Origin of the sequence: Flagellimonas yonaguniensis (assembly GCF_029193885.1) — a bacterium.
In the GTDB taxonomy this organism is placed as follows: Bacteria; Bacteroidota; Bacteroidia; order Flavobacteriales; family Flavobacteriaceae; genus Flagellimonas; species Flagellimonas yonaguniensis.
The window spans coordinates 1-57,671 of sequence record NZ_JARFVB010000006.1; the positions used below are offsets into that span (position 1 = coordinate 1).

General features: G+C 41.6%; 48 protein-coding genes (1 of these 48 running past the window's edge). 17 read left to right on the forward strand and 31 right to left on the reverse strand.

Going from position 1 to position 57,671, the window contains the following annotated elements:
• The 23 genes from PY092_RS11295 to PY092_RS11400 all read right to left on the reverse strand — a co-directional run.
• Nucleotides 1-667: RteC domain-containing protein (locus PY092_RS11295; protein WP_275615933.1), on the reverse strand; the 667-nt coding region annotated here is incomplete at its 3' end.
• A gap of 275 nt (nucleotides 668-942) precedes the next feature.
• Nucleotides 943-1,725: a helix-turn-helix domain-containing protein gene (locus tag PY092_RS11300; RefSeq protein ID WP_272635486.1), complete on the reverse strand. Its 783-nt coding sequence runs from the start codon at nucleotides 1,723-1,725 to the stop codon at nucleotides 943-945.
• Between the two features lie 137 nt (nucleotides 1,726-1,862).
• The gene (locus PY092_RS11305) at nucleotides 1,863-2,351 is read right to left on the reverse strand and encodes an asparaginase domain-containing protein (protein ID WP_272635485.1); all 489 of its coding nucleotides are present in this window, start codon (nucleotides 2,349-2,351) and stop codon (nucleotides 1,863-1,865) included.
• Between the two features lie 79 nt (nucleotides 2,352-2,430).
• A complete protein-coding gene (locus PY092_RS11310; RefSeq protein ID WP_272635484.1) occupies nucleotides 2,431-4,401 on the reverse strand; it encodes a heavy metal translocating P-type ATPase in 1,971 nt (656 codons plus the stop codon).
• Nucleotides 4,402-4,434: 33 nt separating this feature from the next.
• On the reverse strand, nucleotides 4,435-5,226 hold the full coding sequence (locus PY092_RS11315) for a cation efflux transmembrane domain-containing protein (protein ID WP_192462282.1): 792 nt from the start codon (nucleotides 5,224-5,226) through the stop codon (nucleotides 4,435-4,437).
• A gap of 19 nt (nucleotides 5,227-5,245) precedes the next feature.
• Nucleotides 5,246-5,668 carry a Fur family transcriptional regulator gene (locus PY092_RS11320; RefSeq protein ID WP_116772171.1) on the reverse strand — a complete coding sequence of 141 codons (423 nt, stop codon included), beginning with the start codon at nucleotides 5,666-5,668 and terminating at the stop codon, nucleotides 5,246-5,248.
• The gene (locus PY092_RS11325) at nucleotides 5,665-6,303 is read right to left on the reverse strand and encodes a cation diffusion facilitator family transporter (protein ID WP_192462283.1); all 639 of its coding nucleotides are present in this window, start codon (nucleotides 6,301-6,303) and stop codon (nucleotides 5,665-5,667) included. The genes PY092_RS11320 and PY092_RS11325 overlap by 4 nt, the downstream gene beginning before the upstream one ends.
• 3 nt (nucleotides 6,304-6,306) lie before the next feature.
• A complete protein-coding gene (locus tag PY092_RS11330) occupies nucleotides 6,307-7,506 on the reverse strand; it encodes an efflux RND transporter periplasmic adaptor subunit (protein ID WP_192462284.1) in 1,200 nt (399 codons plus the stop codon).
• 4 nt (nucleotides 7,507-7,510) lie between these two features.
• Complete coding sequence (locus tag PY092_RS11335; RefSeq protein ID WP_272638037.1) at nucleotides 7,511-11,854, reverse strand: CusA/CzcA family heavy metal efflux RND transporter; 4,344 nt, start codon at nucleotides 11,852-11,854, stop codon at nucleotides 7,511-7,513.
• A 125-nt stretch (nucleotides 11,855-11,979) separates the two neighbouring features.
• Nucleotides 11,980-12,288 carry a DUF6660 family protein gene (locus tag PY092_RS19690; RefSeq protein WP_116772175.1) on the reverse strand — a complete coding sequence of 103 codons (309 nt, stop codon included), beginning with the start codon at nucleotides 12,286-12,288 and terminating at the stop codon, nucleotides 11,980-11,982.
• Nucleotides 12,289-12,341: 53 nt separating this feature from the next.
• Entirely contained in the window at nucleotides 12,342-14,066 is a 1,725-nt protein-coding gene (locus PY092_RS11340) for an efflux RND transporter periplasmic adaptor subunit (protein ID WP_275615934.1), read from the reverse strand.
• 4 nt (nucleotides 14,067-14,070) lie between these two features.
• Nucleotides 14,071-14,562 carry a DUF305 domain-containing protein gene (locus PY092_RS11345; RefSeq protein ID WP_272638039.1) on the reverse strand — a complete coding sequence of 164 codons (492 nt, stop codon included), beginning with the start codon at nucleotides 14,560-14,562 and terminating at the stop codon, nucleotides 14,071-14,073.
• A 24-nt stretch (nucleotides 14,563-14,586) separates the two neighbouring features.
• Complete coding sequence (locus PY092_RS11350) at nucleotides 14,587-15,294, reverse strand: PepSY domain-containing protein (protein WP_272638040.1); 708 nt, start codon at nucleotides 15,292-15,294, stop codon at nucleotides 14,587-14,589.
• A 1-nt stretch (nucleotide 15,295) separates the two neighbouring features.
• The gene (locus tag PY092_RS11355) at nucleotides 15,296-15,880 is read right to left on the reverse strand and encodes a DUF2911 domain-containing protein (RefSeq protein WP_275615935.1); all 585 of its coding nucleotides are present in this window, start codon (nucleotides 15,878-15,880) and stop codon (nucleotides 15,296-15,298) included.
• Between the two features lie 19 nt (nucleotides 15,881-15,899).
• Nucleotides 15,900-18,401, reverse strand: a complete 2,502-nt coding sequence (locus PY092_RS11360; protein ID WP_275615936.1) for a heavy metal translocating P-type ATPase — start codon at nucleotides 18,399-18,401, stop codon at nucleotides 15,900-15,902.
• Between the two features lie 78 nt (nucleotides 18,402-18,479).
• Nucleotides 18,480-18,935: a heme-binding domain-containing protein gene (locus PY092_RS11365; protein ID WP_133687208.1), complete on the reverse strand. Its 456-nt coding sequence runs from the start codon at nucleotides 18,933-18,935 to the stop codon at nucleotides 18,480-18,482.
• Nucleotides 18,936-19,526, reverse strand: a complete 591-nt coding sequence (locus tag PY092_RS11370; protein ID WP_133687209.1) for a DUF3347 domain-containing protein — start codon at nucleotides 19,524-19,526, stop codon at nucleotides 18,936-18,938.
• A 25-nt stretch (nucleotides 19,527-19,551) separates the two neighbouring features.
• The gene (locus PY092_RS11375; RefSeq protein ID WP_272638046.1) at nucleotides 19,552-21,924 is read right to left on the reverse strand and encodes a multicopper oxidase domain-containing protein; all 2,373 of its coding nucleotides are present in this window, start codon (nucleotides 21,922-21,924) and stop codon (nucleotides 19,552-19,554) included.
• A 74-nt stretch (nucleotides 21,925-21,998) separates the two neighbouring features.
• On the reverse strand, nucleotides 21,999-22,565 hold the full coding sequence (locus PY092_RS11380) for a helix-turn-helix domain-containing protein (protein WP_133687211.1): 567 nt from the start codon (nucleotides 22,563-22,565) through the stop codon (nucleotides 21,999-22,001).
• 2 nt (nucleotides 22,566-22,567) lie between these two features.
• Nucleotides 22,568-23,866 carry a TolC family protein gene (locus tag PY092_RS11385; RefSeq protein WP_275615937.1) on the reverse strand — a complete coding sequence of 433 codons (1,299 nt, stop codon included), beginning with the start codon at nucleotides 23,864-23,866 and terminating at the stop codon, nucleotides 22,568-22,570.
• Entirely contained in the window at nucleotides 23,863-27,615 is a 3,753-nt protein-coding gene (locus PY092_RS11390) for an efflux RND transporter permease subunit (protein WP_275615938.1), read from the reverse strand. Before PY092_RS11390 ends, PY092_RS11385 begins: the two co-directional genes overlap by 4 nt.
• 107 nt (nucleotides 27,616-27,722) lie before the next feature.
• On the reverse strand, nucleotides 27,723-28,142 hold the full coding sequence (locus tag PY092_RS11395; RefSeq protein WP_272638024.1) for an HYC_CC_PP family protein: 420 nt from the start codon (nucleotides 28,140-28,142) through the stop codon (nucleotides 27,723-27,725).
• Between the two features lie 110 nt (nucleotides 28,143-28,252).
• A complete protein-coding gene (locus PY092_RS11400; RefSeq protein ID WP_272638025.1) occupies nucleotides 28,253-29,467 on the reverse strand; it encodes a site-specific integrase in 1,215 nt (404 codons plus the stop codon).
• 765 nt (nucleotides 29,468-30,232) lie between these two features.
• On the opposite strand from PY092_RS11400, the gene PY092_RS11405 reads away from it, so the two are divergent.
• Both PY092_RS11405 and PY092_RS11410 read left to right on the forward strand, forming a co-directional pair.
• Nucleotides 30,233-30,622 carry a response regulator gene (locus tag PY092_RS11405; protein WP_275615939.1) on the forward strand — a complete coding sequence of 130 codons (390 nt, stop codon included), beginning with the start codon at nucleotides 30,233-30,235 and terminating at the stop codon, nucleotides 30,620-30,622.
• Nucleotides 30,623-30,706: 84 nt separating this feature from the next.
• The gene (locus PY092_RS11410) at nucleotides 30,707-32,167 is read left to right on the forward strand and encodes a sensor histidine kinase (RefSeq protein WP_275615940.1); all 1,461 of its coding nucleotides are present in this window, start codon (nucleotides 30,707-30,709) and stop codon (nucleotides 32,165-32,167) included.
• Nucleotides 32,168-32,172: 5 nt separating this feature from the next.
• Here PY092_RS11410 and PY092_RS11415 read toward each other — a convergent pair whose 3' ends face one another.
• The 3 genes from PY092_RS11415 to PY092_RS11425 form a co-directional block, all read right to left on the reverse strand.
• Nucleotides 32,173-33,108: a threonine ammonia-lyase gene (locus PY092_RS11415; RefSeq protein WP_275615941.1), complete on the reverse strand. Its 936-nt coding sequence runs from the start codon at nucleotides 33,106-33,108 to the stop codon at nucleotides 32,173-32,175.
• Nucleotides 33,109-33,169: 61 nt separating this feature from the next.
• A complete protein-coding gene (locus tag PY092_RS11420) occupies nucleotides 33,170-34,078 on the reverse strand; it encodes a universal stress protein (protein WP_275615942.1) in 909 nt (302 codons plus the stop codon).
• A gap of 81 nt (nucleotides 34,079-34,159) precedes the next feature.
• Nucleotides 34,160-34,795, reverse strand: coding sequence for a Crp/Fnr family transcriptional regulator (locus PY092_RS11425; protein ID WP_275615943.1), 636 nt, complete (start codon nucleotides 34,793-34,795; stop codon nucleotides 34,160-34,162).
• 173 nt (nucleotides 34,796-34,968) lie between these two features.
• Between PY092_RS11425 and PY092_RS11430 the strand changes: the two genes are divergently transcribed.
• The 9 genes from PY092_RS11430 to PY092_RS11470 all read left to right on the forward strand — a co-directional run bounded on the left by PY092_RS11430 (nucleotide 34,969) and on the right by PY092_RS11470 (nucleotide 44,921).
• Complete coding sequence (locus PY092_RS11430; RefSeq protein WP_275615944.1) at nucleotides 34,969-37,347, forward strand: heavy metal translocating P-type ATPase; 2,379 nt, start codon at nucleotides 34,969-34,971, stop codon at nucleotides 37,345-37,347.
• 67 nt (nucleotides 37,348-37,414) lie between these two features.
• Nucleotides 37,415-37,624: a cbb3-type cytochrome oxidase assembly protein CcoS gene (gene ccoS, locus PY092_RS11435; protein ID WP_036382321.1), complete on the forward strand. Its 210-nt coding sequence runs from the start codon at nucleotides 37,415-37,417 to the stop codon at nucleotides 37,622-37,624.
• A gap of 2 nt (nucleotides 37,625-37,626) precedes the next feature.
• Nucleotides 37,627-39,834, forward strand: coding sequence for a cytochrome-c oxidase, cbb3-type subunit I (ccoN, locus tag PY092_RS11440; RefSeq protein WP_275615945.1), 2,208 nt, complete (start codon nucleotides 37,627-37,629; stop codon nucleotides 39,832-39,834).
• Nucleotides 39,835-39,836: 2 nt separating this feature from the next.
• Complete coding sequence (locus PY092_RS11445; protein ID WP_067037876.1) at nucleotides 39,837-40,025, forward strand: cytochrome C oxidase subunit IV; 189 nt, start codon at nucleotides 39,837-39,839, stop codon at nucleotides 40,023-40,025.
• Between the two features lie 4 nt (nucleotides 40,026-40,029).
• Nucleotides 40,030-41,004 carry a cbb3-type cytochrome c oxidase N-terminal domain-containing protein gene (locus PY092_RS11450; protein ID WP_275615946.1) on the forward strand — a complete coding sequence of 325 codons (975 nt, stop codon included), beginning with the start codon at nucleotides 40,030-40,032 and terminating at the stop codon, nucleotides 41,002-41,004.
• 52 nt (nucleotides 41,005-41,056) lie between these two features.
• Entirely contained in the window at nucleotides 41,057-42,466 is a 1,410-nt protein-coding gene (gene ccoG / locus PY092_RS11455; protein WP_275615947.1) for a cytochrome c oxidase accessory protein CcoG, read from the forward strand.
• 11 nt (nucleotides 42,467-42,477) lie between these two features.
• Nucleotides 42,478-42,924 (forward strand): FixH family protein, encoded by a 447-nt coding sequence (locus PY092_RS11460; RefSeq protein ID WP_275615948.1) that lies wholly within the window; start codon nucleotides 42,478-42,480, stop codon nucleotides 42,922-42,924.
• Nucleotides 42,925-42,926: 2 nt separating this feature from the next.
• Nucleotides 42,927-43,637 carry a sulfite exporter TauE/SafE family protein gene (locus tag PY092_RS11465; RefSeq protein ID WP_275615949.1) on the forward strand — a complete coding sequence of 237 codons (711 nt, stop codon included), beginning with the start codon at nucleotides 42,927-42,929 and terminating at the stop codon, nucleotides 43,635-43,637.
• Nucleotides 43,638-43,652: 15 nt separating this feature from the next.
• Nucleotides 43,653-44,921 (forward strand): acetyl-CoA hydrolase/transferase family protein, encoded by a 1,269-nt coding sequence (locus PY092_RS11470; RefSeq protein ID WP_275615950.1) that lies wholly within the window; start codon nucleotides 43,653-43,655, stop codon nucleotides 44,919-44,921.
• 90 nt (nucleotides 44,922-45,011) lie between these two features.
• Here PY092_RS11470 and PY092_RS11475 read toward each other — a convergent pair whose 3' ends face one another.
• Together PY092_RS11475 and hemN are read right to left on the reverse strand one after the other, a co-directional pair.
• Nucleotides 45,012-45,836 (reverse strand): universal stress protein, encoded by an 825-nt coding sequence (locus PY092_RS11475; RefSeq protein WP_275615951.1) that lies wholly within the window; start codon nucleotides 45,834-45,836, stop codon nucleotides 45,012-45,014.
• A gap of 17 nt (nucleotides 45,837-45,853) precedes the next feature.
• Nucleotides 45,854-47,212, reverse strand: a complete 1,359-nt coding sequence (gene hemN / locus PY092_RS11480; protein WP_275615952.1) for an oxygen-independent coproporphyrinogen III oxidase — start codon at nucleotides 47,210-47,212, stop codon at nucleotides 45,854-45,856.
• Between the two features lie 183 nt (nucleotides 47,213-47,395).
• On the opposite strand from hemN, the gene PY092_RS11485 reads away from it, so the two are divergent.
• Both PY092_RS11485 and PY092_RS11490 read left to right on the forward strand, forming a co-directional pair.
• Nucleotides 47,396-49,240 carry a CBS domain-containing protein gene (locus PY092_RS11485; protein ID WP_275615953.1) on the forward strand — a complete coding sequence of 615 codons (1,845 nt, stop codon included), beginning with the start codon at nucleotides 47,396-47,398 and terminating at the stop codon, nucleotides 49,238-49,240.
• Between the two features lie 2 nt (nucleotides 49,241-49,242).
• Nucleotides 49,243-50,445: a succinylglutamate desuccinylase/aspartoacylase family protein gene (locus PY092_RS11490; RefSeq protein WP_275615954.1), complete on the forward strand. Its 1,203-nt coding sequence runs from the start codon at nucleotides 49,243-49,245 to the stop codon at nucleotides 50,443-50,445.
• Between the two features lie 56 nt (nucleotides 50,446-50,501).
• Here the strand turns inward: PY092_RS11490 and PY092_RS11495 are convergent, their stop codons facing one another.
• The 3 genes from PY092_RS11495 to PY092_RS11505 all read right to left on the reverse strand — a co-directional run bounded on the left by PY092_RS11495 (nucleotide 50,502) and on the right by PY092_RS11505 (nucleotide 53,129).
• A complete protein-coding gene (locus PY092_RS11495; RefSeq protein WP_275615955.1) occupies nucleotides 50,502-51,230 on the reverse strand; it encodes an energy transducer TonB in 729 nt (242 codons plus the stop codon).
• A 109-nt stretch (nucleotides 51,231-51,339) separates the two neighbouring features.
• Nucleotides 51,340-52,056, reverse strand: a complete 717-nt coding sequence (locus tag PY092_RS11500; RefSeq protein WP_275615956.1) for a DUF2490 domain-containing protein — start codon at nucleotides 52,054-52,056, stop codon at nucleotides 51,340-51,342.
• Between the two features lie 110 nt (nucleotides 52,057-52,166).
• On the reverse strand, nucleotides 52,167-53,129 hold the full coding sequence (locus PY092_RS11505; protein WP_275615957.1) for an ROK family protein: 963 nt from the start codon (nucleotides 53,127-53,129) through the stop codon (nucleotides 52,167-52,169).
• Nucleotides 53,130-53,326: 197 nt separating this feature from the next.
• Between PY092_RS11505 and PY092_RS11510 the strand changes: the two genes are divergently transcribed.
• The 4 genes in view from PY092_RS11510 to PY092_RS11525 are tightly spaced (at most 19 nt apart) and all read left to right on the forward strand, a layout consistent with a single transcriptional unit that may run on beyond the window.
• A complete protein-coding gene (locus PY092_RS11510; RefSeq protein ID WP_275615958.1) occupies nucleotides 53,327-54,118 on the forward strand; it encodes a universal stress protein in 792 nt (263 codons plus the stop codon).
• 18 nt (nucleotides 54,119-54,136) lie between these two features.
• The gene (locus tag PY092_RS11515) at nucleotides 54,137-55,972 is read left to right on the forward strand and encodes an SLC13 family permease (RefSeq protein ID WP_275615959.1); all 1,836 of its coding nucleotides are present in this window, start codon (nucleotides 54,137-54,139) and stop codon (nucleotides 55,970-55,972) included.
• A gap of 19 nt (nucleotides 55,973-55,991) precedes the next feature.
• Nucleotides 55,992-57,608, forward strand: coding sequence for a phosphoenolpyruvate carboxykinase (ATP) (pckA, locus tag PY092_RS11520; protein ID WP_275615960.1), 1,617 nt, complete (start codon nucleotides 55,992-55,994; stop codon nucleotides 57,606-57,608).
• A 12-nt stretch (nucleotides 57,609-57,620) separates the two neighbouring features.
• Nucleotides 57,621-57,671, forward strand: the 5' end (the start) of a protein-coding gene (locus tag PY092_RS11525; RefSeq protein ID WP_275615961.1) for an ATP-dependent 6-phosphofructokinase. 1,269 nt of this gene lie beyond the right edge of the window; the window shows 51 of its 1,320 coding nt (coding positions 1-51); the start codon lies at nucleotides 57,621-57,623; the stop codon falls past the right edge of the window.

The window sequence follows — 57,671 nt, forward strand, 5'->3', positions numbered from 1 at the left end:
TGTCCTGTTTGCCCAATCCCTTTGAGCATAGCGCATAAACGAGTTCAACATAATCTGTGTTTGAAAATGGCCAATGTATCTTTTCCATTGGTTTAGCACCATTTAATTTGCCGTTCAATCCTTTCCGAATACGATGCTTTTTTTCATCCAAATAAATCACTAACAAGTCATACGCCTTGTATTTGCCAAGTAGCATATCCCTTGGTGTGCAAAACTCTGGGTCTTGAAAATAGAATTTAGAAGTTGTGATATGGAATGTTTCAAGGTAATCTCTGGTGTAGTATTCCTTGTCAAAATGGGTAGCACCGGAATTGACATAACGCCCAAAATCGATATTGTACAGGAAGAACCGATTGAGCTTGTTGATTTTCTTTTTTATCGATTTTAGTTGGGCATCCTTATCGCCCTTTGGAAGTTGAATTTCAAACGAATGTATTTCTGAAAAGTAGATGAGTTTGATAAGTGGAACCTGCTTTATCTTCTTAAAGAAATTTATTTCATCTTGAATCGTCCTAAATTTCGTCTCGATGATTTCTTTTTTGTAAGAACTCAATAGTTTGCGACAGGCTTTGATGGAAAGATATGCCTGTTCTAAAATGTTCCCATTCTGAATTTTAAACTCATCCAGATCCTTTAATAGTTTTTTTGATTGTAATTGCGAATTCATAAGCAGGAACTTTAATGTTGTAAACCATAGAAATGGGATTTAGTTGATACGATTTATTGGTGGTTGTCATAGTCCTGCAAAATGATATAAATGAAAGTCACGGGTCATAAAATTTGTGGCTTATTGTTGTATTTTAGGGAACTTTGTGTAAAGTAGCTTTACTTTGTAATTGTACAAGGAAAACGTGCCGTATATAATTACGGAATAGTCCGTATTTTTCTACGGATTATTTGTTAAATACTGCAAATAGTGGCTTTTATATAAATTTAATTTACTTACTTTTTCTTACGAAATCGCTTTAAAAATTCACGCCTATTCTTTACACCCGTTTTTTTGAAAATATTTGATGCGTGTTTTGATACGGTACTTTCTGCAATGAATAAATCTTTGGCGATATTTCTGTAGCTTAAATTACTTAAAATTGACAAAGCCACTTCAATTTCCCTTCTGGTCAAATCCTCATAAATGATTTTACGCTCTACCGATTCGTCACGTTGTTTTTTCTTTAAAGCAAAGACTTCATACATTCGGTTATTGTTTTCTATGAAGTACAAATACCTATCTGCTTCAATGGCGGTTATGGCAAAGAAAGCCAAGTTCATTACGGTAAATGTAATCCATTGGTAATCGCCGATGACTGTGCAAATAGGTAATAAGGCAATACTTGCTACACTTACCATTGAGAGTTTATTTCGTCTTACTATGAAAGGATTCGGATTGCTGGGATTCGATATACGACGATAGAAAATAAACAGAAAAACAAAAGCAACAGCAGATATAGGAATGGTAAATAGAAAGCGTGCAGAATTAAGGGAATCTTTCAGAAAATATGGGATTAGAAACAATACCACAAAACTCACGCTCGCGAGTATAGCAAGGTTTCTTATGGATGAATTGAATTTCAAAACAACAATATCGTATTCTTTATAGAGGTAGTAAACAATATAGACGCACAACGCTATTGCCACACCATAGGTAATAATATACTGAAAAATAAAAGGACCTGGGAAGTTGTCAATTGGTAAGAAACCACCAGTAGCATTATAAGCAACAAACAAGATTCCGAGGTAGAGAAAACGCCTTAGACTACTGCGCGTTTTCTTTCTGGAAAAGTAGAGTGTAAGCAATACTATGAACGTATCTATTAATAGATAGAAAAAAGTCGTCCAATGTATCGATGTGCCAAACATTTACTCTACTTCCCATTGCGCTCAAATTTGTTGGTTTCTAAATTCTTGGAAACATTGTTCCAATTAAAGATTTGTCCGTTCATAGCAATATAAACATCCGGTTTTAGAAGCTGTAATGAGCTAATTGCATACCCTAAATTAAAAGGTGCATCTGTGTCTGCAGATGAACCCAAAATGAAAGACCCAACCAAAACTATTGTCTTGTTCAAATTGAGTTTTCCTATATATTTTGCGGTATCTTCCATCGTGAAAGTACCGTGGGTAATCAGTATCTTAGTCGCATTAGTTTCCTTTATCTTGCTAACCAACAGCTTTCTGTCATCATCTGTTATGGCTCGACTGTCTTTTTTGAAGACACCTTCGATGATATATTCAAAATCGACATTTGCTTTATTTAAAAAATCTTCAATCCCTACGTCGGATGAAGTTATACCACTATCATCTGTATAATCCAACCCTTCGATTGTACCGCCTGTTGTGAATATGTGAATCATAATTAAGGACTTCCTCTACTTATAAAGATAGCGCTAATTTATTTGAAACCCCCTTTATATCTTCGGCCAAGATAGCACTCTAAGAATCCTGCCACTTCATTTTCTGCAATCTAACTGCATTGAGAATAGCGAGCAAAGCAACACCAACATCGGCAAACACAGCTTCCCACATTGTTGCTAATCCACCTGCACCGAGAATGAGGACTATGACCTTGACACCAAATGCAAGCGCAATATTTTGCCAGACAATTCGTCGCGTTGAACGACCAATTTTAATCGCTCTTGCAATCTTACTGGGTTGGTCGGTCTGTATGATTACATCGGCTGTTTCAATGGCGACATCGCTTCCTAAACCACCCATCGCAATACCTACACCACTTGCTGCCAAAACGGGTGCATCATTAATACCATCACCAATAAATGCGACTTTCGTTTCAGGTTGCTTTTTAAGTTCTTCAACCTCATTCAGTTTATCTTCAGGTAACAACCCACCTTTCGCCCAATCGATATTTAACTCTTTTGCAACTTGCTGTGTAATAGAATTTTTATCACCTGATAACATTATAATCTTGGAAATCCCTGCATCTCTAATTTGTTTAATGGCTTGGTGCGCATCATCTTTTAATTCATCTGCAATGGTAACATAACCTGCAAATGTTCCATCTATGGACACCATTACGATTGATTCTACAATACCATCTGTTTCCGAAGGGACTTCTATGCCATTTGAGGTCATCAAAGCTTTGTTTCCTACCAAAACGGTTTTTCCGTTGACTGTTCCCTTTAAACCCTTTCCGGCAACCTCTGAAACATCAGTCGCTTCATAATCTGAACCGTCTGCTTTATATTCGAGAATCGCCTTGGCGATAGGATGAGTGGATTGCTCTTCCATCGCCATCAAATACTTCATAAACTCGGTTTCCTCAAATGTGATGGAATTGATTTCCTTGATTTTAAAAACCCCTTTAGTAACAGTTCCTGTTTTGTCCATTACGACCGTGTTTACTTGGGTCATTGCATCAAGAAAGGATGCACCCTTAAACAGAATGCCGTTTCGCGATGCCGCACCCAATCCGCCAAAATAGCCCAGCGGAATAGAAATGACCAACGCACAAGGACACGAAATCACAAGGAATATCAATGCGCGATACAGCCAATCCCTAAACACGTAATCATCTACAAAAAAGTAAGGAAGGAACGTAAGTCCGATGGCAAGGAATACAACGATAGGCGTATAAATCCGAGCAAATTTTCTAATGAACAATTCGGTCTTTGATTTTCTGGCAGTTGCATTCTGCACCATATCCAGAATTCGTGCAATAGAACTATCCTTAAATTCCTTAGTAGTCTCGATTTCGATTACGCCATCAAGGTTGATACTTCCGGCAAAAACGGTATCGCCTTTAGCAATAGTATTGGGTTTGCTTTCGCCTGTCAAGGCAGCAGTATTAAAAGAGCCCTTTTCAGAAAGTAGAATACCATCAAGCGGAACTTTTTCGCCTACACGTACCTGAATCTTTTCGCCAATTTCAACAGTCTCGGGATTTACTGAAACAAAATCGCCATCACGGTAAACCAATGCCTCATTCGGACGGACATCAAGTAAGGCTTTTATATTTCCTTTTGCACGATTAACAGCTGCATTCTGGAACAGCTCGCCTACAGCATAGAACAACATTACGGCCACACCTTCGGGATATTCGCCGATAGCGAATGCCCCTAATGTGGCAATGGACATTAAGAAAAATTCAGTAAAGAAATCCCCATTTTTGATACTGTTCCACCCTTCCTTTATGACGGGAAAGCCAACTGGAATGTAGGCGACGGAATACCAAACGATTCTTATCCATCCTTTAAAATGTGGAAATGCTTCAAAGTAATCAATAGCAATTCCGGCTATCAACATTACAAAGCTGAAAATAGCCGGTAGATAGGTTCTAAAGTTTGAAATTTCTTCAGGGCTGCTATGGTTATGGCCATCATCGTGACTGTGCTCGCCCTTATGTTCTTTTGGGTCAATGTCCCGTAAATTTACTTTTTTCTTTTTCATATGTTCTAATCAAGTTTGATATCATTTTAAAAACTACTTCGATAATTTCAGTATTCTCAATGCACCGCGCATTACAAAAGTGAAAACGATCCCGCCAATCACTAAATCGGGCCATTTACTATTCAGAAAATAAACCAGCACCCCAGCTACTATAACACCACCATTGACAATAATATCATTGGATGTAAAAATGGCACTTGCCTGCATATGAGCCTCTTGGCTCTTTGCCTTGTTGATGAGCCAGAGCGATATCAAATTACCTGCCAATGCGAAAATTGAAACTATAATCATCCATTGAAACAGGGGCGTTTCGGTATTGCTAAAAAACCTTCTCAAGACCTCTGCAAACCCAAGTATTGCCAATGCCATCTGAAAGTATCCGCTGTATTTCGCAACCTTCTTTTTTCTTGAAATGGCACCGCCTACCGCAAATAGGCTTAATGCATATACGATGGAATCTGCCAGCATATCTAATGAGTCTGCCACTAGACCCATCGAAGAAGAAATCCAACCAGTGGTCATTTCGATAACGAAAAAGCCAAAGTTGATGCCCAAGACCCACCATAGGATTCTTTTTTGTTTGGATTGGTCTTCCATTACGGGTGGTTCGGCTTCTGTGGTTCCTTCTAAGGAATCCCCAAGTTTTAAGCTGGCTATAGACGTTTGTATCGCCTTGACGTCGTCCACGTGATATACTTCCAATTTTCTGTTAGGAATATCAAAATCCAAGTGTTTTACTTGAGCATAAGACTCTAACTTCATCCGAATCATCTGCTCTTCTGAAGGGCAGTCCATTTTAGTTATTATAAAAGTGCTTTTTTTCAAAATCAATCTAATTTGTTTGTTAAAGTAAATTACTGCTACATTTTTCACATATTCCCGTAACCACGAGATTAACATCCTCTGCCAAATATCCATCGGGCAAATTGATATGCGGGATTTTTTGTTCCGTTAAACAAACCGTTTCGTCACAGTTAGTGCAATGGAAATGTAAATGCAAATCCTGTTCTATTTCACAATTACAGCCTTCTTCACAAAGTGCGTATTTAGAGATTCCAGTTCCGTCATCTATGTGATGCACCACGTTTTTTTCTTCAAACGTTTTTAGGGTTCGGTACAATGTGGTTCTATCCGCTTTTGCGAAAGCATTCTCAATATCAGTCAGGGCGATGGCGGCATCCCTATCGGCCATATACTTATAAATCAATATGCGCATTGCCGTTGGGCGAACCCCATTGTCAATCAATCTTTTTTCTATTTCTTTCATTTCTTATCGATGCTGTTTTTGATTTTTTGTGCTTTGGAATAGGCTTCCCAACCTTCTTTTGCCGCGTATGGCACTATCAATAATGCTGCAATAGGGTCAGCCCACCACCAGCCCAGCCATTTTACGAGCAATAGGCCTATTAGGACCACCACAGTCTGATAAAGGCAAATAAAAGTGTCCTTGGCATCGGCCAACAGGGCAGGGCTATCCAATTTATGACCGTATTTTCTTTTGTAGTAAATCAGAATGGGGTTCACTACTAAGGAAACTATCAGTATCCCAATGCCCAACGTGGACCAAGATGCTGTTTCTTGACTTATTAATTTTGAAATGGAATCATAGGATATAAAAATGCAGATAAGGGCAAATGATATGGCGATGACGTAAAGTGTTGTCATCTTTCTTCGCTCTACACGCTTTTCATCCAGACCCTTGATTTCGCCGTGCAATCGCCAACCGAGTGTTCCCGCACTTATGACTTCAATAGTGCTGTCCAGTCCCCAGCCTATCAAGGCGGAACTGTTTGCCGTGAATCCCGCTATAAGTGATACGACCACCTCGATAATGTCATAGATGACATTCCAAATTTGAAGTGTTCTTGCTTGTTTTAGATTTTGTTTTCTTGTTTCTTTCATCTCTTAATGTGCTTCTTCCTCGTTTTCCCCTTTTTTCATTTCCGCCATTAAATAGTAGGCGTTATTAAAGGCATACTTGGTATTCGGTTCTTGTTCGGTCAAAAAATCAATGGCAATCCATTCGCCATCGTGAGTTCCTTTTGTGATTTCCACGGGCATAAACTTCCAATCCTCGCCTTCATTTTTTGCTGTAAACACAAAGGACTTTTCGCCATCGGCTGCGATGGCACTTTCAGGAATTGCCGTGGTCATTGTATTGTCGGTTTGGATGCGCCCTTGAATGTACATTCCCGGTATCAGGTTGCCTTCCTTATTTTCGATTTCGGCGTGTACGTGTATCGCTTTGGGGTTCTGCTCAAAAGTTTTTCCTACGGAATAGATTTCGGCTGTAAGTTCCTTTCCCGGAATGGATTGGACATTGAACCGCACGGTTTGTCCTTCCTTTACTTTGTACACGTCTTTTTCAAATACCATCAAATCGGCGTGTACGTGATGGATGTCCACGATTTCCATTAGGTCGGTTTGAGGTTCTACATATTGTCCTGTTTTAACGGCTACTTTTTCCACAAAGCCTTGAATAGGACTTCGTAGCGCAACCCTTTGATAAATAGTGCCATTTCTCACACCTGATGCACTAACATTTAATTGTTGTAATTGTGCTTCCAAACCGTTCACCATACTTCGTGAAGCTTGATATTCCGCTTCTGCTTTTTGGAAATTGGCACCGCTGCCCACACCTGCATCATAAAGAGTTTTTTGGCGTTCGTATTCTTTTTTGAGAAACTGACTATTGCTATGTGCATTGAGGTAATCCGTCTGTTTCTGTATGATATTGGGATGAGACAAATAGGCCACAGTCTGACCTTTATTGACCTTATCGCCCTCGATGACCTCGATGGAAACTACGTTGGTACCAACAACCGTAGTGATGGTCGCTTCATTTTGTGGCGGAACTTCCAGTTGTCCGTTGGCTTCCACATATCCACTCATATTGCGCTGGGCAAGCGTATCGACTTTCATTTGTAGTGCATCATACTGTTTTGCAGTAAGTGTAACTATTTCATCTTCCTCTTCAGAGTGATTTTCTTCTGTTTCTGAATGTGTTGCATCAACGTGGTCGCTTTCGGTTTTTGACTCGCCACAACTAATTATTGTGAATGCCGTAAGCATTGCGGTAATCGGTAAATATTTTAATTTTTTCATCTTTTTAGTTTTGAAAGTATTGTAGTTCAAACAAGGCATCTAAATAATTGTCAAGCGCATCGAGCGCATCCATTTCGGTGTTTATGGCATCACGTATAATCTGTGTGAATGAAGCATAATCCACCGCACCTTCCTTGTAGGCGAGTAACGCGCCCTTACGCTGTTCTTCTGCAAGTGGCAGAGCTTTATCCCTGTAAAACTGCCAAGATGTTTTCCACTTCTGGTAGCCTTGTACAGCCTGCTTAAATTCAGATTGCAGTTGGCGTTGGATAAAATCTGCATTTGTCCTTGCGATTTCGCTATCGATTTTTGCTGCCTTGGCCTGACTACGCTGTGCGCCCGAAAACAACGGGACTGAAATGCCTGCCTGATAGGTGTAAAATCCACTATCGCCGTTTACCTGTTGCAATCCACCTTGCAGGTTTAATTTAGGAAGTAGCTCGGCACGAGCGGCATTATAGTTTGCTTCGGCTTCATCGATGCGCCTTTGCGAAAATTCCAGCTCGGGATGTCTTTCTAAATCCGCATCCAATCCCAATACAGCCACCTCACTTTCTTCAAATGCATCTGGTACAGAATAAAAAATGTCTGTTGCCAGCCAAAGATTTAGCTTTTGCAACGCAATAGCATAATCGCTTTCTGCTTGTTGCAATTTATTACTGATTTGCAACGCTTGGTTTTTTGCCGATGAATATTCCAATCTTGAAATGGCTTCCACCTCAAAGTTGAGTTGGATTGCCGTTTCAAACTGTGAATAAATGGAATCCAGCTCGCGGTACAGTTCAAATTTTTGTCGCTGTTGGTATGCCTGCGACCACGCCTTTTTTACTTCCTGTTCCACTTGCAATTCAGACAGGTCGAGAGCGGTTTCGGCCAAAGCAATTCGTTGTTTTTGCAGTCGCTTATTAGCACCTATACCCAAGAGGTCGATATTTTGTTGCCCGACACCAACTAAAGTATAAATACCCTGACCATCTGCAATTTCTTCGCCGCCCGTAAAAACTTGCGTTTTTCCAAAATCATAAGCAACACCTTTAAGTGCATTCTGTCGTTGAATTTCCAACTGTTTCGTCTTCAATAACGGATAGTTTTCCTTGGAAATTTCTACAGCTTTATCCAATGAAATAACCGGTAAAGAATCTTGCGGTCGGACTTGTTGCGCTTTCGCGAAAGCGGATGTAAATAGAAGACAGACCACAGCCGTTGCGGTAACGAATTTTGGATGGAATTTCTTCTTTCGTTCCGAACGTTTCTCGACCCATTGGTAAAAGATGGGAAGAATAAAGAGCGTCAAAAGTGTTGAAGTAATCAATCCGCCTATAACCACAGTTGCCAAGGGTCGCTGCACTTCAGCACCTGCCGAAGCTGATATTGCCATCGGAAGAAATCCTAAAATATCGGTAAAGGCAGTAAGCATAATAGGACGTATTCTACGCTTCGTGCCTTCAATTATTCGGTCTTTTAAATTGGTCACGCCTTCTTCCTTCAACTCATTCAGGCCGCTAATCATTACCAGTCCGTTCAGGACGGCAACACCAAAGAGGACGATAAAGCCGACCCCTGCGGAAATACTGAAAGGCATATCCCGAAGCCATAGTGCGAATACACCGCCAATGGTCGCCATCGGGATTGCCAAGTAAATCATCAAGGTTTGCGGAAAGGATTTTAATGCGAAATAAATCAAAATGAAAATGAGCAGTAAAGCAATGGGGACCACAGTCTGTAATCGCTCGCTTGCTCTTTCGAGATTTTCAAATGCACCACCATACCGAATAAAATAGCCTGGTGGTAATTCAAGATTTGCGTCCAGTTTATCCTTAATCTCGTTGACCAAGGATTCCACATCACGTCCGCGCACATTTACACCTACGTAGGTTCTTCGGTTGGTATTGTCCCGACTGATTTGCATAGGACCAGGTGTGTATTCAATAGCAGCCAGTTCTTGAAGCGGAATCTGTGAGCCATTGGGCAAATTGATGTACAGATTTCTGATGTCGTTGATGTCAGTACGGTTTTCTTCATCGAGTCTAACGACCAAGTCAAAACGCTTTTCGCCTTCAAAAATGACCCCTGCATATCCGCCCGCAAAAGCGGACTGTACCATTGTATTCAGCTGGTCAACACTCACCCCATACTGAGCCAGCTTGTTACGATTGTATTTAATGGTCATTTGGGGCAGTCCAGAAGTTGCTTCTGCCCTCATATCGCCTATACCTTGAGTACCTGCAATGATTTTTGTAATCTCATCCGCTTTTGCAGCAAGCACATCGATATCCTCACCATAAATTTTGATGGCAACATCTTCTCGAATACCCTCTAACAGTTCATTAAAGCGCATTTCGATAGGTTGGGTAAACTCATAATTGACGCCCGGGATAATACTTACCGCTTCCTTCATTTTATCAATAAGTTCATCCTTATCATCGGCAGACACCCATTCGTCTTGGGGTTTTAGAATAACAAATACATCAGCGAAATCCATTGGCATCGGGTCTGTGGGCACTTCGGCCACACCGATACGGCTTACAATTTTCTCAACTTCCGGAAATTCGGCCTTTATGATGCGCTCTACTTTTGTAGTGGTCTCAATCGTTTCGCTAAGTGAACTTCCAGGCTTAAGAATGGTATGAAATGCAATATCGCCTTCATCCAGTTGGGGAATGAATTCGCCACCCATCCTTGTAAACATAAAAACGGTAAGGGCGAATATGGCGATGGCAATTCCCACAATCCATTTCCCTTTGTTTAAGGTCTTGACCAAAAGTGGTTCATACTTCCGCTGTACCCAATGCACGAAATGGTCGCCCCAAGATTTTTTTTCTTTTTTGGGTGGTTTTAAGAATAAGGCAGACATCATTGGAACGTATGTCAGGCAAAGAAACATAGCACCTATCATTGCAAAAATGAATGTGAGCGCCATTGGTTTAAACATTTTGCCCTCAATACCTTCCAATGCCAGTATGGGCAAGAACACAATTAGAATTATCAATTGCCCGAAAAAGGCAGCGTTCATCATCTTTTTTGATGCATTTGCAGCTATCTCATCACGTTTTTCCTTGTTTAAAGACTTCTTTTTTAGGATGTAGCTTCCCATTAAGAATACGCTGGCTTCCACGATAATCACCGCCCCATCCACGATGATGCCAAAATCGATAGCACCTAAACTCATCAAGTTCGCCCAAACATCAAAAACATTCATAAGAATAAAAGCGAACAATAGCGATAAAGGAATAGTCGAAGCCACTATAAGACCACCACGCCAGTTTCCTAAAAGGAAAACAAGTACAAAAATTACAATGAGCGCACCTTCAAGAAGATTGTTGCGTACCGTGCCAGTTGTTTCACTTATAAGTTTACTTCTATCCAATAAGGGCTGAATAACGACCCCTTCAGGAAGGGATTTCTGTATTTCGGCCATACGGTCTTTCACACGTACAATAACCTCGTTTGAGTTCGCCCCTTTGAGCATCATTACAAGACCACCAACGACTTCCCCTTCGCCGTCCTGCGTCAAAGCCCCATAGCGCACGGCAGAACCAAAACCTACATCGGCAACATCACTTATGGTAATGGGCACACCATTCTCATTTTTGATGACGATTTTTTTAATATCATCAAGGCTTCGCACCAAACCTTCGCCACGTATGAAGTTGGCTTGATGGTTTTTCTCAATGTACGCACCACCTGTATTTTTATTGTTCGCTTCCAATGCTTCGAACACATCGGTAATGGTAAGGCCGATTGCCTTTAATTCGTTAGGGTCAACGGCCACCTCATATTGCTTTATTTTTCCGCCTATGGCGTTTATTTCCACAACACCGGGCACCATTGCCATTTGCCGTTGCACAATCCAATCTTGCATTGTACGCAAATCGGACAATGAATATTTGTCCTGAAAATCAGGTTCTACCTTTAGGGTGTACTGATAAACTTCCCCCAAGCCTGTTGAAATTGGTCCCATACTTGGCTGTCCAAAACCTTCTGGGATTTGTTCACGTACTTCTGTTAGTTTTTCAGAAACAAGTTGACGCGGTAGATAGGTGCCCATATCATCGTCAAAAACGACGGTCACTACGGAAAGCCCGAAGCGGGAAACCGAACGGATTTCCTTGACATTGGGCAGGTTGCTCATTGCAACTTCCACGGGATAGGTTACAAATTGCTCAATATCTTCCGTTCCCAGATTGGGCGATTGCGTGATGACCTGTACCTGATTATTGGTAATATCGGGTACGGCATCAATGGGTACTTGGGTCATACTGTATATGCCAGCACCAATCAATGCCAGCGTGAGCAGACCGATTATAAATTTGTTATTGATTGAAAAATCAATGATTTTGTTAATCATAGATAAGGATGTTAATTCAGTTGAAATTCTTGTTAAGCACATTGAATAAAATGCAATGCACAATGTTGACGAATCCAATAGATGGACACGTCAAAACAGGATATAGTTATCCTATTAAAACTGAATTATACCTGTGGTGGCTGAAAAAGGGAATGTGGAATATCTTTACCAAGGTTATCGAAATGGGCAAAGAATTCGTGTGGAATAGCAGGCTGTAGCGGTTGAAACGCAGCAAGCCCGAAATTTATCGTGTGAACGTGGCAACAATGGCATTGACAGAAAGGCGAGCATAACTCACAGTCTTGGTCGTGGTCGCCATCAATATCTATTACTGTAACAACTTGGGAATCATTTTCACTATCATTCATATCGCTACAAGGCACCACATTGAGTGCTAAGAAATAAAACGATAGTATGATTGTTATAACTTTCACGATGCAAAGATAAAAATTTTTCGGTGCAACTGTGTTGCAAATGATTTTTACAACTAATCAATCACACTTCCGCAAGTCAACATTGCATCGCCATAGTATGGATTTCTTATTTCTTCTTCCATACTTAACCATACCGCACCTTTATTGTTATTTGCCATAGGGCATTTCTGAATGTAATAATTTGTCGAGTTTTCTATGCTCATTGCAATAGGCACGATATTCTCGTTTAGAATGACGAAGTGAGCGCGCTGGTTTTCCAGATTATCATTGTTTGCAATGGCATCCAGCATCTCAATACTTTTGGTTAGGTGTTGTTTTTCCATCTTACCTAAATCTTCCGTCGATATTGTTTTTAATTTTTCTGACGTCGCTTTCGCGAAAGTGGAAACCTGACCAGCATCGCTTTCTACCAATGCATCTTTCATTTTGAGATACGACGGTAATGCTTCATTGAAATCAGAACTAAACGAATTGTTGAAACTCATTTCCATATCGCCCATCATAGCTGATTCATCCTGCATCATCTGCTGATTCATCATCGATTTCTTACCCTGCAATTGAGCAGCTGCATCTACCGTGAACGTTCCATTGGTAACAATTTCATCGCCATTGTTTAGTCCAGCTGAGACTTGGTAAGTTTCGCCAGAGCGATTGCCCAAGGTCACTTCGCGCATTTCAAAAACAGGCTCGTTAGGATTGGTTTTAACATATACCAATGAGCGCTCGCCCGTCCATAGTACAGCACTTGCAGGTACGGAAAGTGTATTTTCCATAGTTTGTGTTGCGCCTTTGACTTTGCCCGTCACAAACATTCCTGGCTTAAATAGGTCATCTCTATTTTGCAGAGTCGCACGTACTGTTACCGTTCGTGTGGTATTGTTTAAAACAGGATCAATAAAAGAAATAGTGCCTTCAAATTCCTTATTGGGATAAGCATTAGTAGTGATGTTGATTTTTTGCCCAACATTGAACTGTGCTATCTGATTTTCATATGCATCAAATTCTGCCCAGACAGAATTAAGGTTGCTCAACTTTACAATAGGTTCCCCTTGATTAACGTAATCGCCCTGCGCTGCCATAACTTCTGAAACCGTTCCGGAAACCGTTGCATAAATTGGAAAGTTTTCTCGCACCGTTCCACTTTCTTCTATGGCATTGATTTGAGTGTCTGAAAGTTTCCAGTTTTTGAGCTTGTTGCGAACGGCTTTATATAAAGCAGGTTGTGATGCTTTGAGCGATGCTGCGGTAATCAATTCCTGTTGTGCCGCTACAAGGTCTGGTGCGTAAATGGTTGCGAGTAGCTGACCAAGGTTTACTTGCTGTCCTTCATAATTAACGTTGAGTCGTTCTATCCTTCCTTTAAAATAGCTGGATTGTACGGTATTGTTTTCTTCGTTTGCCGCTATTTTTCCCGAAAGGGATATCATCCCATCATCATCGCTTGTTTCTGCATTACCCACAATAGTAGTTTGGATATTTGCCAACGCCATTGCGTTTTCAGTCATTTTTATCTCGTTTGCAGCAAGACCTTCAGCACCAGCTTCCGCAGGGATTAAGTCCATCCCGCATATTGGACAATCGCCAGCTTCGGGTTGCATAATCTGTGGGTGCATAGAGCACGTCCACATCTGGTCTGCACTCTCGCCAGAGTGCTCGTGGTCTGACATTTCAGACATATCCTTATTTGCAGCATCGCCTGAGCTATTTCCAAAAATGAGCCAGCCTGTGCCCAAACCTACTATAACGGCTATTGCTATATATAAAATGTTCTTGTTCATAATTTTACTTTTCGTTTTCTAAACGTTCAATCATTGCTTTCATTTCGGCAATTTCCCTGCGTTGTGCTTTAATGATTTCTTCAGCCAGTTTCTTAACTTCTGGGTCTTCAATATCTGCCCGTTCACTTGTTAGAATTGCAATGGAATGGTGTGGTATCATTGCTTTCATCCAAAGTACATCGCCTACGGTGGATTTTTGGTCACGTACAAGTCCCAATGCACCTACAAAGAGAACGATACTTCCCAAGACTATGGCGATATTCTTTTTTTTATTTTGATACATTCCACGCATTGCTACAAACATAATGATGGCCATTGCAGCTATGCCAAGACAGACCATATAAAATCTCGTTAAGCTAAACCAAACGTGGTCCCATTCATACGTATTTAAATACATCGTAATATACATTGCTACAAAAGAGCAGGCGAGCATTGCTACAAAACGTGTGTAGTGATTTTTTGATTTTCCTGAATTTGTGTGTTCGTTTGAATTCATATTTTTTGGTTTTTTTGTTATTAATTATTTAATCTTCTTTTTTAGTTTTCTGATTGATGGGGAACTGATATACCACAAAACGAAACCACTCAATACGGTTATCAATCCCAAAAGTGAAAATGCCCTTAACAACAACGTGTTGAAATTATCCCTTCCCTGATAATCCATTGTATGGGTCATCCAAAGAAAATCAAACCAGCGCCAATCCCTGTGTCTCACCGTTTGAAAAGCGCCATTTTCAACCGCCACATAGGCTTTTAAATTTTGTGGTGTCTCATACGAGATTTCATAAGCTGGAAGTGGGCGACCGCGATATTCGTGATGTGGCCCAACAGAATCGACTAATTGAATTTGTGCCATATCCAAATTGCCCAACATATACCTATTTGCAACTTGTTGTGCCTCTTCTTTAGAAATTCCATTTTTCCTTTGTCCCGTTCTGGCATTATAAAGCTGTGCTTCATTAATCCAATAATAAGGTTCATTTGCTATTTCCAGTAGTTCCAAAGATTGTACGAATTCTTTTGTAGCCAGTTGGGTTGTGCCGAGCAAATCATTAAAAGAGGTCCTCACAGGTGCCGATTTCTTAAAATGGTCACCGTGTATCTCGTCAATGTCCGTCCAGCTGAAATACATCCCGCTAATCGTCCACATCAAAAACTGAATACCTAAAAAAATACCCAAATAGCGGTGCGCTTTTCTAATCCATTTCGCTGTTTTTCTGTTGACCATATTATTTTATTTCGAAAGGGAATTCAATAGTGACTTTTTCCCAACTCATTGAGATTGTTCCGGAAGTCTCAGTTGTTTTATCTACTTTATACTCTAAATGTTCCTTGATTTCTTCAGAAGTTTTAGGTGTCACTTTAAACCGTAATACATCATCTTTTTCAGTATAGTCATCCTTACCGTGTTGGTTCCAATTCCTATTAAAAATGACAGTCCATTCTTTTTGATTCGGGATAACAAAAAATCCATATTTCCCAGCTTTCAATTCTTTACCGTCAATTTCTAAATCCTTATTTGTTTCAAGCCAAGTAGCCATATGGGCACCAGCCTGCCAGACTTGGTCATAAGCCAACAGTCCACCGAAAATAATTCTATTCCTTACACCTGGCGACGAATAATCTATATGGATATGTGCATCGCCTATCATCGCCATTGCCGATGTATGTGGACTTAGAGTTTTTTTATTATCAGACTTAGGTTCACTTTGGGTATGATTGTGTTCTGTCTCTATTTCTGAATTGTTCTTTCCTTCGTTTTTACATCCGCTGACAGCAACTACCAATAGGATTATCAAAATTTTATATTTCATAAGTATTCAATTAGTTAGTTTATATGTTTTTACTTTTTAGACGTAATGAGTTAGCAATTACCGAAACCGAACTGAAGCTCATTGCCAAAGCCGCAATCATTGGCGATAAGAGTATTCCGAAAAACGGGTACAGTAGTCCTGCTGCAATCGGGATACCCAGCGTGTTATAAATCATTGCAAAAAAGAGGTTTTGTTTGATATTGCGCATTACTGCATCACTTAGGTTTCTTGCCTTTACGATACCGTGTAAATCGCCTTTCACCAAGGTAATGGCTGCACTTTCAATGGCAACATCCGTACCTGTTCCCATTGCAATGCCTACATCACTTTTAGCGAGTGCAGGTGCATCGTTTATTCCGTCGCCTGCCATTGCAACCACCTTGCCTTGCTCTTGTAATTTCTCGACTTCCTGTAATTTGTTTTCCGGTAGCATACTTGCTTGAAAATCGGCAAGGTTAAGTTCATCTGCGACAGCTTGGGCTGTATCGTGATTATCACCAGTAAGCATAATGACTGCAATTCCCTTATCCTGCAAATCCTTAATAGCTTTTGCACTCGTTTCCTTGATTTTGTCGCCGATAACGACGTAGCCGGTAACTTGACCTTCAACAGCGAGATAGGAAACCGTTTTCCCTTGTTTTTGGTAGGATTGTGCCTCTTCTTCCATAGCATCGAAAACTGTAGCATTGGCCATTTCCATCATTTTAGCATTACCCAAGGCGACTTCTTTTCCGTTCACTTTACCTTCAACGCCTTTTCCAGTAACTGCGTTGAATCCATCTGCTTTTAAAAACTCTGCGTTTTGTTCTTTGCCATATTTTACGGTGGCTTCTGCGAGCGGATGTTCACTTTGGCTGTTAAGGGAAACAATAAATTGTAGCACTTCGTTATCAGTTATTCCACTATCAAAAGAACCTACCTTCTCTACCGTTGGTTTGCCTTCGGTAATCGTTCCGGTCTTATCGACTATTAAGCTATCTACCTTATCCATTTTTTCAAGGGCTTCGGCATTTTTGATAAGTACGCCATTTTGTGCGCCTTTACCAACACCGACCATAACAGACATTGGTGTCGCAAGCCCCAAAGCACACGGACAGGCAATAATCAATACGGCAATGGCATTTACCAAAGCATAGACATAAGCGGGTTCTGGACCCCAAATTGCCCAAACGCCAAATGTAACAGCAGCGATTATAACAACGATTGGCACAAAATATCCCGAAACGGTATCTGCCAACTTTTGGATGGGCGCACGGCTACGACTGGCATCGTTGACCATCTGTATAATCTGTGATAACAATGTGTCAGACCCAACCTTTTCAGCTTTCATCAAGAAGGACTGATTGCCATTGATTGTGCCACTACTTACCTTATCATCGGTAGATTTGTTAACGGGAATGGGTTCGCCAGTAATCATCGATTCATCGATGGAAGTTTCGCCTTCGGTAATTACACCATCTACGGGAATCTTATCACCCGGCTTCACACGTAGGATATCGCCCAATTCGATTTCATCGATGGCAACTTCCTGTTCTTCGCCGTTCAAGACCTTGATGGCCTTATTCGGCGCAAGCTTTAAAAGTTCTTTGACTGCTGAATTGGTCTTGCTATGTGCACGGGCTTCGAGGACTTGACCAAGCAATACCAGGGTTAGAATCACCGTTGCCGCTTCAAAATAAACGTGAACTGTACCTGCTTCGGTCTTGAATTGGTCAGGGAAAAAATCGGGCACCAGCATCCCGAACACACTAAAAAGCCAAGCAACGCCTGCACCAATACCGATAAGCGTGAACATATTGAGGTTCCACGTTTTGATACTTCGGTAAGCACGCTCGAAAAACATCCAAGTGGCGTAGAAAACTACGGGAATGGAAAGCGCAAATTGAATCCAGTTCCAATATTTCAGTTCCAAAATGTCGTAAAGTGGATTATTGGTCAGCATTTCGGACATTGCAATGATGAAAATGGGCAATGTGAAGGCGACTGCTATCCAGAACTTTTTAAGCAGTTTTTTATAGGTTTTTTCTTCTGCGGATAAATCGGGTTCCATCGGAACCAAATCCATTCCGCAAATGGGACAGCTTCCCGGTTCGTCTCTTACGATTTCGGGATGCATCGGGCAGGTATATTGCGTTTCAGAAGTAGCCGTTAGGTTAACTTCTTCAACCAAATCCATTCCACAAACAGGACAGTCGCCTGGTTTGTCGTAAGTCTTGTCGCCCTCGCAATGCATCGGACAATAAAATGTTCCCGTTCCTTTGCCTTTGGGTTTCTCAACTTTCTTCTTATCGTGGGTATGATGATGTTCGCCATTCTGATGGATACTGTATCGCCCACCGTCCGCTTTTAGAGCATCTTGAAATTTCTCGATGGGAATATGGGATTCCATTTCTATTGTCGCTTCAGCTTTTTCTAAATTGACAGCCACATTGATAACACCTTCAACTTTAGAGAGCGTTTCTTCTACGTGCGTTCTACAACCATTGCAGGTCATTCCGTGTATGTGATAGGTGTGTTTCATTTAATTTTTAAATTATGCCTGACAAGGGAAGAGCTACTAACTAACCAACCATCAACTTGCACTTCCCGTATCAGGACTTTATTCCAAACTGTCTTTTAACGCTGTTATATAATCTATTATCATCCTCTTATCTTCATCTGAAAGAATTGCATCCCTGTGAATGAGTGTGTAACTATCCATCGGCATTTCGCCGCTTTCTATTTGTTTTATAATGGAACGCAACTTGCTGTTTTTCCGTCGACTGGAATAGGTGTCCCATTCATTAAAATTAAGTTCGTCCTTACCTGCTTGTATGTGGTCTTCCAGATACCAAGCCGCAGGCTGTATCTTACTATACCACGGATAATCTGTATTATTACTGTGGCAATCATAGCAAGAAACCTGCAACTGATTTTTTATCGTTGCAGGCACTTGATTTTCGACCATAAAATCACTTTGTGGTACAGCATCACTTTCGTTCAGGGTTATTGGAAAGAACTGAATCACTATCAATGCCACAAGGGCAAGCCACGCTATGATTTTTAAAAACTTCAATTAGTTGATTTCTCGTTGGACCTTTCCGCATCGTAACATTGAACTACCATAATAAGGATTCAACACATTTTCTTCTTTGCTCAACCACGCAGTTCCACCATCATACATAGGGCAATATTGCTCATAAAGTTTCACTTGTGTTCCAGTGATTGCCACCATATCGGTTACATCCTTACTTAATATCTTAAAATGTTCACGCTGATGCTTGATGTCACTTTCTGAAATGTGTTCTGCGTGTTCTGTGGCATCTTCGATAATGTCATTTAATTCTGATTTTTCATTATCGGAATAGTTTGAGGCATCAAAAGATTTAAGAGATTGAGCCAATGTATTTCCCAATTCTTTCGCCTTGCCATTATCATCGCCTACAAGCGCATCTTTTAAATTGAAATAATCCTTCAGGATTGCTTCTGCTTTTGCATCTTGGTTGTCATTCATCGCCATATCCTTTTTGTCATCCATAGACTCTTGGTGCATCTCGCTGCTCATAGGTGCAGTAGATTCATTTTTGTTTCCATCTTTACAGGAAACCGTTAGTACCATTGTGGCAGCAAGTGCCATTATACCTATTGTTCTTTTTACTGTTTTCATCTTGTTTATTTTAAATTGTTAATTATTAAAATCGGGCTAAAAGGCCGCCACCCCAGCCATATCGGTTATTGTAATTTGCCTGTAACGAAAAGTTTCGGGATAGGATATATGAGGCTCCCACAAGCCATTGCGTTTCCCCCTGATAGGATGTGTCTCCAATATCGTTCACCCAACCAAAGTCAGCTCGGTATTCGTATTCGCCTTCCAGAAAAATTCTCGGAAAAATCAAGAATTCCCTGTCCAGACGAATTCTTGGCCTTAGTTGGTGGTCCATACTGACATCCACATTAAAACGGTACGGGGTAAAGTATTTTACACCCACCAAACCTACTGTATTGAAGGTATCATAAGAATCGGGTGTTGAAGTTTCTGTATTTACCCCAACATAAAGGCGCACCCAATCATTCAGGTATCTGTTATAATTTACTTCGGCTTCAAGATTTTTGTCATAATCAAACTCTGCCCTTAAACCAAAGCCATTTCGGATATTGCTTGACATCAAAAAGAGTTCATTAAAATTTGAGCCCAAGCGTGCCATTCCCCACGAATAATAATGGTCTGTTTCATTGATAAGTTTCTGCATTGGATAATCTCTCATTCTTTCGTCCCTTGGCGTACCGTAACTAAACACACGGGCCATACCACCCATCATATGATATAATACGTGGCAATGAAAGAACCAATCGCCATATTCTTCGTTATAGAATTCTATGACCACCTTCTGCATTGGTGGTACATTGACGGTATGTTTTAATGGGGAACGTTCGCCATTTTCATTGATGACCCTAAAGTAATGTCCGTGCAAGTGCATTGGATGGTGCATCATCGTGAGGTTATTAAGTGTAATTCTGGTTACTTCACCTCCTTTTATATTAATTTTGTCGGTTTCTGATAATGGCACGCCGTTCATACTCCAAACATAGCGTTGCATATTGCCGGTTAGGTTCAACAGGATGTCGTTTACTGGCAAATCATCTTTATAAGTAGTATTCTCTTTTGCTTTTAAAAAATCATAATTAAAATAGGTTTTACGAGTTTCGTAATCAAATGAGGAAGAATCCTTCTGCATCTTTGACATATCTTGCTGCATATGGTCTTTCATTTTATCTGAATCTCCTTTGTGATTCATTGCCATTGTATCCATTTTCATTCCCATTGCATCATCCATCTTCATATCCATCTGGTCATTCATTTTGCCATCATTCATCGACATCTTATTGTTCATCCCCATTTTCATCTCATCGTCCTTCATATTCATCTTCATTCCATACTTCTGCATTAAAACTTCAGGTGTATTCTTTTTTTTGTTTCCTACCATTGCAGGTGCACCCATTTTCATACCCATTTTGGCCATTTGCTTCATCATCGCTACCTTATTAGGCCTATCAATTCTTTTGGCTGGATAGAGAGTGCCATTACCTAATTGTATAGAAGTATGACCAGAGCCATCTTGAGCCGTAGCGGTAACCTCTAAAATACCTTCGGGAATAGTAACGATAACATCATAAGTCTCAGCTATACCAAAGAGAAATCTGCTTTTAGAAACGGGCTGCACATCAACACCGTCACTTGCAACTAACAATGGATTACCACCACCGAAATCTACCCAGTAGTAAGTAGAAGCCGAGGCATTGATAAAGCGAAGACGTACTTTTTCTCCTGGTTTAAATTCTGGATATTCTGCAACTTTTTTACCATTGGATAAAAACGCTGGATAATAGACGTCTGCAATATCCGCACCTTCCATTCTATCGCGCCAAAATTTGAACTGTGCTCCCAAGGCACCTTCTTTTATGACTCTACTTAATGGTACTGCTGTACCTTTTTTAACCTGGTACCACTCATTACCTCTTTTAAGGTTGCGCAAAACGTTCATTGGTTTTTCGTTTGTCCAATCAGATAACACTACAACCAAATCTTTGTCATAATCCAATGTTTTTTCTTTTGGCTGAATGACTATAGAACCATAAACTCCCTTTTGCTCCTGTAGCATTGTATGGGAATGGTACCAATAGGTTCCTGATTGATTAATAGGAATTCTATATTGAAATGTTGTACCGGGCTTTATTGGCGGTGTTGTTAAATACGGTACGCCATCATAAAAGTTGGGAAGTATCAACCCGTGCCAGTGTACTGAGGTTTCTTCATCCATTTTATTGGTTACATTAATGATGGCAAGGTCGCCTTCGTTAAATTCCAAAACCGGTCCAGGAATACTACCATTGATAATCATTCCTTTAGCAGTTACACCAGCGAGAGTCATTTCGTTTTCTTCAATAGTAAGGTTATACTCCTTAACAGCTCTTCCTTCTTCTTCTCTATCTTGTCCATTAGTTCCCACTTGAGCAAATACAGTAGAAGAAAACAGCAGTAATGTGATAATTCTTAGCTTTTTCATAGTTTTCTCATAGTTTTTGTTTAACAAAGATATTATTGGCATTCAGTTTGTCGTGTTATAATTCTGGTTCATATCTATATAATCTTGTCTAAAGGATTTCTAAAATTTTTATGCCCATCCTTATAATCGCTAAGGCTCATTCCTGTCTCACTTTTAAACTGTTTGCTTAGATGATTGACATTGCTGTAATCGAGCAATTGGCTTATTTTTGTGAAATTATAATCGGGTGTTTGGATAAGTTCCTTGACCTTTTCTATCTTCAGTTTGATGAAATATTTTTCAATAGTGATGCCCTCGGTAATGGAAAACACCTTGCTGATTTTTGAATAGTCCTTTTGCAATTTATCCGCAAGAAAATCTGATAGCTTCCCATCAATATCAAGCGGCATTACATTCAACAACTTTATCAATTCAATTTTTACTTGCTCGGTCAATTTATCCTCGGTAGAAGCGATGAGTGCAAATCCATTTCTTTTTAAAATTTCGGTAAGTATGCTCAATTGTTCTTTTTCATTCATATCTAATCGAAGCCTACCCAACTCAATATCCAACAGACTAATGTTAGCCTTAAACAGTTCATCTTTTAAGACCTTGATACATCTATCACAAACCATATTTTTTATGTAAAAATCCTTGACCATAACTAGTTGATTAAATAGTTGATTATGGCCGATTGCACATAGTACCCTTTTACCGACTCGATTTGATTCATTTGAAACTTCAATTGCAATTCTTGAATGTCCAGGACATCATTAAAATCGATAGTGCCTGTCTCGTAATTTTTGACCAGAATTTCTTCGGCATCTTGAGCTTGTTTTAGATTGCGTTCTTGTGTGTTGTAAGCAATGCGAGCTTGGTTGCGTTGTGATTGCGCTTTCGCGAAAGCGGATTCCAGCACATTCAATCGCTGTTCCCTTTGGGTCTCTATTTCCTGTTGTCGCAGTTCATTTTGCCTTGAAATGGATTTGTAACGGTTGTTGAAAATGGGTATGGACACCGATACCATAGGCATCAATACATCTTTCCCATTATCGCTGAAGTTGACATCGCTGCGTTCCGTTACGGGCAGGTAGTCCACACCAAAACCAATCATAGGCAAATTCTCTCGCTGGTTGAGCAGTTCAGATTGTGCCACCGATTCATAGAGTTTGTCATATTTGAGCAGTTCGGGATTGAGTGATAGCGCTTGATTGTCGTAAAAAGGGGCTTCCTGCGGGATTTCCATTTCGGGAACAACGATAACCGTCATCATTGATTCGCGGTTGAGCAAATTGTTAAAAGCCGTTTGTTCTGCTGTAAATTCTTCTTCCAGCACTTCCTTTTGTTGTTGTAATTCATTTTGTCTAATCTGAAGTCGCAATACATCTACAGCACTCGCTTTGCCCACTTCTACAGATGTGAGTGCAAGTCGTTCATAGGTTTCCAGTAATTGTATGTTCTCATCCAGCACAGCTTGCTTGGCTCTTATAGCATAAAGTCGATAATACGATTGTGCGACCGAAAGTGCGAGCTTGCGCTTTGCAATCGTGATGTCCACATATTCGGCATCTGCCATTGCGATGGCATAATTTTCACGAGCGGTAATGGTGCCAAACCACGGCAACATCTGTTTTACGCCTATTCGTGCACGCTGTGCGCCCACTCTGGTTTCTGGCTCGCTCACAAAATAGCCAGCACTTACTTCGGTATTGGGAATCCAGTTGGCTTCGTTTACCTTTTCTTCGGCGATGCTGTATCGCAATTCAAAGGCTTGAATTTCTGGATTGTTGGCTTCGGCTTCCTGAATGTAGGTTTGTAATTGTTGCGCCTGCCCGCCGATTCCGACAAGAAGTAACGCTAAAAACACGAAGACGTTCAGGTGGGCTTTCGCACTTCGTCTTCGCTCAGCATGAACTTCAGCAGAAACAAACAAAAACACCAGTATATATTTTAATTTCTTCATCTGTTTGCTTTTTTAAGTTGGTATTCCTTTTTCCAGCTGTATAAAACTGGTAATAGGAAATAAGACGTAACGTCGATTATCATTCCGCCAAAAATGGGAATTGCCATCGGTATCATTATATCGCTTCCCTTGCCTGTAGATGTGAGTACGGGAAGTAAAGCAAGCACCGTCGTTACGGTAGTCATCAAACACGGACGGATACGTTTACCTGCGGCTTCCAAAGTGGCGAGACGAATGCCCTTTTTATTGTCTGGTTCGTTGCTTTTGAAAGATTGGTCTAAATAGGTGGCCATAACGACACCATCATCCGTTGCAATACCGAACAGGGCAATAAATCCTACCCAAACGGCCACACTTAAATTGATGGTTTTCATATTGAACAAATCCCGTAGATTTTCGCCGAAAAAACTGAAGTTGAAAAACCAATCTTGCCCGTACAGCCATATCATTATAAAGCCACCTGCAAAAGCTACGGCAATGGCAGTAAACACCATAAGCGATGTAGAAACCGACCTGAACTGGAAATACAAAATCAAGAAAATCACGAGCAAACAAAGCGGTACGACAACCGACAGCGTTTTTTCTGCCCGTAACTGATTTTCATACGTTCCCGTAAAGCGATAGCTCACGCCCTGTGGTACGACCAACGAACCGTTATCAATATTTTCTTGTATTAAGGCTTGGGCATTTTCCACCACATCCACTTCGGCAAAGCCGTCGAGCTTGTCAAACAGCACGTAGCCAATTAGAAAAGTGTCTTCGCTCTTAATAACTTGTGGACCTTGTTCGTATCGAATTTCAACCAATTCGCCCAGCGGTACGGGACTTCCTTTTTCAACTGGAACATAGATATTACGCAAGTCATCTGGATTTGCCCGTAATTCTCGTGGATACCGAACCCGAACGGCATAGCGTTCACGACCTTCCACGGTTTGTGTGAGTGGCATACCGCCTACAGCCACTTGAAGAATTTCCTGCACGTCCATTATAGACACGCCATATCGAGCCAATTGGTCTCGCTTAATATCTATGAGCAAGTACGGTTTACCCACGATACGGTCTGCAAAAACAGCTTGTTCCTTAACGCCTTCGGCTTGTTTGAGAATGTCTTCCAATTCCAGTCCAAAATTTTCTATCGATTTTAAATCGGGACCTTTTACCTTGATGCCCATAGGTGCCCGCATTCCCGTTTGTAGCATTACCAGTCGAGTTTCGATGGGTTGCAACTTGGGTGCCGATGTCACGCCTGGCAATTTGGTCACTCGAACTATCTCGTTCCAAATATCATCTGGACTTTCAATGTCCGGTCGCCAGTTTCGGTAGTACTCGCCATCTTCATCTTCAATCAAATCATTGCGCGTGGCAGTAGTCTTGAGCGATGCTTCGTCATAGTTTGCATCTTCATCTATCTCATTATTCGGGTTGATGATAAATTTGTCGTTCTTCAGTACAAATAATCCATCCTCATTGAATTTGTAGCGTTGTCGCTCGCCAGAACTATTCCGCATATATTCAGATTTATACTGAATGACATTCTCATACATCGATAACGGGGCAGGGTCGAGTGCGCTTTCGGTTCTTCCCGCTTTTCCCACCACGGTTTCGATTTCTGGAATGCTTGCCACCGCCATATCGAGCTGTTGCAATACACGCTTGTTTTCTTCTACACCTGCGTGTGGTAGGGATGTAGGCATCAAAAGAAATGAACCTTCATTGAGTGCTGGCATAAATTCCTTACCTGTGTTGCGCATAATGAGTATACCCAGCGTGAGCACCGTAGCCGGAACGATTAAGAACAGATACCTATTCTGAAGTGCCCATCGCAAAATACGCGCATAGTATATCCTGAAAATTGAGAACACACCCAGCAGTCCAAAACAGATGATAGAAACAAAAATCAGGTTCATCACAATGCTTCGGTCAAAGCCCAATGGTCGCCAGTATTCTGCTAATAAAACTACAATGGCAACAGATGAAATGATAATATCGAGTAGGTTTTTGCGCTTTTTGGAAAGCATACCACGCATCTTTAAAAATGATGTGATGGCAAAAGCGATAAGAATCAGCCCTAACCAATGACCGTAAACAATGGCAAGAATTCCCAATAAAACAAGCAAGCCATTGATGGCATACTGGGTACGTTCCCGCAAACTCGTCTTACGGAAAAGAAATGCCGCGATGGGTGGAATGAGAAACAGCGCAATGATGAGCGATGCCGTGAGTGCCATTGTTTTGGTAAAGGCAAGCGGACGGAACAGTTTTCCTTCGGCACCTATCATTGTAAATACGGGTAGGAAACTGATAATGGTCGTCAGGACAGCTGTTAGGATAGCACCAGAAACTTCGGCAGTTGCGTTGTAGATGATTTCGTTTGTGGTGTATTCCTTACCGTTTACATTAAGGCGAAGCTTTTCATCTTCCAAATGCCGTATCATATTTTCGGCGAGTATGACGCCCACGTCCACCATTGTACCGATGGCAATGGCAATACCGGAAAGTGCAACAATGTTTGCATCTACATTAAAAAGCTTCATCGTAATAAAAACCATAAGGACGGCAACCGGCAACAACCCAGATATTAGGATAGATGCGCGTAGGTTGAATACCATTATGATGATGACCAGAATGGTAATCAAGATTTCCAAAGTCAGGGCTTCATTGAGCGTGCCCAACGTTTCCTGAATGAGTTCGGTACGGTCGTAAAACGGCACGATGGTTACTTGCGAAGTGCGTCCATCTGATAAAGTTTTTGTGGGAAGTCCAGAGCTTATTTCAGCAATTTGAGCTTTGACATTATTGATAACTTCCAGCGGATTTGCACCATAGCGAGCGACTACGACACCACCAACAACTTCGGCACCTTCCTTATCGAGAATACCACGTCTGGCAGCAGGTCCCAAATGAACGTTTGCCACATCTTTGATGCGGATAGAGGTAAAATTTTCAGAAGCTACCACCGCATCTTCGATATCTGAAATGGACTTGACGTAGCCCAATCCGCGAACGAGATATTCGGCTTGATTGATTTCGAGCGTTTGTGCGCCAATGTCCTGATTGCTTTGCTTTACAGCTTTGACCACATCGCCCATACTCACGTTGTACTGGCGCATTTTTTCTGGGTCAATATCCACTTGATATTCCTGAACATAGCCACCTATAGAAGCCACTTCAGAGACACCGCTTGCAGAGGATAATCCGTATTTCACATAGTAATCCTGAATGCTGCGCAATTCCTGTAAATCCCAACCACCAGTTACGTTGCCATCTTTATCACGACCTTCCAGCGTGTACCAAAATATCTGTCCGAGACCTGTGGCATCTGGCCCGAGTGATGGATTGACACCATCGGGCAAAAGGTTTGCAGGAAGCGAGTTCAATTTTTCAAGAATACGACTGCGTGACCAATAGAACTCGATGTCTTCTTCAAAAATGATGTAGATGCTCGAAAACCCAAACATAGATGAACTACGGATGGTTTTCACACCTGGAATACCCAAAAGGGAAGTGGTTAGTGGATATGTAATTTGGTCTTCAATATCCTGTGGCGAGCGCCCTTGCCACTTGGTAAAAACAATTTGTTGGTTTTCACCAATGTCTGGAATGGCATCAACGGCAACAGGGTCTGTAGGCAAAAAGCCTGTTTCCCAATTAAAGGGTGCGTTGACCACGCCCCAACTCACAAATAGGGCAAGTAGTAGAACGGCAACAAGTTTGTTTTCTATGAGAAATTTAATGCTCTTATTCAGCATAGCATTTGATTATTAGATAATTGGAAATACGTGTGGCAGAAAACGGCAAACACGAGTTTTAGCCCATTACAGCGCAGCTGTTGGGCTTCATTCAAAAAATCTAATAATCAAATTAAAAAAGTCTGGTGCAGCACTTGCACATCCCGTTTGACAAAGGGTCGCGGGTAATCTTCAAAAGGAACTTCTTCAGATTTGGTTCCTTCAAATAAATTTATATAAGAGTATGTAAATGCAGCGATGAACGTTTGCTGCTCGAATGAAAGTGTGTCAAAAGATATTTTAAGGTCGTCTTTGCCTTCCTTTACAATTTGTTGGTCAGTACAACAAGATTTCTCAGTCATTTTAGGATTCTCACAAGTTTTGGCAGGTTGCGCTTTTTCCATACCACAACCTTCAGCTTTTGAGAATAAACTGAAATCGACCAAATTGTCCCCACAATAATGCATATCCACAGTAAATGACATAGTAGAGAACATCACTACAAAGGCCATCGAAATAGACAATATTTTATGAAAAACCTGTTTCATCGTTGCAAAATTACAAAAATTTAACAGTTTTTATTGGGATTAACAGAAATTTAATTTTGCAGGAAACCATTATTTAATGGATGGATATGAATAAAAATTTAGTTTTTAAACTAAAAATTGACCACACTATCCAGCGCATCATCTGCGTCTTTGTGGATGAAATTGGCTTGATAGTTAATAGTAGTTTTAAGGTCAGTATGACGATATAACTTTTGAAGCATTAGAGGATGAATATTGTCCGCGGCAATATTGCCAAAGGAATGACGGGCAATATGCATTGTAACCTTTTTCTGGATGCCAGCTCTCTTAGCAATTTTCTTTAAATGGTCGTTGAATTTTTTATTTGCGACTTTCTTTTTTCTGTAGATATCCTTAGCATCGGTTAAATCGGCTTTCTTCATTTCAGGAAACACAAAATCATCATCATTTCTTCTGTCTGAAACATATTGAAGCAAGATTTTTTCTACTTTTTCAGGAATTTTTAAGGATAGTAATTTTGAATTCTTACCCATTCTGTAATGCAACCTACCATCATAAATTTGTGACCACCTTGTAAAAAGTACGTCAGAAACTCGCATACCTGCAAAGTAGAAACTAAACAGCCAAACATTCAAAGAATGCTTTTCCATATCCGTAAGGTCATCAACATTCTCAAGGGCTTGTATTTCTTTTCCAGTTAGTCCTGTTTTAGTAGTTTCAGGAAACTTGATTTTAAATTTACCTGTGCCAAACGGATATAGCTCTTTACTTACTACCTTATCCTTAATAGCACGATTAAACAGTAATCGTATTAAGACCATTACATTCATTGCGGATGTTTCGGAAATAGAGCAAGTCCCTTTTAGATAGATTTTGAACTTTTTAAGAAAGCGTTCATCCACTTCTTGAAAAGTTAAATGACGAGCTTTACAGTACTTCTCAATATAACTGAGCCAAGCAGAATCCGTAGAATGACGGTTGATTTTCTTTTCCGCTTCAAGAGCTTCAAGATGTTCGTCCGCAAAATCGAAGAAAGTGAGCTTGGAAGTTGGTTTGTAAATTTCCTTCTTAATTTGACGTGCAGTTGCATCCTTATTATTGGTCTGTAAAACAATCAAACCTTTTCTCGCTTCTGAAAGTTTTGAGGTTAAAAGATTGTTTAAACTTTCTGCATTTGGATGTGATTTCTTGACCTTGAGATTTTTTGTGTCCCAATCCTCTAATTCAATATAATGGCCTATATGTTTGTAGGTTGAACGGCGGTCTTTGGTTATCCTAACGGCAAGCGGATAGAGTCCCTTTGCGTTAGGTTTTTTGCGAAGTATTATTTTTGCACTTGTAGACATTGTAATCCTGTTTTGAGTACGAAAGTCAAATCAGGTACAACATTTTGCCAAAAATTCACTTTAAAGATACGACTTTATTAGAACTTTTGGGTACAACATAGGTACAACAAATGTTGATATTAACTGATATTATATGACTTTAAATAAAATGAGGAAACATATAAATCATTGAAAATGAGTTAATTTGTGTTTCATTGGTGCAAGATATACCAGACTTAGGATCTAGTGCCGCAAGGCGTGGGGGTTCGACTCCCTTCACCCGCACCAAAAAGCTCTTCAGCAACTGAGGGGCTTTTTTTGTGAATTAATGTCCTCCAATTTTTTTCTTCGCTCCAAAGAAAAACCTCAACAAATACTTGGTTTTTGGTAAATGTCCAAACCAAAGGTTATCTGACCACTTTTTGAAGTATCAAAAACAAATCCAGAAAATAAACATTTGTAAAATAGGTTTGATGGATTTAAATGATTCAGAATAAAAAAAGCCAAAAACCAATTCAATTTATAATATTTAAAAATAATATTGGTTTTTTGTTAAAATTAAAGAATAATCATAAATTTATGTCAATCAGATAATTGAAAAAGGTCCCTAACTCTAAATTGCAAACACGTTTTAAACCTTATTGTTTTTATTGCCAAAAAATTATTCTTTTACAATAAAATATTAGTGATTGCAGTTGTAACAATTGCAAAATATTGATATTTGTCAATTTTTTGATTGTAAAACCAAACTGAAACTAACTTAATTAAAAGGCCAACAACTAAGCTATGTACAAGGAAATATACTTGGTCGATGACGAAGACCTCGTGAATACAGTGAACGCTATTCACTTCAGAAGAATGGGTATGGAAGACAGGGTTAAGAGCTTTACCAATCCTGAATTGGCCCTGGACGATCTCCGATATAGAGATGACCCTAAAGTGAAAACATTGATTTTATTGGATATCAACATGCCCGAAATGAGTGGGTTTGAATTTCTGGAGTTTATGATGCTCGAAGATTTTCCAGAATCCAATGAGGTACTTTTGGTAACTTCCTCCGAAGCCGAGGCAGATAGGGAAGAAGCTGAAAAGTATGAAAAATACGTTAAGGAATTCATTACCAAACCGCTACGAATAGAACATCTGGAGGATTATTTACAGAGCGCCAACAAATAGTTTTTTACCTTTAACCCAATATAGCCCCGAATTTATTCCCTTGCTGAAATATTTAAATAATTCATTCTGAATAAATTTTAATCCTTGAAAAAGAAACAGGCACTTATTCATAATAAGGTTGAAATCGTTGAGGACAGGGATGATATTGTGTGGGCTATGGATGAAAATTATAAGCTGACCGCTTTCAATACATCCTTCAAAGCTCGCCTTAAACTAGATGGTTTAGGGGACTCAGAAAGAGGTATGGACCTAAAAAAGGTCTATGAATCCAGCAGTTTCTTCAATCCTTGCAAGCAAGGGTGCGATAGGGCACTTAATCGTTATGCGACAACCTCCAAACATACCTTTGAAGAAAATGGAGGAACGGTTGTTCATGAGTTTTCCTTTCAACCTTTCATGAACAGTTCGGGAGAAGTTGTTGGTTGTTGTATTTGGCAAAGGGATGTCACTCAAGAAGTCAACAATAATTATCGCTTGCGTGAAAGCGAAACAAAGTACAGGGAAGCCCAAGCAGTGGCTGATGTTGGCCATTGGAACTGGGATATGGTCCAAAACGAAATTACTTGGTCCGACCAATTGTACAGAATTTTTGGACAAGACCCTGAAACCTTTAAGGCCAACTATGAATCCTTGGTTGAGATTATCCATCCAGAGGACAGGGACGCTTTTAATGAGGATGTGACCAAGTGTATTGAAGGAAAAGAGTTGCACGATATAGTGCATAGAATAGTGGTCGGGAACGGTGAAATCAGGTATGTGCATCAAAAAGGTAGGGTGTTTTATAAGGAAGATGGCCAACCTTACCGAATGAGCGGCACTACCCAGGACGTTACCAAAGATGTGTTGAGCAACCATCAAATTGTGGAACAAAACCACGAACTTCAAAATTTTGTACGGATAATTTCGCACAATCTCCGAGGACCCATTTCAAACTTGTTGATGCTCTCCAAAATTTATGAATGGGGCAAACATGCTGAAAATGACGATATCGTAAGGAAAATAGAGCATACCACGGAAGCCCTTGATCAGACCATCAAAGATCTTCACCTATCCTTATCCTTGAAATCTGCTGACAAAGAGAAATTCAGGGAGGTTTTTCTAAAAGATGTGATGAAGGACGTTGATGGACTGCTTTCTGAGGAAATTACGAGAAACAAAGCTATCATTGAAACGGATTTCTCCAAAACGGATACTGTTTTTGGGGCCAAGAGCTATGTGGTCAATATTTTTTATAATCTCATTATCAATGCGATCAATTACGCTAAGGAAGGGGTTCCTGCCATTGTGAAGATCACAACAGGGAAAACCGAGGAAAAGGTGGTGCTGAAGTTTACCGATAATGGTATTGGAATGGAGCTTACACCGGAAAAAGAACGTAAAATCTTTGATATGTACGGTAGGCTTAGCGGAGCTACCGAAGGCAAGGGATTTGGGCTTTATTTGGTAAAGACCCAGATAGAGGCCATGGATGGAAAAATAGAAGTGGAGAGCGAGAAGAATGTGGGAAGCACATTTACCGTAACCCTTCCTGATAAGGCCTTGTGATTTATCTAAAAGGGTAAGCTGCTCAAATCAACATTCCCGCCCGAAATGATTATACCTGCATTTTTGTCTGAGAGTTTTTCTTTGCTCTTGAAAGCAGCGGCAAGGGCTACGGCACTCGATGGTTCACAGACAATTTTGAGGCGTTCCCATATCAGTTGCATGGCAGTGACAATTTCTTCTTCGGTCACGCGAACAATTTCTTCCACATGTTTTTGTATGATGGGGAAGTTCCTGTCGCCCAATTGGGTCTTCAGCCCATCGGCAATGGTGTTTGTTGTTGTGTTTGTCTCGATTTCACCACTTTGTAGGGATCTATAGGCATCGTCAACTTCAAAAGGTTCACCCCCGATTGTCTTACAGTTTTCACCAAAATAGTGAGCTGCCAATGCCGTACCGGCAATCAAACCACCGCCACCAACTGGAGTGAATACATAATCCAGATTTGGTTGATTTTCCAAAAGTTCTTTGCAGGCCGTTCCTTGTCCTAAAATCACTTGGTCATCATTTGAGGGGTGGATGAAAGTGGCTCCGTGTTCTTTCACGATTTTATCGGATTCATGCTCTCTGGCTTCCAAAGTAGGTTCACATTCAATCAAAATACCTCCATAGCCTTTTACCGCTTCCTTTTTTACGCGAGGTGCCGAACTTGGCATCACGATATAGGCCTTTACCCCTAAACTTTGTGCAGAAAGGGACAAAGCTTGGGCAAAATTTCCCGACGAATGTGTGACCACGCCATTTTGTTTCTGCTCATCGGTAAGCTGTATTATCGCATTGGCCGCACCGCGCATTTTAAAGGCGCCCATTCGCTGAAAATTTTCGCATTTAAAATACAGCTGGGCACCCGCCATCTCGTTTAAAAGTCTGGAGGTAAGAACAGGTGTATTATGGATATAAGGTTTTATCCGCTCGTGGCAGTCGACTAATTGTTTTTTGTCCATAGGTTACCTTTAAAGATGGTTTCTTAGAATGAAAACCTGCCGTAAAGATAGCAATGGGACGTTAATTGTGGGACTCCACTTGTTCCTCCTCTTCCCTGGCCTTCGCAGAAATGCCCTCCATGCCCAATTCTGGAATCACGAGCAAGGGTATTTGCGTATGGAACGCCGTTCTTTTTATGATGGGCTCACGGGTCATTTTTTCCATATAGCTATGCTGATAGTTCAGCATGGCCAATAGATGGATGCCCAATTCTTTGGAAAAGGTCTCCAAAGTATGCGAAACCGAATTAAGCTCGGAAACCGTGTGCACATAATGTTCGACATCGCCAAGATAACGGCGCAACATGTTCAGGTTGAATTGCTGAAGTTCCGTCAAGGCTTTGATGCCGTATTGTACGTGTACGATCCGGATATTGGCATTGAACATATGGGCCATTTCCATAAGGGGAGATAATTCCGATGTGGTATAAAAGCGATTGAAATCCGTTGCAAAAGCAATTTCTGAAGGAGTAACGAATTCAAAATGATATGGAATGGCCAATACAGGACATTTTTTGATTGATTTTATAATCCTTACCGTATTGCTTCCCATGAATACTTCGTCCACGCCAGAAGCTCCCTTAGTGCCCGTGACCACCAAATGGATGCCAAAGGTCTCCACAATATCCTTTACCTCTTCTACCAATAGATTGAAGGAAGAAATGGTCTCAAAACTATGATTGGGATTGCCATATTTGGTTTTGATCCGTTCCACCGTTTTGTTCAATCCTCGTTCAGAATTTTCTCTTACCGCATCAACGATTCGAACTCCATCGATCATTTTGGCCATAAAGCGGCTGCTCGGAATAACCGGGGTATAGGTGTTTAACAAGTAGAATGTACAACGCCTGTTGCGGAACAATTGCATGGCATAGTCAATGGCGTTCCATGCATTTTCCGAAAAATCCGTAGGTATTAAAATCTTTTGCATCGGACTAGGATTTACGATACGATAAAATTAGACCTATGGGGTAGGGGATACTATGACAAATGTCAGGTTTTGGAAAATGGACTAAAAGCCTTCCACCATTTCCAGAAGTTTGCGCTCGTCTTTGATGCCTATTTTTTTGCCCGAGGTATGGATCAAACCTTTCTTTTTGAACTCGGAAATAATCCTGATGGCAGATTCCGTAGCAGTTCCCACCACATTGGAAATATCTTCCCTGGAAAGGGTAAGCGCTAAAAAACCTTCAGAGTCTTCCCCGAAATTATTTTGAAGATACAGGAAGGCCTCTGCCATTCGTTGCTTTACCGTTTTTTGGGAAATGTTCACGATGACATCATCGGCCTCTTTAAGATCATGGGCCATGTGACGAAGCACTTCCAAAGTAAAGTTTGGATTTTTCTGAAGGGTGTTGTTGATGCTTTCCTTAGGAATAAAGCAAACTTCCATATCGTCCACGGCGATAGCGGAAAGATTGGTGCTCTCTTGGGAAATTACCGAGCGTTGACCAAGGACTTCGCCTTTGCTGGCCAATTTCACAATCTGGTCCTTGCCATTGGCACTTAGCTTGGAAAGTTTGGAAACACCGTTTCTTACGCAGTAAACACCATTGAGTTTGTCACCCTCTTCAAATAAGGGCTCTCCTTTTTTTACAGTCTTGGTGATTTTGGAGTCAGAAACTTGTTTCAGTTCCTCCTTGCTCATAGCACGAAGGGAGTTGAACTGCCTGATTATACAATTTTCACACCTGCTTTCCATAATGATTAGTTTACCTGATTGGACAAATTTAGTGGATAAACAGTCACAATTTACTGATAAATATCATATTTTTAAGGAGCAAAGAATTACAAATTTGCATCAGGTAAAGCAAATGTGAAATGGCAGACTCGACCTGTTATCATTGTGGAGACGAGTGCGGGAAAAGTAGCGTTCGGTTTGATGATAAGGATTTTTGTTGCAATGGTTGTAAGACCGTGTACGAAATTTTTACATCGAACGGTCTGTCCACGTTCTACGAAATAGAGGGAAAGGCAGGAACCACGCCCAATGAAATTCGTCAGAAATATGATTTTTTGGATAACCAAGAAATCGTGCAACAGCTCTTGGAATTTAATGAAGATGGTGTACAGGTGGTCAGTTTGAGCATTCCTACCATCCATTGCAGCTCCTGTATCTGGGTTTTGGAAAACTTGAACAAGCTACATTCGGCCATTACCGTTTCTCAAGTGGACTTTCCGAAAAAGACCATTCGGGTCACATACAAAACAGAAGATTTCTCCCTAAAAGCGTTGGTCCTTTTGTTGGGAAGTATTGGGTACGAGCCCTATATCTCTTTGGAAGAATACAGCAAGAAAGGGAAAAAGGTGGACCGTTCCTTAATATACAAGTTGGGTGTAGCAGGTTTTGCCTTTGGCAACGTGATGCTGTTTTCGTTTCCAGAGTATTTTGAGGTGGAGGAATTTTGGTTGGATCAATACAAGCACGTTTTCCGCTGGTTGATGTTCGCCTTTTCCCTACCTGTGGTTTTTTATGCGGCTCAGGATTATTTTGTTTCTGCCTATAAGGGCATCCGGTCCAAATTGTTGAACATTGATGTGCCCATCGCATTGGGAATTTTGGTCCTTTTTTTAAGAAGCACAGTCGATATTGTATTCGATCTTGGCTCTGGTTTTTTTGATAGCCTCACGGGCTTGGTGTTCTTTCTGTTGTTGGGTAAATTTTTTCAGCAGAAAACATACGCTTATCTGTCCTTCGAAAGGGATTATAAATCCTATTTCCCTATTGCCGTTACCCGTTTGAAAAAAAATGGGGAAGAGGAGAACATCCAAATTTATAAAATTGAAGTAGGGGACAGGGTGCTCATCCGTAGCCACGAGATCATTCCTGTGGATTGCATTCTGATCAAAGGAACTGCCGAAATTGATTACAGTTTTGTAACGGGCGAGTCCGACCCCGTATTAAAGGAATCTGGAGAAAAATTGTTCGCAGGTGGCAAACAACTGTCAGGAGTGTTGGAGGTTGAGGTGTTGAAATCCGTTTCACAAAGTTATTTGACCCAACTGTGGGGCAACTCCGTATTCTCAAAAGACAAAGCAAGCCAGTTCCAGACCCTTACCGATAGTATAGGCAAGCGATTTACAATTGCGGTGTTGAGCATTGCTGCGGTGGCCACTGTTTTTTGGTTGATTTTAGACCCGAGCTTGGCACTCAACGTGTTCACTTCGGTTCTGATTATTGCCTGTCCCTGTGCCATTGCGTTGGCGGCTCCGTTCACACTTGGCAATATGCTCCGCATTTTTGGGAAATATAAATTCTATTTGAAGAACACCAACGTAATCGAACGATTGTCCAACATTGACATGGCCATTTTCGATAAAACGGGAACGCTTACCACCAATCAAAAAGACACCATCCATTATGAAGGGATGGAACTTACCGAAGAAGAGACCGCACTTTTAAAAACAACTTTGAGAGCGTCCAATCACCCTTTGAGCCGATCTCTTTACGATATTTTAAAATCGAATTCCATAATGACGTTGGAAGAGTTCCAGGAGCATACGGGAAAAGGTATAGAGGGTAGATACAACCAACACTCCATAAAAGTGGGGTCAGCGTCTTATGTGGGGGAAAGTAAATTCAGTTCAATTACAAATACTGCGGTATATGTACGCGCCGATGAGGATGTAAAAGGAAGATTTGTGTTCAAGAACACCTATCGGGAGGGGATGAGCCAAATATTTGAAGAGCTATCGGATGATTTGGAACTTGGTATTCTTTCTGGCGATAATGATGGGGAAAAAGCCCAATTGCAAAAAGTACTTCCAGAAAAGACAAAGATGATGTTTGACCAAAAACCAGAGGATAAGTTGGAATACATCAAAAAGTTACAGGAAAAACACAAGGTTTTGATGGTGGGCGATGGTCTGAATGATGCGGGAGCCCTGGCCCAAAGCGATGTGGGATTGGCGGTTTCGGAGAGCATCAACGTGTTTTCACCAGCTTGTGATGGGATTTTGGATGCAAGCAAATTAAAAATGCTGCCAAAGTTCATAAAACTGTCCAAAAAGTCCATTCAGATTATAAAAATGAGCTTTTTGCTATCGCTCTGTTACAATATTGTAGGGTTGTATTTTGCCGTTACAGGCCAGTTGCAGCCCGTGATTGCTGCCATATTGATGCCCTTGAGCTCCATCAGTATAGTGGTGTTTACCACCTTGGCGACAAATTTTTTGGGAAAAAAATTAAAAAATCAATAGAAATGTGACTTTTGTCATTTTATGAAGAATATCATCAAAGTAGTTTTACCCTCAAATTAAGGTAGGTATGAGTGTTATTTATGTGTTGTTGGCCATAAGCATAACGGTGGCCGTGGTCTTTTTTGTAGCCTTTGTTTTTTCAGTAAAGAGTGGACAATACGACGATACCTATACCCCATCGGTAAGAATGTTGTTTGAAGACGAGGTGGTCAAGGACAAGGATAAATCAAACCTAAATAAAAAGGAAATCAAACAAACTAAAAGTACAAACCAATAAATATGGAAATACAACAGTTCCGTTACGATAACAAAATCGTACAAAAGTTCTTATACGCTACCATTTTTTGGGGCGTGGTGGGTATGGCAGTAGGTCTCTTGTTGGCCTTTATGTTCTTGTTCCCGAATGTTACAGAAGGTATATCTTGGTTAAGTTTTGGGCGTTTGCGTCCATTGCACACCAATGCAGTGATCTTCGCATTTGTGGGGAACGCCATTTTTGCAGGGGTGTATTACTCGCTGCAACGTTTGCTAAAAGCAAGAATGTTCAGTGATGCCCTCAGTAACATCAACTTCTGGGGTTGGCAATTGATCATTGTGTCCGCAGCAATAACACTTCCGCTGGGTTACACAACAACCAAAGAATACGCCGAATTGGAATGGCCAATTGATATTGCCATTGCAATTGTATGGGTGGTTTTCGGGTGGAACATGATCGGCACCATCTTAAAAAGAAGGCAAAGGCACCTATATGTGGCCATTTGGTTTTACCTGGCGACATTTGTTACTGTAGCAGTGCTGCACATTTTTAACAGCTTGGAACTTCCGGTTTCCTTAACCGGACTTAAGAGTTACTCGGTTTATGCCGGTGTTCAGGACGCCTTGGTACAATGGTGGTACGGTCACAATGCGGTGGCATTTTTCTTGACCACTCCTTTCTTGGGGTTGATGTACTACTTTGTTCCAAAAGCGGCCAACCGTCCCATTTATTCCTATAGACTGTCAATCGTTCACTTCTGGTCGTTGATATTCATTTATATCTGGGCAGGTCCTCACCACTTATTGTATTCTGCTTTGCCCGACTGGGCACAGAACCTTGGGGTGGTGTTCTCTGTAATGTTGATCGCTCCATCATGGGGTGGTATGATCAACGGTCTGTTGACTCTTCGCGGGGTGTGGGACAAGGTTCGTACCGATGCTACATTAAAATTTATGGTGGTAGCCATTACCGGTTACGGTATGGCCACGTTCGAAGGACCAATGCTCTCATTGAAAAATGTGAATGCCATTGCTCACTTCAGTGATTGGATTATTGCCCACGTGCACGTTGGGGCCTTGGCCTGGAACGGATTCTTGACCTTTGGTATGATCTATTGGTTGGTGCCACGAATGTTCAAAACAGAACTGCACTCCAAAGGATTGGCCAACTTCCACTTCTGGATCGGAACCTTGGGCATTGTACTTTACACCCTACCAATGTACGTTGCTGGATTTACCCAAGCCTTGATGTGGAAGGAATTCAACCCGGATGGCACCTTGGTTTACGGTAACTTCTTGGAAACCGTTACCCAAATCATCCCAATGTACTGGATGAGGGCTATTGGAGGCTCGTTGTACATCTTGGGTATGTTCGTACTGTTGTATAACGTGGTAAGAACCATTAGGTCGGGCAGCAAGGTTGAAGATGAGGCAGTAGAAGCTCCAGCATTGGAACGTGTTGCAAAAAGAAGGGTAGCTGGCGAAACCTTCCACAACTGGTTGGAAAGAAAACCGGTTCAGTTGACCATCTTGGCCACCATTGCCATTTTAATCGGTGGTATTGTGCAGATTGTACCAACTATTTTGGTAAAATCAAACATCCCTACCATTACAAGTGTTAAACCGTATACACCATTGGAATTGGAAGGTCGTGACCTTTATATTCGGGAAGGCTGTGTAAGCTGCCACTCGCAAATGATACGTCCGTTCCGTAGTGAAGTGGAGCGTTATGGCGAATATGCCAAGGCAGGGGAGTTTGTTTACGATCACCCATTCCTGTGGGGAAGTAAACGTACAGGTCCCGACCTCTTGCGAGTTGGGGGCAAATATTCCGATAACTGGCACTTGAACCACATGTACGATCCACAAAGTACATCCGCGGGCTCCATTATGCCATCCTATGAATGGTTGGTTACCGATGAGCATGATCGCGGCAATGTTCAGGCCAAAATGGAAACCATGGTAAAATTGGGTGTTCCCTATACGGAAGAAGATATTGCCAATGCCCCACAATCCATGGCAGAGCAGGCAACCCGAATCGAGAAGAGCCTATACGCAGACCCAGAATTCGAAAAAACGTACGAAGCGGATAAAAAATACGCCGAGGAAAACGGATTGGATTTTGTGGAAATGCGAGATCGTGAGATCGTGGCCTTGATTGCTTATCTACAGCGATTGGGTACCGATATCAAAATTGAAGCAACAGAAGAAACCATATCTCAAAACAAATAACCATGTTGAAATTTGTAAAAGAACATATGGAAACCATCGATGGGATAGCGAACTATCCCATGGTTTCCCTACTTATCTTCTTTGTGTTTTTCGTGCTATTGTTCTGGTGGGTGTTTACCGCTACCAAGGAGCACATAAGGGAGATGTCCGAACTGCCACTGGATAACGATGATCAACAAAACAAACTATAACATTATGAGTACAAGAACACCTTGGTGGATACGAGTCCCGGTTTTATTCTTTTTGATCTTCGGATTGATGGAATTCTTTATAGACTCCGGTGACAAACCCGCAATTATCGAATATCCCATCACGCAGTTTTTTATGCTGTTGGTGCTGATGATTCTCATTGCCATAGAATTGATTTTAGCATCCATAGAGAACATTATGTTCCAGACCCTTTCAGAAGAGGGTAAGGAACGTTATCTGGAAGCCAAAAGCAAGAAGTTTGAATGGACATGGGCCAAAAATCTCATGGAAAAACTGACCAAGAGCCGCTCCATTGAGCGCGAAAGTGAAATTGTCCTGGACCACAATTATGATGGTATCCGTGAGTTGGACAACGTATTGCCTCCTTGGTGGGTATACCTGTTCTATGCAACGATTGTTTTTGCTGTGGTGTATTTGGTGCGATTCCATATTATTGGGGATTACGACCAGGAACTGGAGTACGAACAAGAAGTTGCCGCTGCGCAATTGGCGATTGAAGAATATAAAAGAACAGCCAAGGATTTGGTGGATGCCAGTACGGTCGAGTTTCTTTCAGATGAATCTGACTTGGCCGCAGGAGAGAAAATTTTCCAAACCAACTGTGTTGCCTGCCATACACAGGATGGAGGCGGGTCAATTGGTCCAAACCTGACCGATAAATATTGGATATTGGGTGGAGGTATCAAAAATGTCTTTACCACAATTTCTGAAGGAGGTCGTGATGGTAAAGGTATGATTGCATGGAAGCAAAGCTTGAAGCCTGCAGAAATAGCACAGGTTGCCAGTTATGTAATCTCACTGGGCGGAACCACTCCTGCCAATCCAAAGGATCCTGAAGGCGAAATCTGGATAGACCCAGATGCTCCAGAAGATACCAACGGAACCGAATCTGAAACGGAAGAGACTGCCCCTGAAGAAATGGAGCAGGCCGTAGATTCAACAAAAGTTGCCATGAATTAGTCCCGCTGGGGCCTTTAGGCAGCAAAACATTTATCCATAAACCACAAATGCGATGGAAGAAAATTTTAGGGATTCCATAGGCACAATCACACAAGAAGGGAAAAGGAATTTTATTTTCCCAAAGAAACCCAGTGGGCGTTATTACGATTACCGAAAGTATGTAAGTTACTTTCTGCTGATTTTCTTGATAGCAGCCCCTTTTGTCAAGATCAATGGGCACCAATTCTTAATGTTCAACGTGCTGGATAGGCGGTTCAATATTTTTGGACTTCCCTTTTGGCCCCAGGACTTTCACTTGGTGGTGGTGTCCATGATCATAGGAGTTATTTTCATCGCACTGTTTACGGTCGCTTACGGTCGTATTTTCTGTGGATGGATGTGTCCCCAGACCATTTTTTTGGAAATGGTCTTCCGTCGCATCGAATATTGGATCGATGGTGACAGGGGTGCACAAATGCGATTGGCCAAAGCACCGTGGACTGGTAAAAAGATTCGAAAAAGAGTATTGAAGTGGTTTATTTTCTTCCTTATCTCCTTTTTCATTGCCAATGTTTTCTTGGCATACTTAATTGGTAGTGATCAATTGATTGCCTACATCACTGACGGTCCAATGGCGCACTTGAGTACTATGATTCCGTTGTTGATTTTCACAGGAGTGTTCTATTTCATCTTTGCGTGGTTCAGGGAACAGGTATGTATTATCGCCTGTCCTTACGGTCGATTGCAAGGAGTGCTTTTGGACGATAAATCCATTGTAGTGGCATATGATCATAAACGTGGAGAAGGTGAAAGCGGGCGTAAAAAATTTAGAAAAAATGAAGACCGCGACGCTCTGGGACATGGTGATTGTATCGACTGTTTTCAATGCGTGAATGTCTGTCCAACAGGAATAGACATCCGGAACGGGACACAATTGGAATGTGTAAACTGTACCGCCTGTATTGATGAGTGCGATCACATTATGGAGAGCATCGATAAACCCAAAGGGTTGATTCGATACGCTAGTGAAGATGAGATCACCAACAACAACAAGTTTCAGTTTACCGCACGTATGAAAGGCTATACCGCAGTACTTGTCGTGCTAATAGGTATCCTCGTTGGTATGTTGTTCATGCGGAACGAGGTCGAGGCGAATGTACTGCGCTTACCTGGGCAGTTGTACGAGCGCAAGGAGAACAATATCATCAGTAACGTGTACACCTATAAATTAGTGAACAAAACCACAAAGGATATCGAAAATGTATCTTTTGAACTGATGTCGCACAACGGGGAAATCAAAATGGTGTCCCATGACAAGTTCACGGTTCCAGCAGAGGAGCTTGCGGAAGGAACGTTGTTCATCGAAATAAATGCTTCGGCATTGAACGGCGATAAGGATAAATTGAAGATAGGGGTTTACAGTGGGGATAAACTCATAGAAACCACGGTAACCCAGTTTTTGGCACCGAGGAGTTATAATTAAAAAAGAAAGAGATGAAAATTAATTGGGGAACGGGAATCGTGCTGGCATTTATTGGCTTTATAGGCTTCATCCTATATTTTGTGATAAGGATGAGTACCGATGATAGTGCCAACCACGATTTGGTGACGGAAGAATATTATAAGAAAGAATTGTCTTACCAACAGGAGATAGATGCATCAAAAACCGCTACGGAAATGAATGCCAACCTAAAGGTTCAAAAAACAGATGAAGGATTGATGATTTATTTTCCAGAGCGTTTCGACCCCAAAAAGATAAGAGGAACAGTGTCCCTATACAGACCGTCTAACAAGCACTTGGATACCAACTTTCCTATAAGTTTGTCCAAAACACATTTGCTCATACCTGACAATCGCTTGGTGGACGGTCGCTGGGACATTTCCATAAACTGGGAATACGAAGGTGACTCCTTTTTGCATAAAGAAAAATTGGTGTACTGATCATGTTGACCTCTGCGCTGGTTCTGGGACTTTTGGGAAGTCTGCACTGCTTGGGCATGTGCGGGCCAATAGCCTTTATGTTGCCTTTGGACCAGACCAATCAGGTTAAGAAGACTGCACAGTTGTCCATTTACCACTTTGGCAGACTATTGGCATACGGGGTCATTGGAGTGCTTTTTGGGCTTTTGGGCAAGGGATTGTCCTTGTTTGGCATTCAGCAGAAACTTTCCATTGGTATTGGTGTACTCATGATTATTCTAGTTCTGATTCCAGGAAAATACCTGAACGGACATAAACTATTGTCACCCATATATTCAATTATCGGCAAGGTAAAATCCAAACTTGGGGCCGAACTCAAAAAAAAGACACCTGATACCTTTTTGACCATTGGTTTTTTGAACGGCTTTTTACCCTGCGGTTTGGTCTATATGGCACTTTTGGGAGCCATCGCCATGGGCAGTCCATTGAAGGGGGGGCTTTACATGATGATCTTTGGTCTGGGGACCGTGCCATTAATGTCCTTGGTGGTATATTCCAAAGGAATGTTCAGTACATCTATAAAATCGAGAATACAAAAAATGATACCGGTATTTGTGGTCATCATAGGTATTTTGTTTATTGTTCGTGGACTGGGATTGGGAATACCCTATGTTTCTCCCAAACAGGCCCCAACAGATTCAGTTTCGGCGACCATAGAATGCCATCAACCCTAAAAAATCAAATCCATAATGAAAATCACATCAGCGAAAGAGGCGGTAGGAATTGTTAAATCAGGAGACCGGGTCTTTTTCCAAGGGGCGGCCATGACCCCTAACGAATTGATCGATGCCTTGTGCGATAGGCATGAGGAAGTTAATAATGTCGAGATTATTTCCATTCACACCGAAGGAGATGCAAAATATACCAGAAAACCCTATAGTGATGCTTTTGCGTTAAATGCCTGTTTTGTTGGCGGAAATGTAAGGAGTTATGTAAACACGTACATGGGGGATTACATTCCGGTTTTTTTGAGTGAAATACCTTGGTTGTTTGCCGACGAGTATCTTCCACTTGATGTGGCCTTTGTTCAGGTATCCCCACCGGACAAGCATGGATATTGTTCTTTGGGAGTGTCGGTCGACGTTGCTTTGCCAGCGGTAAGAACGGCAAAAAAAATCGTAGCACAAATAAATCCCCATGTACCGCGTACCCATGGGACCGGAATCGTGCACATCGATGAGATATCCTACGCCATAGAGGTAGATAGACCGATTCACGAACATAATCCGACCGAGATATCAGGAGTGGAGCATGAAATTGGCAGACATGTGGCCTCACTTATTGAGGACGGGGCTACGCTACAAATGGGAATTGGAAGCATACCCGATGCAGTACTGTCCAACTTAGGGAACCATAAAAACCTGGGCATCCATACCGAAATGTTCTCCGATGGGGTATTGCCTTTGTTGGAAAGTGGTGTGATCAATGGAAAGGAAAAGGCAGTAAAACGAGGTAAAATAGTAGCTTGTTTTGCTGTAGGGTCCCGAAAGCTTTATGATTTTATCGATGACAACCCCATATGCGATTTTAGGGACTCCGGTTATACCAATGATACGGCAAGAATCCGTAGAAATCCTAAGGCAACTGCTATCAATAGTGCCATTGAAATAGACCTTACCGGTCAGGTTTGTGCGGATACTATAGGAGGTTACCAATTTTCCGGAGTGGGGGGGCAAATGGATTTTATGCGGGGAGCTTCGCTTTCTAAAGGAGGAAAGCCCATTATCGCCATGTCCGCCACTACCAAAAAAGGTGTTTCCAAGATAACCCCATTTTTAAAACAAGGTGCAGGTGTTACCACTACGCGTGCACATATGCACTATGTGGCCACCGAATTTGGTGTGGTAAATCTTTTTGGAAAGAATTTGCAACAGCGTGCCAAAGCACTTATTTCCATTGCGCATCCCGATCATAGGGAGGATTTGGAAAAAGCGGCTTATGAACGATTTCATGGTTAAACCTGGAGAGTAAAGCAATAAAAAAGGGGGCAATTTTAAAATTGCCCCCTTTTATTTGAATTACATGAAACCAATCAAAAATGCAATCCATTAAATTTTAAAGGTGATCACAGGAGCTTCTGAGTGGTTGGCAATATCTTCGCCAATGCTTCCCATAAAGAAGTGGGATAAACCTCTTCTGCCATGTGTTGGAATACCGATAAGGTCTGCACCTATATTGTTACTATAGTTGATTACACCTTTTTCTACGGTATAGTCATTATAAATTTCGACTTCCATACCTTCCTTGGCTTCGTTCAAAAACTCGGAGATTTTGGCGTTGGCATCATCAGAGCTCATAAATTCATCTCCAGGGGTATTGATATAGACCAAGTGCAGTTTTGAACCCAATAGTTCGGCCATTTCTTTGGCTTTTTTAAGGGCAGGAACACTTTCCTTCTCAAAATCACAGGCAAACACAAATTCTTTTGGTACAAAATCCTCGGCTTCATTGCCTTTGATGACCAAAACGGGGACATCGGAAGTTCTAACCACTCTTTCGGTGTTGGAACCAATAAAGATCTCCTGTAGGCCATCGGCACCATTAGACCCCATGACAATAAGGTCTGCCTTGTGTTTTTCGGCCACTTCGGCCACCTCGCTGAACACTTTATAGTGTTTGATTACGGGCGTAACTTTGATATCTTTTAAATAGGGTTTGTCCAAAAAGTCGGAAAACCTTTGTTCTCCCAATTTGATAAGGTGCACCACCTGCTCTTGGGAAATATATCCGGATTCCCCCATAATGGCGGGAGAAAGCTCCAACATATGGAGCACATATAGCTCAGCTTTTTGTTGCTTGGCTAAGGAAGCGGCCACTTTTAAGGCTTTTTCTGATTGATTTGAGAAATCGACCGGTACGATTATACTTTTCATTTTATTGCTTTTTTGGGTTAAACGGTCATGGAAAATATTCGGGTATTTGGTTTTTTTCTGTACATTTTAAGATCAAAGGCCATGCTGATGTTTCTTACAAAAGGTCTTCCTTTGTGGGTAACCTTAATGTTTTTGTTGTTGATATCGACCAGTCCGTCCGCTTCCATTTCGGATAGGTTGGCCAATATGTTCTCAAAATCGACGACCTCTTCTTCATAAGCATTCCATGTGGTCTCGAACTGGCACATGATATTGAGGATATGTCTTCTCAATATTTCGTCTTCATCATTTAAAATATGCCCCCTAAAAATAGGAATAACTCCATGCGAAACCAAATTTTGATATTCTTCCACATTCTTCACATTTTGGGCAAAGCCATACCAACTATCGCTGATACTGGAAGCTCCCAGGCCAACCATAAGTGTGGTTTTGGATGGGGTATAGCCCATAAAGTTTCGGTGCAGGGTGCCATTTTCCAAAGCTTTGTACAAACTATCGGTGGGTAAGGCGAAATGGTCCATGCCAACATCCTTATAGCTAAAATCCGTAAGCATTTTTTTGCCCATTTCGTACTGTGCTTTTTTTTCAATGGAAGATGGGAGGTCCTCTTCTTTATATCCACGCTGACCATTCCCCTTGAGCCAAGGTACATGGGCATAGCTATAAAAAGCTATTCTATCTGGTTTAATGGCGTTGGTTTTTATGATAGTGGTCTCCACATCGGAACAATCCTGGAAAGGTAGGCCGTAGATAATATCGTGCCCTACCGAAGTATATCCGATTTCCCTGGCCCATTCCGTAACATTTTTTACGTTTTCAAAAGGTTGGATTCTGTTAATTGCCCGTTGTACAGTAAGGTTATAATCCTGTACACCAAAACACACCCTTCTAAACCCAACACCGTAGAGTGCCTGCAAATGCTCTTTTGTAGTATTGTTGGGGTGTCCTTCAAAACTAAATTCAATATCATCCGTCTTTTTGCTGAGACGAACAATACCGTTGATCAACATTTGTAGGTTTTCCGGAGAAAAGAAGGTGGGGGTGCCGCCTCCCAAATGGAGTTCTTTGATAACGGGTTTAGACCCCATCAAGTCGACGTACAGTTCCCATTCCTTTAAAACCGCTGATATATAAGGCCCTTCCACTTCGTGGCGTTTAGTGATGCGTTTGTGGCATCCACAAAAGGTGCACATACTTTCGCAAAAGGGTAGGTGTATGTACACACTGATCCCCTCATCTGGGCTTTCCCCGAAAGCCTTGAGCACACTGGATTTCCATTTTTTTCCTGAAAAACTTTCAATGTCCCAATACGGCACAGTGGGATAACTCGTGTATCGAGGGCCTGGAACATTGTATTTTTGAACTAATTCGCACATAAGCTGCATACCATTACATTATAGTTCAAAATTACTTTTGATGGTTTGCAAAAAACATGATAATTGTCAGTCGGGGTGTGTGCAATATCGAAAAATGAAGGTTCAAGCCTGATGGGTATCATGTTTTTCGCCTTCTTAAGACCGTATCTTTAAGGATTAGGATTGACAGTTAATTTAATTCCAATGGGAGAACATATCAAGAATAGTACGTTTGACGAAGAAGAGAGAAAAGTGTTCGTACAGCAGTTGATCGATGATATCCAAGCTTTGGAGGACATGATCCAAAACGGATTGATCGAGGACGATATCGTGCGTATTGGGGCCGAACAGGAGATGTGCTTGATAAAAAACGACTACAGGCCCTCATCAAATTCGTTGGACATTATAAAAGATTTGGACGATGGCCATTATACCACTGAATTTGCCACCTATAATATCGAGGCCAACCTGGATCCCTTCAAATTGGAGAAGGATTGTTTTAGCTCTGTCGAAGGGCAATTGACAGGATTGGTGGATAAAGTGAAAAAAACGGCGTCAAAGCACAATACCAAGGTGCTTTTGACGGGTATTCTCCCCACCATCAGCAAGGACGAGCTGGGAATGGACTATATGACCCCAATTCCAAGATATTACAGAATCAATGAAGTATTGAAAGCTTGGCGGGGTAATGACTTTACGGTAAGGATCAAAGGGGCCGATGAGCTATCCCTCCACCACGATTCCGTGCTTTTTGAAGCCTGTAACACCAGTTTTCAGCTACATCTACAAATACCTCCACAAGATTTCATGAAAAGTTACAATTGGGCACAGGCCATTTCAGGGCCAGTTTTGGGAATCTGTTGCAATTCCCCCTTGCTTTTGGGCAAAGAACTCTGGAGGGAAACACGTATTGCCCTGTTCCAGCAAAGTTTGGATACGCGCATTTGGACCAAGGCATTGAGGGAGGAAGTGGCCAGGGTCGGATTTGGGCAACGGTGGCACAAAAATTCCGTGACCGATATTTTTAAGCAGGACATATCCACACACCGTATTCTATTGACCAAGCCCATTCAAAACAACTCTTTGGATCTGCTTGAACAAGGCGAGATACCGAAACTGGAAGCCCTTAGCTTGTTCAACAGTACGGTGTATCGTTGGAACCGTCCTTGCTATGGGGTCGGTAATGGCAAGCCACATCTGCGCATTGAGAACAGATATATCCCAGCAGGTCCTACCATACTGGATGAAATGGCCAACTTTGCTTTTTGGGTCGGACTCATGGCAGGTAGACCCAAAAAGTATGATGATATCCCCAGCTTAATGGATTTTAGAACAGCTAAACTCAATTTTTTAAGGGCGGCCACCAGTGGCAGGCATGCCATGTTTTCTTGGATGGGAAAGGCGATGACGGCCAAAAAAATAGTACGGGAAGAACTTTTGCCAATTGCATACGAAGGACTCCGAAAATTCAATATTGACGAGAAGGATATCACAAGATTACTGGGGATTATCGAGGAGCGTACAAAAGGGGGGACTGGAGCCGAATGGCAGATAAATAATTTTAGCGAGCTGAGAAAACAAATGAAGTTGGACAGTGCCATTGTCCAATTGACACGGTCTATGTACAAAAACCAGCAAACGAATCTGCCCGTGCATCAATGGAAGCCCATTGATAAAATGACGGAAACCAAGGAGTCCTTTCATAGAGTGGGCCAAATTATGTCCACAAAGCTCTTGAAACTATATGAAGATGATTACGCAAACTTGGCCCTGGCCATCATGAAATGGAACAATATCCATCACATCCCCGTGGAAAACGGAAAAGGGGAATTGGCGGGACTACTTACATGGAGCCATATCGAAAAGTTCGAGCAACTGGACAAAAAAGAAGCCCGGGTATCCGATATTATGGTAAAAAATGTGATAAGTGTAACGCCCAGAACAGAAATAGAAGCAGCAACAAAAATGATGGAAAAACACCAAATAGGATGTTTGCCGGTTTGTGTGGATGCCCATATCGTGGGAATCATCAGTAAAAAAGATTTGTAGCCATGTCCCAAGTTCACAGTATAGCATTGGAAGAGACCGTAAAGATTGATAGGGTCATCGACCATATAGTTGGAATCAAAGAAGGACCAACAATGGTGTTCTTTGGAGGCATCCATGGAAATGAACCGGCAGGCGTCTTCGCTCTAAGACAGGTTTTTGATGAAATAAGGTCAAAAAAACTGAGCGTAAAAGGCGAGATCTATGCCATTTCGGGAAATTTGGGAGCCCTGAAAACCCAGGAGCGTTTTCAGCAGGAGGATTTGAACAGGATTTGGTTACCTGACCGTATCGAGAACATTATCGAAAAGAAGGAAATTCATCATAACGAGGAAAATGAACTGAGTCAGCTTTACCTTTTGATACAGGATATCCTTGAAAACAGCAATCCACCATTTTATTTTTTGGACCTGCACACAACATCGAGCGATACCATTCCTTTTATGATTTTGAACGATAGTCTGCTCAACCGAAAATACGGGTCCAACTATCCATTGCCCATAATTTTAGGGATAGAGGAGTACCTGAAGGGAGCATTGTTGAGTTATATCAACGAGCTTGGTTATGTTTCCCTTGGTTTTGAAAGTGGCCAACATGATGATGGAAAGGCGATACGGAACAGTGTTGATTTTATATGGTATTCCTTGGTCTTGACACAATCCTTGGATGTTACCGAACAGGAAAGGGAATCGCTTAGGAAAAAGATTTCCAATACAGGGAAGGATTCCCATACCTTCTATGAAATTTATCATCAGCACGATATAGGGACCCAAAGCGATTTTGAAATGTTTCCAGGATTTTCCAATTTTCAAAAAGTGCCAAAGGGAGTAGGTTTGGCCCTTGTGGATGGCGTGGAATTGAAAACGACCCAAAAACGGCAAATATTTATGCCTTTATATCAAAAACAAGGTAACGAGGGCTTCTATTTTATCAGGCCCATACCTAAAATTTGGTTATGGTTGTCCAAGAAATTGAGAAGGATCAAAGTAGATCATATTCTTGTGAAATTACCCGGAGTGGAATGGGCAGACGATAAAAGGGATACCTTGGTGGTAGATCAACGGATTGCCCGCTTTTTAGCCAAATCCTTTCTTCACTTATTGGGATACAGGGCACGAAGATTTGATAAGGCCCATTTAATGGCCAAAAACAGGGAGCGTGCTTCCAAACATGCAGAATACACCGATACCCTTTGGTTTAAACAATAAAAAAGGCCCAAGTGAATTCACTTGGGCCTTTTTTGGGTTATCTATGTTCGGTGTTTTTAATTCTGCATGATAAAGTTTATCGGTATGCTGTATTTTACACTTACAGCTTTACCACGTTGCTGGCCGGGTTTTACTTTGGGTAAGGAAGCTATGATACGTTCAGCCTCTTTTTCCAAAAGTTTGTCAGGACCTCTTTTTTGGATGCCACTTACCTTTCCTTGATTATCGATGACAAACTGTACATATACTTTGCCCGTAATCCCCATTTCTAAAGCTGATGCTGGATAATTAAAATTATTTTTAATGTGCTCCTGTACTTTTTGGTTGAAGCATTCTTTGCGTTCCGCTTGTGATTCGTAAACTTCACATCCAGGAAAAACGGGCACATATTCAATTATTGCAAAGGGTACCACAATTTCCTCCTCCACTTCTTCCACGTTTACATCCTCGATTCGTACCACGGCATCCTCGACAAAGGTCTCTTGGCTACTCTCGGTACTTTCAATTACGGTTTCTTTTACATCTTCCACATCCTCCACGATTTCAATCACATTCGGTGCCGATGGCGGTGGTGGCGGTGGAGTGGTTCTGATTATTTCTGTAATGGGAACATCTTCCTTAAGCTCATCGGTTACCTGTACAACTTCTGAAACTTTGGATTCCTCTTCATAGAACTTTACTTCAAAGGATTGCCATGTCATGAACAATACCGAAGTAAGTCCTATCATGAAATAAAGACTGCTGTTACGTCCAATTTCTGCGTTTGGGTTCTTTTTTGGTTTCATGACTTCTACTATTTAACTATGTTAAAGGTAGTCCTCTTCCTTTTGGGAAAATATGATAATAATCAGGTTTTGAAGAAGCGGGAAATAGCTTTGTTTTGAATGACTTATGTTATTTATCGGTTTGGAGTGCCAAATCGTTTTTGGTAAGGTCGATATTGAAAGAAAGGCTCAATCTAATCATATCCTCGTTATAATTTTTAAACCTTCGGTTGAAGTATCCGATATCCGCTTTTAAATTGGGCGTGATTTCTCGACCAACGCCAACAAAAATTCTATTCTGACCATACGTATTTCCTTCCAAATTAAGAAACAGTTCATCAAAGGCCTTAAAATAGACATCCTTATATATAGGTCGAACATATTGAAGACGGTATCTGATCCTATTGTTCACTTTAGGATCTTCTGTATTGATGAGCCTTCGGTTTTCAAAACGAACTCGATGAGCCAGGGAATTATCGTTGAACTTGGATTTTAAGGTGTACTCTCCATATAGCCAAAGTTGGTTGGTGTTGACCACATCGTTGGGCTCTAGATAGGAGTTGGAGTTGAGCAAGGCAAACCCACCTGTAAAAGTGGAAGCCTTGCTTATTTTGTACGATGCCCCGGTTCTAAAAAAGAAAAATCCATATTTGTCCAGCATGTGGTGATGGCGAATAATTCCAACGGCAGGGATGCTCCAATCTTCATGGATTTTCGCGTTGCCACAAAGTACCAACCAGGAACCATATTCATTTTCTTCTGAATTTTGGGCATGACCGGGTTGGGCTAAAAGGATGGTGAGCACTATGGAACAAAGCAATCCTGAACAATACTTTGTGAACTCCATAATCAGTGGTTTTTGATTGTTGGAGTACAAAGGTTTCCATTAAAACCAACGGCAAAGTATGATACTTATCATAGATTGCCCTTTTTTGATGAAAATGTGCTGTTCTGGGGTTATTTTTTCTTTTTTGTCTCCCAAATGAGGGCAGCGGCTCCACAAATGGCGGCAGTTTTCCCCTCCATACTGGAATGCAGGAGCTTCACTTTGCTCTTGTACACATCCAATAGGAAACCATTGAAGTATTTTTCCAAAGGGGTCATGATCCATTTGCCACTATTGGTAAGACCGCCCATTAAAATAAATGCTTCGGGCTGGGTAAAGGCCGTAAAATTCGCCAATGCTTGGGCCATTATGCGAGCAGTGTAGTCAAATGCCTTAAGTGCAATTTCATCCCCTTCTTCGGCCGCTTGGGTAATGTCCTCGCCATGGAGGTCGTTGTAGGCAATATCCCTGAATCTACTATCAACGAGATATTTGCTTTGCATGTACATTACAGTACGCTTTAATCCCGTTGCGGACACATAGGCTTCCAATCCACCTTTTACTCCGAGTCCTGTCAACCTACCATCTCCAATGGTCATATCCACATGGCCCAGCTCTCCTGCAAAACCATCGTACCCATCAATAAGTTGACCGTTGGCCACTATTCCAGCGCCAAAACCGGTCCCCAAGGTTATCACAATAAAATCCGTCATGTGCTTTGCTCCTCCAAACAACATTTCGCCCAATGCGGCTGCACTGGCATCGTTCATTATTCTGATGGGCATGTCCAATCGTTGCTCAAGCAGTTTTACCAAGGGGACACTCCCTTTCCAAGCCAAATTACTGGCATTTTCAATAGTGCCGTTTTTGCTGGAAGCATTTGGGGCGCCTATACCACATCCAATTATGTTGGCCCCTTCCCCAAATTGCTCTAAAAGTTCATCAACAGTGGATTTTATTTTGTCCAGATAATTATCAAGGTTGGGATATTCCTTGGTCCTAAAAAAGGTTTTTTCGTAGCATTCGCCATGTTCATTTACCAAACCGATCTTGGTTTTGGTTCCTCCTATGTCAATTCCTATTACTAAATCCATATTTAAAGTCGCGTTATTTTAGGGTTTTTAAATATAACCATTATGGTAGCAATAAAATAACCCTTAAGACTTTTATAGCGACTGATTTTTTGGTAATATCAGGGCGAAAAGTTGAAAACCCTGACTTCTGTCATGTTTTAGGTCATAGGTCGATTCTACTTTTGAATCAAGAATTGAAATCAATAAATATAATAGGTATGAGCAGTTTAAATAAAATATTAATTCCTTTTGATTTTTCCGAAGCATCGGTCAACGCTTTGGAGTATGTGGTCAATTTTGTGGGGACCGAAAAATCCATCGGTATTTTAGGCCTTTATGTGAGTAAGATGCCCATAAGTGATTCCGATAATGAAAAGTTAGGGAAGGATTTCTCCAAACTGATGGATTCATTTGGTGTGAGATTGAAAGTTGCTTCCGAATTCAAGACAGAAACCGGTAAAGTGATCAGTACCATACTTGCCGCACAGGAAAAAAGCAATGCCGATTTGATCATGATGGGGACCATGGGCGATAAAGTTACCGATGAAGCCATTACAAACACCTCAAAATTGGTGCTGGAGGCCAATTGCCCCGTGATATCGATTCCTTATGGAACGAGCATAAAGGAACCCAAGAACATCGCCTTGGTAATGGGCGGTGAAAAAATTGATGACAAAGCGGTTTTGGGAACCCTACTGGATGTAGCCAGAACTTTTGATGCCCGTGTACATGTACTGACCATTTACAAGGATTCTGTGTACGATGAACAAGCCATTAAGGAATCCAACGAGAATCTATTGGAATACTATTTGGAGCATTTTTATGCGGACCACACCTTTAGTAAAAATGAAGATGTGGAGCAAGGTATCCTGGATTATATCAAAGAAAAAAACATCGACCTTTTAACCATATTGCCCCGTAACCATACCGAAAAAAGTACCCCTTCGGAAGGTAGGTTGACAAAACTGTTGACCCTGCACTCTGAGATACCGGTATTGGCTCTGGACTAAACCTTGACCTTGTAAAGCATGCTGCCACTGCTGATTATTTTAGGCATTACGATTTTATTGTTTGTGTGGGGGAAATTCCCTCCCGATGTCGTGGCCCTCATGGCGATGTTATCGCTCTTTCTCACTGGAATTTTGGACTTGGGCGAGACCTTGGCGGGGTTCAGTAACCCAACGGTGATCATGATCGCCGCCCTTTTCATTATTGGGGAGGGACTCTCTAGAACTGGGTGGACTGCAATGGCCGGGCAATACTTCGTGAAATGGGCGAGAAGGAACATTTCACGCTTATTGGTCATTGTAACCCTTGGTTCAAGTGTGTTGTCCGGGTTTGTGAGCAATACAGGTACGGTAGCGGCATTGCTACCGGTTACGGTAACCGCAGCATGGAATGCAGGTACGTTGCCATCAAAATTATTGATTCCCGTAGCCTTTGGGTCCAATACGGGTGGACTGTTGACCTTGACGGGTACACCACCCAACATTATTGTGAGCAATGCATTGGTCGAGAATGGGTTTACTGGTTTTTCGTTCTTTGAATTTGGCTTGATAGGACTTCCACTCCTGATTATTTCCGTGCTCTATTTTAGATACGTAGGTTATAAGTTGCTTCCAAATCACAGGACCAACAATAAGCCAATGGCCATTGACCAAGAAATGCACAAATGGATAGAGAATTATAGTATTGGTGATAACCTTTACCGATTGCGCATCCGTTCCATGTCGCAATTGATCAATACCAAAATAGGGGATTGGAATTTTGAAAGTGAACACAAGGTGTCAGTAATGCGGCTAAAACGAAGACATCCCAACAAACTGCACAGAATCCCGCAATTTGTGGAAATGCCCGGTCTGGATACCGAAATGCGCTATCACGATATCATTACCGTAAAGGGTGAGCCAGAGGATGTGGATAAGTTGGTCTTGAAGTTTCATTTGGGGGTTATTCCATTGAAACCCGAAAAAGATATGCTCAAAAAAGAGCTGATCAATCAGGAGGTGGGCATGGCGGAAATGATCATTACCCCAAAGTCGGTATTTGTGGGCAAGACCATTAACTTGGGCCATTACCTTCGTCAGGCTGGAGTGCAACTTTTGGCCTTGTCGCGGGACAATGCCCCATTAACAGGTAAGATAAAAATCAAGGCCGGAGATGCCTTTGTCATCCGTGGTCAGTGGGAAAATATCATCGCGCTGAAATCCATGTACGAAAATCTGGTGATTTCCGGAAGTCCCGAAGCCCTGTCCAAAAATGTGGACCAATTGACCACAAGGAGCTATATCGCTCTGGGAACCTTGGTGCTGATGATTCTCCTTTTGGTATTTAAAATATTGCCTGGAGCCATTGCCGCATTGGTATGCGCAGGAATCATGATGTTGACCGGTTGTGTGCCCATAAGCAAAGCTTACAAAGGAATCAGTTGGACGAGCGTGGTCATGATCGCGGCCATGATCCCCATGGGGTTGGCCTTGCAAAAAACTGGCGTGGCACAGTTGGCGGCCAATAGCTTGGTGGACACTTTGGGAAGCATTCACCCAGTAGCTTTGTTGGCAGGTATTTTCTTGTTGACAGCAGCCTTTAGCCAGACCATAAACAACTCCGCGACAGCGGTATTGATGGCGCCGATAGCGATAATGGCATCGATGACACTTGGGGTTTCGCCGAAACCTTTCATGATAGCCGTTGCCATAAGTGCATCCACCGCATTCTTGACCCCTGTGGGAACCACCACCAATGCCATGGTAATGGGCGCAGGTGGATATAAGTTTATTGATTATGTAAAAGTAGGTGGGCCTTTGCTACTACTTTTTTTTATTGCAACATTAGTATTGGTTCCATGGATATGGAGCTTCTAACCATTAAAACAAAAAAAATATGAGCACAACCAAAGACCTAAGTAAGTATGGACTGAAAAATGTCCAAGCACAATGGAATCTTGATGCCGAAACGCTACAAAAACTAACAGTCGAAAAGGGCATGGGGGTAGAGACCGAAAATGGTACCCTTTGTGTGAACACAGGCAAATTTACCGGTAGATCTCCGAAAGACCGTTTTTTGGTAAAGGACGATTACACCAAGGACAAAGTTTGGTGGGGTAGGATCAACAAGCCCGTTTCTCCTGAAAACTTTGATAAATTGTATGATGAGGTAGCCAACTATCTCAATGGCAAAGAAGTTTTTGTAAGGGATGCCTATGTATGCGCGGACCCAAAATACAGAATGAGTGTGAGGACCATCACGGAATATCCATGGTCTAATTACTTCGTCAAGAATATGTTTCTGCGTTTGGATGAGAGCGACCTTGAAGACTTTGAAGAAGAATGGCTGGTGTTGTGTGCTCCGGGGTATGAAGCACAGAACCCTTCCGAATACGGTATTTTGAGTGGTAATTTCTCCGTACTCAACTTTACCAAAAAAATCGCCTTGGTAGCAGGTTCCGCCTACACCGGGGAAATTAAAAAGGGTATTTTCTCAGCATTGAACCTTATTCTTCCGACCGAGAAAGAGGTGCTGCCGATGCACTGCTCCGCTAATGTAGGCGAAGCAGGGGATACCGCCATTTTCTTTGGATTGTCAGGGACAGGTAAAACCACCTTGTCCGCCGACCCGGAACGTAAACTCATTGGGGACGATGAGCACGGCTGGACCAAAGAAGATACCATCTTCAATTTTGAGGGCGGATGCTATGCCAAGGTGATCGATCTTACCGAAGAAAAGGAGCCGGACATCTTTAGGGCCATCCGACCTGGGGCGTTGTTGGAAAATGTGATGTTCAAAGAAGGAACCAAAGAGGTGGATTATTTTGATAGCACCATTACCCAGAACACAAGGGTAAGCTATCCTATTTTCCATATCGATAACATTCAAGAACCTTCCTACGCATCCAACCCTAAAAATATCTTTTTCTTAACTTGTGATGCCTTTGGGGTATTGCCACCGGTATCCAAATTGACTCCTGGTCAAGCGGCATACCATTTTATTTCTGGGTATACAGCTAAAGTGGCGGGAACCGAGGCTGGTATTACCGAGCCAGTTCCATCGTTCTCCGCATGTTTTGGGGAGCCATTTATGCCATTGCACCCAGCGGTATATGCAGAAATGCTGAGCGAAAAAATGAAGGCCTCCGGAGTTAACGTCTGGTTGGTAAATACTGGATGGAGCGGAGGACCTTACGGAGTGGGGTCCAGAATCAAGCTTAAATATACAAGAGCAATGATTTCCGCCATTCTGGAAGATAAATTGGACGATGTGGACTTTGATACACACCCGATTTTTGGTTTGCACATGCCAAAATATTGTCCAGGTGTGCCAACAGAGATTTTGGATCCAATGAACACTTGGTTGCAGAAAGGAGCGTATGTGAGCAAGGCCATTCAGTTGGCGCACTCGTTCCACATCAACTTTGATAAATTTGCAAGTCAAGCATCTGATGAGATCATGAACGGGGGACCGCTCATTGATTCGCACCACAGCTTGACAGAACACTTATAAGAACCAATAAAAGTGAGCGATACAAATAGATTTGATATAGAAAGTTTAGGGGCGTCTGAATAT

Bases quoted from the DNA above. Each gene is read 5' to 3' on its own strand.
- PY092_RS11495 (WP_275615955.1), bottom strand. From the start codon at position 51,230: ATGAAACCAAAAAAGAACCCAAACGCAGAAATTGGACGTAACAGCAGT.
- PY092_RS11505 (WP_275615957.1), bottom strand. From the start codon at position 53,129: ATGGATTTAGTAATAGGAATTGACATAGGAGGAACCAAAACCAAGATC.
- PY092_RS11450 (WP_275615946.1), top strand. From the start codon at position 40,030: ATGAGTACAAGAACACCTTGGTGGATACGAGTCCCGGTTTTATTCTTT.
- PY092_RS11475 (WP_275615951.1), bottom strand. From the start codon at position 45,836: ATGAAAAGTATAATCGTACCGGTCGATTTCTCAAATCAATCAGAAAAA.
- pckA (WP_275615960.1), top strand. From the start codon at position 55,992: ATGAGCACAACCAAAGACCTAAGTAAGTATGGACTGAAAAATGTCCAA.
- PY092_RS11330 (WP_192462284.1), bottom strand. From the start codon at position 7,506: ATGAAAAAATTAAAATATTTACCGATTACCGCAATGCTTACGGCATTC.
- PY092_RS11305 (WP_272635485.1), bottom strand. From the start codon at position 2,351: ATGATTCACATATTCACAACAGGCGGTACAATCGAAGGGTTGGATTAT.
- PY092_RS11355 (WP_275615935.1), bottom strand. From the start codon at position 15,880: ATGAAATATAAAATTTTGATAATCCTATTGGTAGTTGCTGTCAGCGGA.
- PY092_RS11350 (WP_272638040.1), bottom strand. From the start codon at position 15,294: ATGGTCAACAGAAAAACAGCGAAATGGATTAGAAAAGCGCACCGCTAT.
- ccoG (WP_275615947.1), top strand. From the start codon at position 41,057: ATGGAAGAAAATTTTAGGGATTCCATAGGCACAATCACACAAGAAGGG.
- PY092_RS11375 (WP_272638046.1), bottom strand. From the start codon at position 21,924: ATGAAAAAGCTAAGAATTATCACATTACTGCTGTTTTCTTCTACTGTA.
- PY092_RS11370 (WP_133687209.1), bottom strand. From the start codon at position 19,526: ATGAAAACAGTAAAAAGAACAATAGGTATAATGGCACTTGCTGCCACA.
- PY092_RS11380 (WP_133687211.1), bottom strand. From the start codon at position 22,565: ATGGTCAAGGATTTTTACATAAAAAATATGGTTTGTGATAGATGTATC.
- PY092_RS11310 (WP_272635484.1), bottom strand. From the start codon at position 4,401: ATGAAAAAGAAAAAAGTAAATTTACGGGACATTGACCCAAAAGAACAT.
- PY092_RS11415 (WP_275615941.1), bottom strand. From the start codon at position 33,108: ATGGACAAAAAACAATTAGTCGACTGCCACGAGCGGATAAAACCTTAT.
- PY092_RS11425 (WP_275615943.1), bottom strand. From the start codon at position 34,795: ATGAGCAAGGAGGAACTGAAACAAGTTTCTGACTCCAAAATCACCAAG.
- PY092_RS11510 (WP_275615958.1), top strand. From the start codon at position 53,327: ATGAGCAGTTTAAATAAAATATTAATTCCTTTTGATTTTTCCGAAGCA.
- PY092_RS11385 (WP_275615937.1), bottom strand. From the start codon at position 23,866: ATGAAGAAATTAAAATATATACTGGTGTTTTTGTTTGTTTCTGCTGAA.
- PY092_RS11390 (WP_275615938.1), bottom strand. From the start codon at position 27,615: ATGCTGAATAAGAGCATTAAATTTCTCATAGAAAACAAACTTGTTGCC.
- PY092_RS11325 (WP_192462283.1), bottom strand. From the start codon at position 6,303: ATGAAAGAAACAAGAAAACAAAATCTAAAACAAGCAAGAACACTTCAA.
- hemN (WP_275615952.1), bottom strand. From the start codon at position 47,212: ATGTGCGAATTAGTTCAAAAATACAATGTTCCAGGCCCTCGATACACG.
- PY092_RS11405 (WP_275615939.1), top strand. From the start codon at position 30,233: ATGTACAAGGAAATATACTTGGTCGATGACGAAGACCTCGTGAATACA.
- ccoN (WP_275615945.1), top strand. From the start codon at position 37,627: ATGGAAATACAACAGTTCCGTTACGATAACAAAATCGTACAAAAGTTC.
- PY092_RS11465 (WP_275615949.1), top strand. From the start codon at position 42,927: ATGTTGACCTCTGCGCTGGTTCTGGGACTTTTGGGAAGTCTGCACTGC.
- PY092_RS11340 (WP_275615934.1), bottom strand. From the start codon at position 14,066: ATGAACAAGAACATTTTATATATAGCAATAGCCGTTATAGTAGGTTTG.
- PY092_RS11430 (WP_275615944.1), top strand. From the start codon at position 34,969: ATGGCAGACTCGACCTGTTATCATTGTGGAGACGAGTGCGGGAAAAGT.
- PY092_RS11445 (WP_067037876.1), top strand. From the start codon at position 39,837: ATGTTGAAATTTGTAAAAGAACATATGGAAACCATCGATGGGATAGCG.
- ccoS (WP_036382321.1), top strand. From the start codon at position 37,415: ATGAGTGTTATTTATGTGTTGTTGGCCATAAGCATAACGGTGGCCGTG.
- PY092_RS11400 (WP_272638025.1), bottom strand. From the start codon at position 29,467: ATGTCTACAAGTGCAAAAATAATACTTCGCAAAAAACCTAACGCAAAG.
- PY092_RS11360 (WP_275615936.1), bottom strand. From the start codon at position 18,401: ATGAAACACACCTATCACATACACGGAATGACCTGCAATGGTTGTAGA.
- PY092_RS11320 (WP_116772171.1), bottom strand. From the start codon at position 5,668: ATGAAAGAAATAGAAAAAAGATTGATTGACAATGGGGTTCGCCCAACG.
- PY092_RS11500 (WP_275615956.1), bottom strand. From the start codon at position 52,056: ATGGAGTTCACAAAGTATTGTTCAGGATTGCTTTGTTCCATAGTGCTC.
- PY092_RS11460 (WP_275615948.1), top strand. From the start codon at position 42,478: ATGAAAATTAATTGGGGAACGGGAATCGTGCTGGCATTTATTGGCTTT.
- PY092_RS11490 (WP_275615954.1), top strand. From the start codon at position 49,243: ATGTCCCAAGTTCACAGTATAGCATTGGAAGAGACCGTAAAGATTGAT.
- PY092_RS11470 (WP_275615950.1), top strand. From the start codon at position 43,653: ATGAAAATCACATCAGCGAAAGAGGCGGTAGGAATTGTTAAATCAGGA.
- PY092_RS11485 (WP_275615953.1), top strand. From the start codon at position 47,396: ATGGGAGAACATATCAAGAATAGTACGTTTGACGAAGAAGAGAGAAAA.
- PY092_RS11515 (WP_275615959.1), top strand. From the start codon at position 54,137: ATGCTGCCACTGCTGATTATTTTAGGCATTACGATTTTATTGTTTGTG.
- PY092_RS11335 (WP_272638037.1), bottom strand. From the start codon at position 11,854: ATGATTAACAAAATCATTGATTTTTCAATCAATAACAAATTTATAATC.
- PY092_RS11395 (WP_272638024.1), bottom strand. From the start codon at position 28,142: ATGAAACAGGTTTTTCATAAAATATTGTCTATTTCGATGGCCTTTGTA.
- PY092_RS11420 (WP_275615942.1), bottom strand. From the start codon at position 34,078: ATGCAAAAGATTTTAATACCTACGGATTTTTCGGAAAATGCATGGAAC.
- PY092_RS11345 (WP_272638039.1), bottom strand. From the start codon at position 14,562: ATGAATTCAAACGAACACACAAATTCAGGAAAATCAAAAAATCACTAC.